General features: G+C 73.1%; 44 protein-coding genes and 1 pseudogene. 18 read left to right on the top strand and 27 right to left on the bottom strand.

All coding sequences use genetic code 11. The features are described 5' to 3' along the window. The first annotated feature begins 260 nt into the window (after positions 1-260). The 4 genes from ABT354_RS32565 (at position 261) to ABT354_RS32550 (ending at position 4,523) form a co-directional block, all read left to right on the top strand. Entirely contained in the window at positions 261-527 is a 267-nt protein-coding gene (locus tag ABT354_RS32565; protein WP_351500505.1) for a hypothetical protein, read from the top strand. Positions 528-853: 326 nt separating this feature from the next. Continuing rightward, positions 854-1,339: a DNA-binding protein gene (locus ABT354_RS32560; RefSeq protein WP_351500503.1), complete on the top strand. Its 486-nt coding sequence runs from the start codon at positions 854-856 to the stop codon at positions 1,337-1,339. 191 nt (positions 1,340-1,530) lie between these two features. Continuing rightward, positions 1,531-3,060 (top strand): helix-turn-helix domain-containing protein, encoded by a 1,530-nt coding sequence (locus tag ABT354_RS32555; protein WP_351500500.1) that lies wholly within the window; start codon positions 1,531-1,533, stop codon positions 3,058-3,060. Positions 3,061-3,491: 431 nt separating this feature from the next. Next, positions 3,492-4,523 carry a PASTA domain-containing protein gene (locus tag ABT354_RS32550; protein ID WP_351500498.1) on the top strand — a complete coding sequence of 344 codons (1,032 nt, stop codon included), beginning with the start codon at positions 3,492-3,494 and terminating at the stop codon, positions 4,521-4,523. Positions 4,524-4,650: 127 nt separating this feature from the next. Here the strand turns inward: ABT354_RS32550 and ABT354_RS32545 are convergent, their stop codons facing one another. Both ABT354_RS32545 and ABT354_RS32540 read right to left on the bottom strand, forming a co-directional pair. Continuing rightward, the gene (locus ABT354_RS32545; RefSeq protein ID WP_351500496.1) at positions 4,651-5,661 is read right to left on the bottom strand and encodes an NAD(P)H-dependent glycerol-3-phosphate dehydrogenase; all 1,011 of its coding nucleotides are present in this window, start codon (positions 5,659-5,661) and stop codon (positions 4,651-4,653) included. Positions 5,662-5,689: 28 nt separating this feature from the next. After that, a complete protein-coding gene (locus ABT354_RS32540) occupies positions 5,690-5,941 on the bottom strand; it encodes a hypothetical protein (protein ID WP_351500494.1) in 252 nt (83 codons plus the stop codon). Between the two features lie 49 nt (positions 5,942-5,990). Here ABT354_RS32540 and ABT354_RS32535 point away from each other — a divergent pair, with 49 nt between their 5' ends. Both ABT354_RS32535 and ABT354_RS32530 read left to right on the top strand, forming a co-directional pair. Further along, positions 5,991-6,530: a hypothetical protein gene (locus ABT354_RS32535; RefSeq protein WP_351500492.1), complete on the top strand. Its 540-nt coding sequence runs from the start codon at positions 5,991-5,993 to the stop codon at positions 6,528-6,530. 336 nt (positions 6,531-6,866) lie between these two features. Continuing rightward, a complete protein-coding gene (locus ABT354_RS32530; protein ID WP_351500489.1) occupies positions 6,867-7,106 on the top strand; it encodes an N-acetyltransferase in 240 nt (79 codons plus the stop codon). 113 nt (positions 7,107-7,219) lie between these two features. On the opposite strand, the gene ABT354_RS32525 is transcribed toward ABT354_RS32530, so the two are convergent. From ABT354_RS32525 to ABT354_RS32500, 6 genes are all read right to left on the bottom strand, one after another. After that, entirely contained in the window at positions 7,220-9,217 is a 1,998-nt protein-coding gene (locus ABT354_RS32525; RefSeq protein WP_351500487.1) for a bactofilin family protein, read from the bottom strand. 127 nt (positions 9,218-9,344) lie between these two features. Continuing rightward, on the bottom strand, positions 9,345-10,232 hold the full coding sequence (locus tag ABT354_RS32520; protein ID WP_351500485.1) for a GNAT family N-acetyltransferase: 888 nt from the start codon (positions 10,230-10,232) through the stop codon (positions 9,345-9,347). A gap of 141 nt (positions 10,233-10,373) precedes the next feature. Continuing rightward, positions 10,374-11,951, bottom strand: coding sequence for a PP2C family protein-serine/threonine phosphatase (locus ABT354_RS32515; RefSeq protein WP_351500483.1), 1,578 nt, complete (start codon positions 11,949-11,951; stop codon positions 10,374-10,376). Between the two features lie 204 nt (positions 11,952-12,155). Next, positions 12,156-13,706, bottom strand: a complete 1,551-nt coding sequence (locus ABT354_RS32510) for an MFS transporter (protein WP_351500481.1) — start codon at positions 13,704-13,706, stop codon at positions 12,156-12,158. 140 nt (positions 13,707-13,846) lie between these two features. Continuing rightward, positions 13,847-14,245 (bottom strand): RidA family protein, encoded by a 399-nt coding sequence (locus tag ABT354_RS32505; protein WP_351500479.1) that lies wholly within the window; start codon positions 14,243-14,245, stop codon positions 13,847-13,849. Between the two features lie 36 nt (positions 14,246-14,281). After that, positions 14,282-15,556, bottom strand: a complete 1,275-nt coding sequence (locus ABT354_RS32500; protein ID WP_351500477.1) for an acyl-CoA dehydrogenase family protein — start codon at positions 15,554-15,556, stop codon at positions 14,282-14,284. 374 nt (positions 15,557-15,930) lie between these two features. Between ABT354_RS32500 and ABT354_RS32495 the strand changes: the two genes are divergently transcribed. Then, positions 15,931-17,562 carry an AMP-binding protein gene (locus tag ABT354_RS32495; RefSeq protein WP_351500475.1) on the top strand — a complete coding sequence of 544 codons (1,632 nt, stop codon included), beginning with the start codon at positions 15,931-15,933 and terminating at the stop codon, positions 17,560-17,562. Positions 17,563-17,708: 146 nt separating this feature from the next. Next, positions 17,709-18,563 carry a PaaX family transcriptional regulator gene (locus ABT354_RS32490; RefSeq protein ID WP_351500472.1) on the top strand — a complete coding sequence of 285 codons (855 nt, stop codon included), beginning with the start codon at positions 17,709-17,711 and terminating at the stop codon, positions 18,561-18,563. A 3-nt stretch (positions 18,564-18,566) separates the two neighbouring features. Here the strand turns inward: ABT354_RS32490 and ABT354_RS32485 are convergent, their stop codons facing one another. The 12 genes and pseudogenes from ABT354_RS32485 to ABT354_RS32430 all read right to left on the bottom strand — a co-directional run bounded on the left by ABT354_RS32485 (position 18,567) and on the right by ABT354_RS32430 (position 36,345). Continuing rightward, positions 18,567-20,933 carry a bifunctional salicylyl-CoA 5-hydroxylase/oxidoreductase gene (locus ABT354_RS32485; protein WP_502983541.1) on the bottom strand — a complete coding sequence of 789 codons (2,367 nt, stop codon included), beginning with the start codon at positions 20,931-20,933 and terminating at the stop codon, positions 18,567-18,569. A 79-nt stretch (positions 20,934-21,012) separates the two neighbouring features. Further along, positions 21,013-21,840 carry an enoyl-CoA hydratase family protein gene (locus tag ABT354_RS32480; protein WP_351500468.1) on the bottom strand — a complete coding sequence of 276 codons (828 nt, stop codon included), beginning with the start codon at positions 21,838-21,840 and terminating at the stop codon, positions 21,013-21,015. Positions 21,841-22,005: 165 nt separating this feature from the next. Then, on the bottom strand, positions 22,006-23,013 hold the full coding sequence (gene argF, locus ABT354_RS32475) for an ornithine carbamoyltransferase (protein WP_351500466.1): 1,008 nt from the start codon (positions 23,011-23,013) through the stop codon (positions 22,006-22,008). A gap of 194 nt (positions 23,014-23,207) precedes the next feature. Then, complete coding sequence (locus ABT354_RS32470; protein WP_351500464.1) at positions 23,208-24,440, bottom strand: arginine deiminase; 1,233 nt, start codon at positions 24,438-24,440, stop codon at positions 23,208-23,210. A gap of 112 nt (positions 24,441-24,552) precedes the next feature. Continuing rightward, a complete protein-coding gene (locus tag ABT354_RS32465) occupies positions 24,553-27,249 on the bottom strand; it encodes a polynucleotide kinase-phosphatase (protein WP_351500462.1) in 2,697 nt (898 codons plus the stop codon). Beyond that, positions 27,246-28,766 carry a 3' terminal RNA ribose 2'-O-methyltransferase Hen1 gene (locus ABT354_RS32460; protein WP_351500460.1) on the bottom strand — a complete coding sequence of 507 codons (1,521 nt, stop codon included), beginning with the start codon at positions 28,764-28,766 and terminating at the stop codon, positions 27,246-27,248. The genes ABT354_RS32465 and ABT354_RS32460 overlap by 4 nt, the downstream gene beginning before the upstream one ends. 170 nt (positions 28,767-28,936) lie before the next feature. Continuing rightward, the gene (gene mmuM / locus ABT354_RS32455; RefSeq protein ID WP_351500458.1) at positions 28,937-29,878 is read right to left on the bottom strand and encodes a homocysteine S-methyltransferase; all 942 of its coding nucleotides are present in this window, start codon (positions 29,876-29,878) and stop codon (positions 28,937-28,939) included. Positions 29,879-29,882: 4 nt separating this feature from the next. Continuing rightward, on the bottom strand, positions 29,883-30,806 hold the full coding sequence (locus ABT354_RS32450; protein WP_351500456.1) for an LLM class F420-dependent oxidoreductase: 924 nt from the start codon (positions 30,804-30,806) through the stop codon (positions 29,883-29,885). A gap of 266 nt (positions 30,807-31,072) precedes the next feature. Further along, positions 31,073-31,576: pseudogene (locus ABT354_RS32445) on the bottom strand (DUF6099 family protein); the annotation flags it as partial. Positions 31,577-31,772: 196 nt separating this feature from the next. Further along, entirely contained in the window at positions 31,773-32,129 is a 357-nt protein-coding gene (locus ABT354_RS32440; protein WP_351500454.1) for a nucleotide pyrophosphohydrolase, read from the bottom strand. A gap of 170 nt (positions 32,130-32,299) precedes the next feature. After that, the gene (locus tag ABT354_RS32435; RefSeq protein WP_351500452.1) at positions 32,300-32,710 is read right to left on the bottom strand and encodes a cell division protein SepF; all 411 of its coding nucleotides are present in this window, start codon (positions 32,708-32,710) and stop codon (positions 32,300-32,302) included. A 182-nt stretch (positions 32,711-32,892) separates the two neighbouring features. Then, positions 32,893-36,345, bottom strand: coding sequence for an AfsR/SARP family transcriptional regulator (locus tag ABT354_RS32430; protein ID WP_351500450.1), 3,453 nt, complete (start codon positions 36,343-36,345; stop codon positions 32,893-32,895). A 161-nt stretch (positions 36,346-36,506) separates the two neighbouring features. Between ABT354_RS32430 and ABT354_RS32425 the strand changes: the two genes are divergently transcribed. Together ABT354_RS32425 and ABT354_RS32420 are read left to right on the top strand one after the other, a co-directional pair. Further along, positions 36,507-37,370, top strand: coding sequence for a ParB/RepB/Spo0J family partition protein (locus ABT354_RS32425; RefSeq protein WP_351500447.1), 864 nt, complete (start codon positions 36,507-36,509; stop codon positions 37,368-37,370). A gap of 582 nt (positions 37,371-37,952) precedes the next feature. Continuing rightward, positions 37,953-38,546 (top strand): MarR family winged helix-turn-helix transcriptional regulator, encoded by a 594-nt coding sequence (locus ABT354_RS32420; protein WP_351500445.1) that lies wholly within the window; start codon positions 37,953-37,955, stop codon positions 38,544-38,546. A 115-nt stretch (positions 38,547-38,661) separates the two neighbouring features. Here the strand turns inward: ABT354_RS32420 and ABT354_RS32415 are convergent, their stop codons facing one another. The 4 genes from ABT354_RS32415 to ABT354_RS32400 form a co-directional block, all read right to left on the bottom strand. After that, positions 38,662-39,507 carry a fumarylacetoacetate hydrolase family protein gene (locus ABT354_RS32415; RefSeq protein WP_351500443.1) on the bottom strand — a complete coding sequence of 282 codons (846 nt, stop codon included), beginning with the start codon at positions 39,505-39,507 and terminating at the stop codon, positions 38,662-38,664. Position 39,508: 1 nt separating this feature from the next. Then, a complete protein-coding gene (locus ABT354_RS32410) occupies positions 39,509-40,516 on the bottom strand; it encodes a 3,4-dihydroxyphenylacetate 2,3-dioxygenase (protein ID WP_351500441.1) in 1,008 nt (335 codons plus the stop codon). Continuing rightward, positions 40,509-41,981, bottom strand: coding sequence for an aldehyde dehydrogenase (locus tag ABT354_RS32405; protein ID WP_351500439.1), 1,473 nt, complete (start codon positions 41,979-41,981; stop codon positions 40,509-40,511). Before ABT354_RS32405 ends, ABT354_RS32410 begins: the two co-directional genes overlap by 8 nt. Positions 41,982-42,382: 401 nt before the next feature. After that, positions 42,383-43,192 carry an acetoacetate decarboxylase family protein gene (locus ABT354_RS32400; protein WP_351500437.1) on the bottom strand — a complete coding sequence of 270 codons (810 nt, stop codon included), beginning with the start codon at positions 43,190-43,192 and terminating at the stop codon, positions 42,383-42,385. A 315-nt stretch (positions 43,193-43,507) separates the two neighbouring features. Here ABT354_RS32400 and ABT354_RS32395 point away from each other — a divergent pair, with 315 nt between their 5' ends. Continuing rightward, positions 43,508-44,875: a glutamine synthetase family protein gene (locus tag ABT354_RS32395; RefSeq protein ID WP_351500435.1), complete on the top strand. Its 1,368-nt coding sequence runs from the start codon at positions 43,508-43,510 to the stop codon at positions 44,873-44,875. 32 nt (positions 44,876-44,907) lie between these two features. Then, entirely contained in the window at positions 44,908-46,272 is a 1,365-nt protein-coding gene (locus ABT354_RS32390; RefSeq protein WP_351500432.1) for a pyridoxal phosphate-dependent decarboxylase family protein, read from the top strand. 158 nt (positions 46,273-46,430) lie between these two features. Here the strand turns inward: ABT354_RS32390 and sepH are convergent, their stop codons facing one another. From sepH to ABT354_RS32375, 3 genes are all read right to left on the bottom strand, one after another. Continuing rightward, the gene (gene sepH / locus ABT354_RS32385; RefSeq protein ID WP_351500430.1) at positions 46,431-47,489 is read right to left on the bottom strand and encodes a septation protein SepH; all 1,059 of its coding nucleotides are present in this window, start codon (positions 47,487-47,489) and stop codon (positions 46,431-46,433) included. 614 nt (positions 47,490-48,103) lie between these two features. Beyond that, on the bottom strand, positions 48,104-49,462 hold the full coding sequence (locus tag ABT354_RS32380; RefSeq protein WP_351500540.1) for a D-arabinono-1,4-lactone oxidase: 1,359 nt from the start codon (positions 49,460-49,462) through the stop codon (positions 48,104-48,106). Then, the gene (locus ABT354_RS32375) at positions 49,383-50,750 is read right to left on the bottom strand and encodes an MFS transporter (RefSeq protein ID WP_351500428.1); all 1,368 of its coding nucleotides are present in this window, start codon (positions 50,748-50,750) and stop codon (positions 49,383-49,385) included. The genes ABT354_RS32380 and ABT354_RS32375 overlap by 80 nt, the downstream gene beginning before the upstream one ends. A 266-nt stretch (positions 50,751-51,016) precedes the next feature. Here ABT354_RS32375 and ABT354_RS32370 point away from each other — a divergent pair, with 266 nt between their 5' ends. The 6 genes from ABT354_RS32370 to ABT354_RS32345 all read left to right on the top strand — a co-directional run bounded on the left by ABT354_RS32370 (position 51,017) and on the right by ABT354_RS32345 (position 57,452). After that, positions 51,017-52,144 (top strand): ferrochelatase, encoded by a 1,128-nt coding sequence (locus ABT354_RS32370; RefSeq protein WP_351500538.1) that lies wholly within the window; start codon positions 51,017-51,019, stop codon positions 52,142-52,144. 161 nt (positions 52,145-52,305) lie between these two features. Next, positions 52,306-53,115: an inositol monophosphatase family protein gene (locus ABT354_RS32365; RefSeq protein ID WP_351500536.1), complete on the top strand. Its 810-nt coding sequence runs from the start codon at positions 52,306-52,308 to the stop codon at positions 53,113-53,115. Between the two features lie 724 nt (positions 53,116-53,839). Then, positions 53,840-54,493 (top strand): response regulator transcription factor, encoded by a 654-nt coding sequence (locus ABT354_RS32360; protein WP_351500426.1) that lies wholly within the window; start codon positions 53,840-53,842, stop codon positions 54,491-54,493. A gap of 4 nt (positions 54,494-54,497) precedes the next feature. After that, positions 54,498-55,736 (top strand): sensor histidine kinase, encoded by a 1,239-nt coding sequence (locus ABT354_RS32355; RefSeq protein WP_351500424.1) that lies wholly within the window; start codon positions 54,498-54,500, stop codon positions 55,734-55,736. Between the two features lie 397 nt (positions 55,737-56,133). Beyond that, on the top strand, positions 56,134-56,430 hold the full coding sequence (locus tag ABT354_RS32350) for a DUF4193 domain-containing protein (protein WP_109284094.1): 297 nt from the start codon (positions 56,134-56,136) through the stop codon (positions 56,428-56,430). Between the two features lie 11 nt (positions 56,431-56,441). Further along, on the top strand, positions 56,442-57,452 hold the full coding sequence (locus ABT354_RS32345) for a hypothetical protein (RefSeq protein ID WP_351500422.1): 1,011 nt from the start codon (positions 56,442-56,444) through the stop codon (positions 57,450-57,452). Positions 57,453-57,671 lie beyond the last annotated feature (219 nt).

Below are 57,671 nucleotides of genomic sequence, written 5' to 3'. Positions count from 1 at the left end.
AACCTTTGTCGGTCTTTTGTTCCGCAGTCGGCCGACAGTGACGGGATCACCCCTTCTTCACACCATGACCACAGACGGCGCGCGCCTCCGAAAAAGAAGATCAACAAAGTCGTGACCAGGCTATTTACTTGCCCTTTGCCTGCTGGCAAGCTGACGCTCACTTCGGCGCCACGGCGATCATCACCCTCATTTGTTTTGTTCCTGCCGGTGCTCGGCGTGCCCCGAAGCCCTTGACGGATCCCCCCGAATCGGAGAACGAATTGAAGCGTCGTGTGCGCAGCGTGGGTGTGGCGGTCGTGATGGCCGGTGCGATGCTGGCGATGTCCAGCGGTACCGCGCAGGCCCAGGAGCAGCAGCCGGCCCCTCGTTCCGGCGGCCTGATCAACATCACCGGCCCGCTGATCTACAACACCGGTGACTTCGACATCTTCGAGGATGTCCTGGAGCACATCAGCATCCCGATCCTCGGCCAGGCCGTGCACCAGATGTACGACTGGGCGAAGTTCGACGGGAAGCTCTTCAAGTAGGACCCGTTCAGGGCCATGGCTCAGCGCCCCGCCGGCGCGGAGCCCCGGCCCGCTCCGGTCCCGGACCCGCTCACCCGCACCCCGGCCGCCTCCCGCAGGGCGCCGGGGCCGGGCGGGCGGCACCGGCGGGTGTCCGATCCGGAAGCCCCTTGCCCGTCCCCGGGTGGCCCACGCCACCCGGGGACGGGTTTTTGCGTTCCGCGCGCCCCGGGACCCCGGGCGGGACGGGCCGGCCGGGTGGCGGCGCAGCCCGTACCCTCCGAGCAAACACTTCGTTCATCACGGATAGTTGACAGCACATGGTGCGCACTTCCATGCTGATCCGCATGCCGATTCCCGAGCAGCCCAGCCCTTCGGGCACCACCGACCCCTTCACCCCGCCGGACCCGGACCGGGCGCGGGCCCAGCGGGTGCCCGCCTCGCTCTTCCGGATCGCCGAGCGGCACGCGGCCACCGACGAACAGCGCCGCCGCCAGAGCCATCCCGTCCTGCTGGGCCCGCATGAGGCGGTACGCCTGGTCTCCTTCCTGCTCAGCGGGGCGGCCCTGCCCGAGGAGGGCGAGCCCGGGGTCGACCACGCCGACATCACCGCGGCGCTGACCCTGCTGCCGCTGGTACGCGGCGAGTTGGACGAGCTGGAGGCCGGACTGCTCCGGATGGCCCGGGGGCGCGGGATGACCTGGCCCGAGATCGCCTTCGGGCTGGGCCTCGGCACCCCGCAGGCGGCCCGGCAGCGCGCCGAGCGACTGGCCGAGCGGACCGCCGAGCCCTCGGAGGAGGCGGCACCCACCACCGGAACCAAAGGGTTGTAAAGGGCAATACGCCCGCCCAACGCGGGCCCGCACACCCGAGGGGCCATCCGATTCGCCCGGATGGCCCCTTTCCGCTTGACCGCCGACCACCCCGGACGGATCGTCAGGAAGCGGGGCGCCCGGCCCGGGTTCTCACCCGTACGCCACCCCCGGCGCGCGGCTCATCTCATATCTGAGATAGCCTCAAGCGCATGGCAGACGACTACCTCGTACGTATCGGCAAGCTCATTCGGGACGCACGTCAGCATCGCGGCTGGACACAGACGCAGCTCGCGGAGGCTCTCGGCACCAGCCAGAGTGCGGTCAACCGCATCGAGCGCGGCAATCAGAACATCAGCCTTGAGATGATCGCCCGGATCGGTGAAGCGCTGGACAGCGAGATCGTCTCCCTGGGCTATGCCGGGCCCATGCATCTGCGGGTGGTCGGCGGCCGTCGGCTCTCCGGCGCGATCGATGTGAAGACGAGCAAGAACGCCTGTGTGGCGCTGCTCTGCGGCAGTCTGCTCAACAAGGGCCGTACGGTCCTCCGCCGGGTGGCCCGGATCGAGGAGGTCTTCCGGCTGCTGGAGGTCCTCAACTCGATCGGTGTCCGCACCCGCTGGATCAACGAGGGCGTGGACCTGGAGATCGTGCCGCCCGCCCGGCTGGACATGGACGCCATCGACGAGGAGGCGGCCCGCCGCACCCGGTCGATCATCATGTTCCTCGGCCCGCTGCTGCACCGGATGGACTCCTTCAAGCTCCCGTACGCGGGCGGCTGCGACCTCGGCACCCGGACCATCGAGCCGCACATGATCGCGCTGCGCCGCTTCGGTCTGGACATCACCGCGACGGAGGGGCTCTACCACGCCCAGGTGGAGCGCTCGACCGCCCCCGGCCGGCCGATCGTGCTGACCGAGCGCGGGGACACCGTCACGGAGAACGCGCTGCTGGCCGCGGCCCGCCATGACGGGGTGACCGTCATCCGCAACGCCTCCTCCAACTACATGGTCCAGGACCTCTGCTTCTTCCTGGAGGCGCTGGGCGTACGGGTGGACGGCGTCGGCACCACCACCCTGACCGTGCACGGCGTGCCCACCATCGACGTCGATGTGGACTACTCCCCCTCCGAGGACCCGGTCGAGGCGATGAGCCTGCTGGCCGCCGCGGTGGTGACCGAGTCGGAGCTGACGATCCGCCGGGTGCCCATCGAGTTCCTGGAGATCGAGCTGGCGGTCCTGGAGGAGATGGGCCTGGACCACGACCGCTCCACCGAGTACACCGCCGACAACGGCCGCACCCGGCTGGTGGACCTGACCGTGCGCCCCTCCAAGCTGGAGGCGCCGATCGACAAGATCCACCCCATGCCGTTCCCGGGGCTGAACATCGACAACGTCCCCTTCTTCGCGGCCATCGCGGCGGCGGCACAGGGCCAGACCCTGATCCATGACTGGGTCTACGACAACCGCGCCATCTACCTCACCGACCTCAACCGCCTCGGCGGCCGGCTCCAGCTCCTCGACCCCCACCGCGTCCTGGTGGAGGGCCCCACCCGCTGGCGCGCCGCCGAGATGATGTGCCCGCCCGCACTGCGGCCCGCCGTGGTGGTGCTGCTGGCGATGATGGCGGCGGAGGGGACCTCGGTCCTGCGCAATGTCTATGTCATCAACCGGGGGTACGAGGAGCTGGCGGAGCGGCTGAACTCGGTGGGGGCGCAGATCGAGATCTTCCGCGACATCTAGGAGCTCCGACCTACGAGTCGGCAACGAGTGAGGCCCTGTCACCCTCTCCGTGGGGTGGCAGGGCCTCATCTTCTTTGGGCCCCCTACCCAAACGGAGAGGATGGCGACAAAGGCCGCAGGGCTGGCCGGCCCCGTCCGCGATGGGCGACATGCCGAAAACGCACCCCCCGCCATGGTTCGCGCAGTACCGTGTGGGCTCCCTTCGCATGGCCACAAGGGATCAACCGCCATGAGCCTTAGGGGACTTACCGAAGGGGTTGCCACCAGCACAGCCGTCACCCTGGCGACCGAGGCCGCTGTGGATGGGCGGGAGCAGGCGAAGGCAAGGGTCCGAAAAGTCGAGTTGTCTCCCTTCAGATAGCAAGCGTACAAAGCATGAACTTCCTGTATATGTTGGGCGCCGCTCAACCTCGCGCTCTCAGGAGTTCACCATGTCGACGCCGCCTCCCGGCTACGGCTATCCCCAGCAGCCCCCGCCGTACGGCCAACTCCCGTACCCACCTCCCCCAGTGCCCAAGCGGCGGTGGTGGCAGCACCCGGCGGTCGTCATCACAGCCCTGGTCATCTTTCCGCCCGGCGGGATCGCGCTCGCGTGGCTCACCCAGTGGAGTCGGGCGAAGAAGATCATCGCCACCGTCCTCGCGAGCCTCTGGTTCATCGCGCCTTTCCTCGGTGACCCGCCGAAGGACCAGAAGGACGACGCCAAGGCGAAGGTCACGGCAACGGCAACGGCAGCGCCCAGCACGTCCGCGAGCCCGTCACCCAGTGGGCCGCCCAGCTACGTGGGCCAGAACCTCAGGAAGGCCAAGGCAGCCGCCCACTCCGCCGGGTTCAACGCCATCTCCCACGACGCCTCGGACGACAACACCGGACAGTGGGACGACGACAACTGGAAGGTGTGCTTCCAGACCTCGGCCACCGAGCAGGTCGGCTCCCTGCCCACACTCGACTTCGGCGTGGTCCGCAACGAGTGGCCGTGCCCCGCGAAGGACGGCGAGCCGATCCCCTACCCGAAGATGCCGAAGGTCGTCGGCCGGACCTTTGAGCAGGCGTCCACCACGCTCAAGCCGCTCGCCCTCCAAGAGATCAAGGCGGACAGCGCCTACACCGACGTCACCCTCCCCGCCACCGTCGACGACTGGACCGTCTGCTTCCAGGACCCGGAGGCCGGCAAGGCGATCGAGTATCCGAAGACCACCACGGCGTACCTCAAGGTGACCGCCCCCGGCACCGCGTGCCCGAAGTCGGAGTTCACCGAGCTGCACCCCGACCCGACTCCGCCCAGTATCGACGAGGAATCGGACGGCTCCAGCTCCTCGTCGTCCGGCGGGTCCGATGGGGGCGGCAACGTCGGCAACGTCCACCCGGGCGCCTTCTGCGACACTCCCGGATCGACGGGCGTCAGCAAGAGGGGAACCCTCTACACCTGCAAGGGCCCCGGCCAGAATCGCTGGCGCCCCTGACCGCTTTCGGCCGCCTTCGAGTTCGGCGGCCGGCGGCCCTGCTCACCTCTTCGGGAACACCCGGGGGGTGAGCAGTTCCAGGGCCTCCTCCCAGTACGGCGGCGGTCCCGGGCCGCCGTGCCGGTTCTCATTCGGGTCCGGCGGCGCGGGCCATCAAGTCCTGGACCGCTGTCCGTGGGTGCATCCCGTCCCTGACGACCCGGACGACCGCTTCCGCGATGGGCATCTCGACGGCGTGCCGGTGGGCGAGGGCAAGGACGGATTCGCAGGAGGCCACCCCCTCCGCGGTCCGGGTCATCGCGGCGCGTGCCTGTGCTACGGACAAACCACGGCCCAGGTTGGCGCCGAAGGTGTGGTTCCGGGAGAGGGGCGATGCGCAGGTGGTGATCAGGTCCCCCATCCCGGCGAGTCCGGCGAGGGTCTGCGGGTCGGCGCCCATGGCGAGGGCGAGGCGGGTGATCTCGGCCAGGCCACGGGTCACCAGGGTGGCCTTGGTGTTGTCGCCGAGTCCCAGGCCGTCCGCCATGCCGACAGCGAGGGCGATGACGTTCTTCACCGCTCCGCCGAGTTCGCAGCCGATGACATCGGTGTGGGTGTAGGGGCGGAAGCATGGTGTGTGAAGAACCTTTTGGAGCCGCTCGGCGACGGTGATGTCCCGGCAGGCCACAACACCGGCGGCGGGCTGCCGGGCGGCGACCTCCCTGGCGAGGTTCGGGCCTGAGACAACGGCGATCCGGTCCGGGCCCGCCCCGGTCACCTCGGCGATCACCTGACTCATCAGCAGATCGGTGCCCCGCTCGACCCCCTTCATCAGGGAGACCAGAACCGTGTCGTCCCGGACGGCCGGAGCCCAGCCGGCGAGGGCACCGCGAAGCTGCTGGGCGGAAACGCAGAGAAAGGCGAACTCCGCACCGTCGGCGGCCTCGGCCGGGTCGGCCGTCGCCGTGATCGCGTCGGGCAGAACCATGCCAGGGAGGTATTCGGAGTTGGTACGGGTCGTGTTGATCGCCCGGACCAGCTCGGGGCGCCGCCCCCACAGGGCCACCCCGCACCCGGCGTCGGCGAGGACCACCGCAGCCGCCGTCCCCCAGGACCCCGCACCGTAGACCGCGACACGCGCCACTTCGCCCTCGACCACCCTTCCCTGTCACCCTGGGTATCGCTTGTCACTCCGTAGCGTACGGCTCGCACCCCTGCGACCGAGGCCGGCGCAGGGTGACCACGATGGCTCGGCGCTCGGCCAGCCCGGGCAGGGTGCGGCGGGCCTCACTGATCATGCTGCTTGCCTGAGAATCACCCACTTCGAGCACCGGGTCGGATTCATGGTCGACCCAAAGCCGGTAGAGCCGGGCCCACATGGCAGGCTCGGTCGGCCGTTCCTCCACGGTCTCCAACTCCAGCCCATCTGCCCTGGGCATAGACGAGACCCCCAGCTCAGGCCGCGTCTCCATAGCAGATATCGCACGGGTGAACAGCCGTATCACCCACCTCAGCGCACAGTTCTATGCGGTCGGCGGAGCTGAACTGGCCCCCGTCGCCACGGTGTACATCGACCGCCTGCAAGACGTACTCGATCACTGCGTATACACCGAGCGCGTCGAGCGGGCATTGCACAGCGCGATCAGCAACCTGTACTCCTTGGCCGGCTGGGGGGCGCTCGACGGCGCCGATCGTGAGCGGGCCACCCTGCTCTTCTCCGCATGCCTCAAGAGCTGCCTGCTTGCCGGAGATCCGATCGCCATGGCAGGGGCCTGGTCCGCCCTCGGCCACAAGGCACTCGGGGACCACGACCGTGCCGCAGCCGCCACCGAGCAGGCACTCGTCCTCCTCCCTCCCCGGATGAAGCGGAACCGGGCGTACTACACGGTCCAGCTCGCGGAGATCCAGTTGGCACAGCACGACCATGAGGCTGCCGCCGCCGGCGTCGCCCAGTTGTCCACCGGCCTCCCCGACATGAAGAATCTGGGCGACCGGCTCTCCCGCGTCCGCCGCGCCCTCGCCGCATAGGAGGCCCCGTGACCACCGGCATCAGCATCCGTCACTACGACCAGAGCCACGCCGAAGAACTGGGCCCACTGCTCGTGGACATCTACGCCGAGGTCCATGCCCCCGCCGACGACGATCCTTTCGCTTCGGTCGACCGGTTCCGCAACGGCCTGGCCGGATGGTCCAGCCGCCCCGGCTGGACCTGCGTCATCGGCTACGACGGCGACCAGCCCGTCGGCTACGCCTACGGCGCCCCCCCTGGCCGCCGATGCCCCCTGGTGGAAAGGACTGCTCACCGAAGTCCCACCCGGTCTCGTCACCGAGACCGGGCACCGCACCTACGGCCTCAGCGAACTCATGGTCCGCACCCCTTGGCGGAAGACCGGCATCAGCAAGGCCCTGCACGACGCACTGCTCTCCGGCCGCCCGGAAAGCCGGGCCACCCTCCTGGTGGATCAGTCACACCCCAAGGTTCATGCCCTGTACGAGACCTGGGGCTGGGAGACAGTCGGCGACCACCGCCCCCGTATCCACGGAGCACCGCTCATGCACGCCATGCTGCTCACTCTTCCCGGTCACCCGCCGGGCAACATCTGAAACGCTGCCAGGGTCCGGGAGGCGCACACCGCCACACCCTGCGGCGGACGTACGCGGACCGCCGCCCCGCGTGACCCGTGGGTCCTGCGGGGCGGCCGTCGTGTCGTGGCGGGTCAGCTGTCGGAGCGGAAGGCGCCGTGGACGCGGAGGTTGGCCGCGATCGACACCTGGTCGTCGTTGACGTGCATCAGCCACTTGTCCTCGTTGCGGACCGAGAGCAGCCTGTTGGCGTTCACCCTTCCGGTGAACAGGGACTCGCCGTGGACCCGGAGGTTGGGTGTGATCGCCACCTGGTCGTCGTTGACATGCATGAGCCAGGTGTCTCCGCTGCGGACCGACAACTGGCCGTTGGCGTTCACCCTTCCGGCGAACGTGGACTCCCCGCTGACATCGAGGTCACCGCCGAGGGCGGCGTTCCCCGCAGCGTGCAGTTCGCCCTGCGCGTCCACCCGGCCGTTGACCGACAGGGCGCCGCCCACGACGGCGTCCTGAGCGGCGTGCAACGCGCCTCCGGCGTCGACCCGGCCGCTGACGGTGAGGTCGTCACCGATGACGGCCCTTCCGGCGGACTGGAATCCGCCCAGGACATCCGCCCTGCCGTTGACGGAGAGATCACCGCCGACGGCGGCTTTCCGGATGACGAGCAGCTCATTCAGTTCCACCGCGCCGTTGACGGTGAGATTGCCCCCGACAGCGGCGCTCTGGGCGACATGCAGCTCACCCCCGGCATCGACCCGGCCGCCGACCGACAGGGCGCCGTCGACCACGGCGTTCTGCGCGGTGTGCAGCTCGCCCTGCGCGTCCACTCTGCCGCCGACGCCGAGGGAACCGCCGATCACCGCGTTCTGCGCGGCATGCAGTTCGCCACCGGCGTCCACCCGGCCGCCCACCCGCAGCGCACCGTCCACCACAGCGTTCTGGGCGGTGTGCAACTCGCCCTGGGCGTCGACCCGGCCGCCGACCGAGAGGGCGCCGACGACGGCGGCGTTCTGCGCGACCCGCAAATCGCCCCCGGCATCCACCCGGCCGCCCACCCGCAGGGCACCGTCGACCACGGCGTTCTGCGTGGTGTGCAACTCACCGTGCGCGTCGACCCGGCCGCTGACGGTCAGAGCACCGCCGACCGTGGTGTCGCCGCCGGCGTGCAGTTCGCCCGCGATATCCGCCTTGCCGCCGACCGTGAGGTCGTTCTTCACCTGGGCCACATCGGTGACCAGCTCCCTCAGTTCCGCCTTGTCGGCGGTGACGATCCCCCGGGTGTTGGACGCGTTGCGGATCGCCGCTCCCTGCGCGGTGAAGAAGATCCGCCCCCGGTTCGTCGTGCCCTGGACCCAGGGGGTGTGGACGCCGACGGTGGCGGTGAGGCTCTTGTACTCGGGGTTGCTCAGCTGGACGCTGGTGGTGAGGTGGTACGGCGGGTGCTGCGCGTTGGGGGGTGTGGCGATCAGGGTGTACGTCGCGGCGTGCTTCGGCGCCTTGTTCGCCTTCGGTGACCAGGTCCAGCCGGACGGGCCCCGCTGGGGGACGCTCTCCAAGGTGCCGTCCGGATACTGGATCTCGTAGTTCAGGGTGTCGGGGCCGTCCCACAGCAGGGTGACCTTCCCGCCCGCCTCGATGAGCGACGCTTCCGGGCGGAAGTTGCGGGGCACCCTGGGTACGCGCTTCAGCAGGCTCAGGGTGACCGGCGGCTTCGGATTCTGCCCGGTCGGCCCCGTCCCTACCTCGGTCGCCTTGAGCAGGACCACCCCCGGTTGGTCGGAGACCGGGAAGCCGTCCAGCACCACGACCAGCGAACGGCCGCTCTCGAAGTGCGCCAGGCTGCCGGCCGACACCGTGAGGATCCCCGTGGTCTGGTCCCACTGGGCCGTCGGCGTCTCGGTGCTCCACGTCGCGGTGTTCTGTTCGATCCGTGTGTCGACCGCCGACGGGACGGCCGTCAGATCACCCGCGTTCCCGCCGAAGGGAACCTGGATCTGTATGGAGTACCAGCGCACCACTTTCTTGCCCGGATTGGAGACGACGATGTGCACCGCCCCCAGGACCACCCCGTCCTGCGAGGACACCTCCAGCGGAACGGGATCGGTGAGGATGTCATACGTAAGAGAAGCCACTGTGTGGAACCCCCTGTTTCGGTCTGCGGGCGCTCGCCCCCCACGGGCGCACTCCCCGACGCCACAGCGCTGTCCCACCGGACACCCCAAAAACCCCCCTTCGCCATGAACGGCGCGAACCAGATCCCTACTGGCCTGAACAGGCGGCAGGCTCCCGGTCCGGGTGGTGGGGCGGCTCGGCGATCAGGACGGTGCCGATGGTGCGGAAGCCGAGGCGGGCGTAGAGACGGGCCACCCGGTCGTCGGCGGCGGAGAGGACCACGGCGCGGGCGCCGAGGGTACGGGCGTCGGTGGCCAGGGCCGAGGTGAGGGCGAGGCCGAGGCCGCGGCGGCGGGCCGGGGGGAGGGTCGCGACCCCGACGATCTCGGTGGCGTCCACCGCGGGGAGATGCCGGCCGGAGCAGACCACCGTCCCGTCCGGGTCGATGACGGCCGCGACCCGCAGCAGCCCGGCGTGTATCTCTTCCCGGGTACGGGAGAGGGTGCCGTCCTCCGTCAGCCGGCGGATCTCCCCGGCGAGCCGGACCCGGTCGGCCGGGTCACCGCCGACGCCGGGGAGCGGCGGGCCGAAGACCAGGCCCGCGACGGCCAGGGCGCCCGGCAGCTCCGGGGCGTCGGCGTCGAGGAGCGCCACCCGTACCCCATCGCCGGGGAGTTCCGCCGCCGTGGTCTCCCGGGGGCCGAGGGTCATCAGCGGATACTCCTGGATCGCCAGCCCGGCCCCCTCGGCGGCGGCGCGCAGCGCGGGTGTGGTCTCGGCGACCCACTCGTACCGCTCGGGCAGGCCGAGTTCCCGCTGCCGGGCGCGGACCCGGGTCACATCGGCGGGGGTCACCCGGGTGGTGGCACCGGGCGTGGGGCGGGCGAAGCGGGGTCGGCAGGCGCCCTCGTCCCTGGGGACGAAGAGGGTCAGCGGCCCGAACTCCTCGGCCCGTGCGAGGGTGCGGGGGACCGCGTCGAAGTAGGCCTCGGACTCGGCACGGAGGGCGGCGTGGTCAACATCCGGATGCGTCATGGCCGCATCCAACCAGCCGTCCGGGACCGGGCGGCCCTGGTGGCCGGGAGAGACCCTGACGGCCGGGGGACCCTGGCCGGACGGGAGACGGGAGGCCCTGACGGCCGGGGGGCTCAGAACGGGAGGCTCGGGGCCGGGGGCTCAGGGCTGGAGACTGATCCGGGCGGCGAGGAGGGCCACGTCGTCCTCGGCGTGGGCCGCGTCCAGCTTGGCCAGGATGCCGTCGATCAGGTCGTCCAGCGGTGCCGCCGGGTCCGGGCGCAGCCGGGAGAGGCGGGCGAGGGAGACGTCGATGTCCTCGCCCCGCCGCTCCACCAGGCCGTCGGTGAACATCAGCAGGGTGTCACCGGGGCCGAGGGGGCGGGTCGCGCGGTCGTAGCCGCCGACGCCGGTGCCGAGCGGGGGTCCCACCGGGACGTCGACGGGTTCCATGGCGCCCGAGGCATCGAGGACCACCGGCGGGAGGTGGCCCGCGCTGGAGAAGGAGACCAGGCCCCGGGGCGGGTCCGTCTGGGCGAGCAGACAGGTGGCCGGGCGGCGGGCGGAGTGGCCCGCGGTCTCCTGGTCGAGCCGGCGCAGTATCCGGTGCGGCGGCAGATCGGCCGCCGCGGCGTCGCGCAGCGCCCGGCGGTAGCTGTTCATGTCGACGGCGGCCTCCACCCCATGGCCCATCACATCGCCCATGACCAGCAGGGTCCGTCCGAAGTGCAGCCGTACCGTCTCGAACCAGTCGCCGCCGACGAGGGTGCCGACCCCGGAGGGCAGATAGCGGGAGGCGACCAGGAGATTGGGGTGGGGCAGCCCGGGGTCGGTCAGCAGGGCGCGCTGAAGCTCTCCGGCGGTGCGCTGGGAGCGGCCGAAGAGCCGGGCGTGGTCGAGGGCGACGGCGGCCCGGCGGGCGGCGGACCGGGCGAGCAGCGCTTCGGAGGGGGTGAGGTCGCCGTGGTCGCGGGCGAGGTGCAGGGCGCCGAGGACCCGTCCCCGGTGGATCAGGGGGAGGGAGATGCGCGGCCCCTCGACGGTGGGTTCGCCCCGGAGGACGGTGGCGGAGGGGCGGCCCGGCAGCAGTTCGGCGCGGCCGGTGGCGGCCGCCCGGTGGAGCGGGGGGACGCCGGGGTCGCGGGGCTCCTCGGCGAGGAGGTCGACCGCGACGGTGAGGGGTCCCGGCCCGCCGGGGCCGCCGGGGGCGAGGAAGGCGACCAGTTCCTCGCAGGTGGTGCGGGCGTCCAGGGTGGTCCCTATCCGGTGGGCGGCCTCCGCGACTCCGGGGACCAGGGTGCCGGCCCCTCCGGACGGACGACCCGGGGTGCCCGCGCCTTCGGACGGACGCCCCGGGGTGCCCGTCCCTCCGGATGAGGCCGTACGGTCCGCGCCGCCCAGGGCGGCCGGGTGCCCCGCCGCGCCCGGGGCGGTCACCAGCAGCAGCCCGGCGAGTCCGGTGCCGCATCCGTCGATGGTCAGCCGCTGCCAGGTGCAGCGGCTGCCCTCCCCCTCGTGCACCCGGGTGTGTCCGTCGGCGAGTACCGCCGCGAGGAGTGCGGGCGCCCCCACCACGGACCGGGCGGACCGATCCACGGGACGGCCGGGCAGGCCCTCGGCCGGTTCGCCCGATATCCGGCACCACAGCTCGTCCGCGAAGAGATAGCGGGCGTCCGCGTCGAGGATGGCCAGCCCGGTCACCGGGAGGACGCCCGCTCCGATGGACGGCTCGGCACCCACGTACACACCTCCCTCGCTTCCCGGCGGAACCGTCCGGTCCCTCACGACCGTCCGGTCCCGCACCGGCCGGCGGGCCGTCCGGCGACGGTCCGGGACCGTCCGGCGATGATTCCCGGGGTCCCTGGCGCCCGGCGGTACTCCTCGGCCGCACTTCCTGGCGATGTTCTCAGTCCCCGCTCTCCCGCGCCCACCGGATTGGGTCACTCAGGTCCCTGATGTCACTCCGCCCCGGAGTCGTTCCAGGTCGGCGGGGCGGACCCGGATGACCAGGACGGCGATCAGCGCGGCGATCACCGTGAAGACGGCGGCGGCGACGAAGGCGGCCGAGATCCCGGCGGTGAGCACCCGCTCGCCCCAGGGCGGGGGCAGGGTACCGCTCGCCCGGAAGGCGATTCTCTGCTCCGGCGTGGCCCGCGACAGAAAGGCGGTGATCTCCTCCTGGGCGGCCCGGCGGCTCGCCGTGCCGAAGACGGTGACGAGGATGGCGAGCCCGAGCGAGCCGCCGACCTGCTGGGAGGTGTTGAGCAGCCCGGAGGCGGCGCCCGACTCCTCGCCGCGCACCCCGCCGAGCGCGGTCAGGGTCAGCGAGATGAACTGCGTACCCATGCCCAGGCTGAAGAGCAGCATCGGGCCCAGCACCGCGCCGGCGTAGGTGGAGTGGACATCGACCCGGGTGAGCCAGGCCAGCCCGGCCGCCGCGGCCAGCGCCCCGCCGACCATGAAGGGTTTGGGGCCGAAGCGCGGCAGCAGCCGCGAGGTGATCTGGGCGACCACCGCGATGACGATGCTCACGGGGAGGAAGGCGAGACCGGCCCGGAGCGGGCTGAAGTGCAGGACGTCCTGGACGAAGAGGGTGAGGAAGAAGAACATGCCGAAGATCGCGGCGGCGAGGCAGAGCATGATGCCGTAGGAGCCGGAGCGGTTGCGGTCGGCGAACATCCGCAGCGGGACGATGGGCTGCCGCGAGCGCCGTTCCACCGCGACGAAGGCGGTCAGCAGCACCACCGCGGCGGTGAACGAGCCGATGGTGACGGGGTCCCGCCAGCCGTCGTGGGCGGCGCGGATGAACCCGTACACCAGCGCGACCATGCCGAGGGTCGCGGTCACCGCGCCGATCAGGTCGAAGCGCCCGGGATGGCGCTCGGACTCCTGGATATGGCGCGGGGTGGCCACGATGATCAGCAGGGCGATGGGGACATTGACGAAGAAGACCCAGCGCCAGTCGAGCCATTGGACGAGGACACCGCCCGCGAGCAGTCCGATGGCCCCGCCGCCCGCGGAGACGGCGGCGAAGGCGCCGAAGGCACGGTTGCGTTCGGGGCCCTCGGTGAAGGTGGTGCTGATGAGTGCGAGCGAGGTCGGCGATGCGATGGCTCCGCCGACGCCCTGGAGGGCCCGGGCGGCGAGCAGTTGGGCGGAGTTCTGGGAGAGCCCGCCGAGGAGGGAGGCGAGGGCGAAGAGTCCGACCCCGGCCATGAAGACCCGGCGGCGGCCGAGGATGTCCCCGGCGCGCCCGCCGAGGAGCAGCAGTCCGCCGAAGGTGAGGGTGTAGGCGCTGACGACCCAGGAGAGGTTGGTGGTGGAGAAGCCGAGGGCGGTCTGGATGTGCGGCAGGGCGATGTTCACGATGGTGACATCGAGGACGACCATCAGCTGGGCGGAGGCGATGACCAGCAGGGCGACACCCTTGCCGCCGCCCCGGGCGGGGGCGGTCCTCGGTGCGGTGGCGGCGCGGGGCCGGGGGGTCGGCGACATGGCGCATCGGGTCTGGGGGCGTGCCGGTCCGTGCGGTCCGGCCGCCCACTCCCCCGACGGTAGCCCTGCCCCGGGCGCGCTACCAGTCGATCAAGGGTGTTCGGCCCCGCCCCGGGGCCGTACGGCGGGCGCGTCCGGGTTCAGGGCAGTACGGCGGTCCCGTCCAGCTCCACCAGGGCCTGCCGGTCCCACAGCCGTACCACCCCGATCACCGCCATCGCCGGATAGTCCCGGCCCGCCGCCCGCCGCCAGATCCGGCCGAGTTCGGCGCGGTGGGCGCGGTAGGCGTCGACATCGGTGGTGTAGACGGTGACCCGGGCGAGGTGGTGCGGGGCGCCGCCCGCCGCGGCGAGCGCGGTGAGGAGATGGGACAGGGCGGTCCCGAACTGCTCGGGCAGGGTCTCCCCCACCACCTTCCCCGCCCGGTCCAGGGAGGTCTGGCCGGCGAGGAAGACCAGCCGGGAGCCGGTGGCGGTGACGGCGTGCGAGAAGCCCGTCGGCGGGGACAGCTCGGCGGGGTTGTGCCGGCGCAGACTCATACGGCGCTCCTCGGGCTCATGCTGTGCTCCTCGGGCTCATACGGTGTTCCTCGGGCTCGGGGGCCGGTCCTCGTCCCCGGCTCCCGGGGGCGGGCGGCGGCGGGCCCTCCCGTACAGCTCCCGGGCGATGATCGAGCGCTGGACCTCGCTGGCGCCCTCGTAGATCCGGGGTGCGCGCACCTCGCGGTAGAGATGCTCCAGCGGATGGCCGCGCTGGAGCGCGCGGGCGCCGTGCAACTGGACGGCGGAGTCCACGACATACTGCGCGGTCTCGGTCGCGTAGAGCTTGGCCATGGCGGAGCGCCGGGACACATCGGGCGCGCCCGTGTCGTACGCCGAGGCCGCCGCGTACACCAGCAGCCGGGCGGCCTCGGTCCGGGTCGCCATCTCGGCCACCCGGTGGGCCACCGACTGGAGTTCGGCGAGCGGGCCGCCGAAGGCGGTACGGCGGGAGGTGTGCGCCACCGTCGCGTCCAGGGCGGCCTGGGCCATGCCCACGGCGAAGGCGCCGACGCTGGGCCGGAAGCGGTCGAGGGTGCGCATCGCGACCGCGAAGCCGCCGTCCACCGCGCCGAGGACATCGTCACGGGTGACCGGCGTCCCGTCGAGGTCGAGCGTGCCGAGGGGGTGCGGCGAGAGCATCGCGATCGGGGTCCCGGAGAGCCCCGGGCGGTCGGCGGGGACCAGGAAGGCGGTCACCCCCCGGGCGCGGGCCCCCTCGGTGGTCCGGGCGAAGACGGTGTAGAAGTCGGCCTCGGGGGCGTTGGAGATCCACCGCTTGGCGCCGTGCAGCCGCCAGCGGCCGTCGCCGTCGGGGACGGCCGCCAGCGTCAGGGCCGCCGCGTCCGAGCCGGCGCCCGGCTCGCTGAGGGCGAAGGCGGCGACGGTCCGGCCCGCGCCGACCCCCGGCAGCCAGCGGGCGCGCTGGGCGGGGGTGCCCGCGTCGGCGACGGGGAAGGCCCCGAGGCCCTGGAGGGCGAGCGCGGTCTCCGCCTCCGTGCACTCCCGGGCGAGCGACTCGCGCAGCAGACACAGCTCCATCGCCCCGGTCCCGGCGGCGAAGAGCCCCCGCAGCAGGCCGTGTTCGCCGAGGGCGGCCAGCAGCGGGCGGTTCACCCGGCCCTCGGTGCCCGCCTCCGCGATCGGCCGCAGCACCTCGACGGCGAGGGCCCGCACCCGCGCGCAGAAGGCGACCTGCCCGGCCCCGAGCGAGAACGCCGGTCCCGGCGCCGGGCCTTGCGGGTCCGGCCGATCGGAGAGACCCTGCGGACGCGATGAGCCCCGTGGCTGCGACGGCTCTGCCGGCCCCATCGGCCCTGTCGGCTCCGTCGGCTCCGGGGAGCCCGGCGGACAGGGCGGGCCACCAGCGCCAGGAGATCCCGGCGGCTCCGGCAGGCGGAGCGGGTCCGGCAGGCCCGGCCGGTCCCGCTCACCCGGCGGCCCTGACGGATCCGGCGGGTACGGAGCAGCCGGGCGATCCGGCGGACCCGGCCGGCCCGGGTGCCCGGGAGCGCCCGGGGAAGGTGAAGGGTCTGGCAGGTCCGGAGAACCGCCGGGCATCGCCGCCCCCTCGTCCGACGCTCCCGCCCGGCACCCCGGACAGCGCATCTATCGCGGACCGTTGACTGTCGTCATGACAACGATACGCTCCCCACACGACCCCACCACAGGGAAGGGGCGCACCCATGGAGCTGACCTCCTCGGCCCATCTCGACACCTTCGCCCGGGACCATCTGCCGCCCGCCGCCGAGTGGCCCGTGCTCACCCCGCTCCCCGGGCCCGACCGGCTCAACTGCGGGGTGGAGCTGGTGGACCGGACCATCGAGCGGTTCGGGCCCGAGCCGCCCGCCTTCCGCAGTGAGGACGGCACCGTCTGGAGCTACGGCGAACTGCGCACCCGGGTGGACCGGATCGCCCATGTCCTCAGCGGACCGCTCGGCGTCGCCCCCGGCGACCGGGTGCTGCTGCGCGGGCCCACCAGCCCGTACCTGGCCGCCTGCTGGCTCGCCGTCATGAAGGCGGGCGCGGTGGCGGTGACCGTCCTCGCCCAGCAGCGGCCCCGGGAGCTGGCCTCGGTCTGCTCGATCGCCGCCGTCCGGCACGCCCTCTGCGACGCCCGCGCCCTGGACGACCTGGTCGCCGCCGAGGTGCCGGGGCTGCGGATCACCCCGTACGGCGGGGACCGCCCCGGCGATCTGCTGCGCCTGGCCGAGGGGCAGCCGGAGGTCTACCCCGCCGTCGCCACCGCCGCCGACGACATCGCGCTGATCGCCTTCACCTCCGGCACCACCGGCCGCCCCAAGGGATGCCTCCACTTCCACCGGGACGTCCTGGCCGTCGCCGACACCTTCTCGGCCGAGGTGCTGCGGCCCGTCCCCGGCGACCTCTTCGCCGGGAGCCCGCCGCTGGGCTTCACCTTCGGCCTCGGCGGTCTGGTGGTCTTCCCGCTGCGGGCGGGGGCCTGTGCGCTGCTGCTGGAGCGGGCCGGCCCCCGGCAACTGCTGCCCGCGATAGACCGGCACGGGGTGACCGTGCTGTTCACCGCGCCGACCGCGTACCGGGTGATGCTGGCCGAGTCCGCCCCGTACCGTCTGGGGTCGCTGCGGCGCTGTGTCTCCGCCGGGGAGAACCTGCCCGCCGACACCTGGCGGCGCTGGCGGGAGCGGACCGGTGTACGGATCATCAACGGCATCGGGGCGACGGAGCTGCTGCATATCTTCATCTCGGCGGCGGACGACGCGATCCGGCCGGGGACGACCGGGGTGCCGGTGCCCGGCTGGGAGGCGCGCGTTGTGGACGGGCGGGGGCGGCCGGTCCCCGACGGGACCCCGGGGCTGCTCGCGGTGCGCGGCCCGGTGGGCTGCCGCTATCTGGACGACCCCCGGCAGCGGGAGTACGTCCGCGACGGCTGGAACATGACCGGGGACACCTATGTACGGGAGCCCGACGGCTACTTCCGCTATGTCGCCCGCGCCGACGACATGATCGTCTCGGCGGGGTACAACATCGCGGGCCCGGAGGTGGAGGAGGCGCTGCTCGGCCATCCCGATGTGGCCGAGGCGGCGGTGGTGGGCAGGCCGGACGCGCTGCGCGGGCAGATCGTGGTGGCGCATGTGGTGCCCCGCGCGGGGGTGCCGGCCGGGGAGGCCACGGCGGCGGCGCTGCTCACCTGGGTACGGGAGCGGCTGAGCCCGTACAAGTGCCCCCGGGAGATCGTGTTCGCCGAGGAGCTGCCCCGTACCCCCACCGGCAAACTCCAGCGCTTCCGGCTGCGTGACGGAGCCGCCGGTCCCGGCGGCCCCAGCGGCGCCGGCTGAGCCCGCCCAGCACCGAGCGGACACGGAGCCGACAGGGAGCGGGCATGGCGGGTACGGCGGGCGCGGGGCGGGCGGGGAGCGGGCGCGGGGCGGGCGCGGCTCGCGGCGGACGCCGGGCGGCGCCCCGTCGGCCCTACAGTGATCGTGTGGCCGACCAGCACACCCCCCGCTCCCTGATCGTGACGCTCTACGGCGCCTATGGCCGCGACCGGCCGGGCCCCCTGCCCGTGGCCGAGCTGATCCGCCTGCTGGGCGCCGTGGGGGTGGACCCGCCGTCGGTGCGCTCGGCGGTCTCCCGGCTGAAGCGCCGGGGGCTGCTGCTGCCGGAGCGGACGGCGGACGGCTCGGCGGGCTATGTCCTCTCCGACGACGCCCGCCAGCTGCTGGACGACGGTGACCTGCGGATCTACGGCGGAAAACCCGCGCTGCTCTCCGAGGGCTGGGTGCTGGCGGTCTTCTCGGTGCCCGAGTCCGAGCGCAGCAAGCGCCATCTGCTCCGCTCCCGGCTGGGACGGCTGGGGTTCGGCACGGTGGCGCCGGGGGTATGGGTGGCTCCCGCGCGGCTGTACGAGGAGACCCGCCACACCCTGCGCCGGCTGCGGCTCGACCCCTATGTGGAGCTGTTCCGGGGGGAGCATCTGGGCTTCGCGGCGACGGCGGAGGCGGTGGCGCGCTGGTGGGACCTGGGTGCGCTGGCGGCCGGGCACGAGGAGTTCCTGGCGGCGCACGAGCCGGTGCTCGCGGCCTGGTGGGAGGGGCGGGACACCCGGCCGGAGCAGGCGTACCGGGACTATCTGCTGGCGCTGGACTCCTGGCGGCGGGTGCCGTACCGGGATCCCGGGCTGCCGCCGGAGCTGTTGCCGGAGGGCTGGCCGGGGGGCCGGTCGGTGGAGGTGTTCGGCGAGTTGCACGCCCTGCTGCGGGATGTGGGGGCGCGATTCGTCGACGGACCCCCGCCGGAGGAGCGCCAGGGCGACCGCGACGGCCCCGGGGCCGGGTGAACCTCAGGCGTCGAGACGGAGCCGGGGGGCCGGCCCGTCGGTGCGCCCGGTGGGCGGCGGCCGGCTGCCCGCCCGGTACGGCGCGGGCCAGGGGGCACCCGGCCCGGTGTAGCCCTGTTCCGCCGCCGCGTGCAGGGTCCAGTGCGGGTCGTAGAGATGGGGCCGGGCCAGGGCGCAGAGGTCGGCGCGCCCGGCGAGCAGCAGGGAGTTGACATCGTCCCAGGAGGAGATGGCGCCGACCGCGATGACCGGGACACCGAGCGCGTTGCGGACCCGGTCCGCGTACGGGGTCTGGTACGAGCGGCCGAACGCGGGGCGCTCCTGGCGGACGACCTGGCCGGTGGAGACGTCGATGGCGTCGGCGCCCCGGTCGGCGAAGGCACGGGCGATCTCCACCGCGTCGTCGGCGGTGGTCCCGCCGTCGGCCCAGTCGGTGGCGGAGATCCGGACGGTCATCGGGCGGTCGCCGGGCCAGACGGAGCGGACCGCGTCGAAGACCTCCAGGGGGAAGCGGAGCCGGTGGGCGAGCGGGCCGCCGTAGCCGTCGGTGCGGTGGTTGGTGAGCGGGGAGAGAAAGCCGGAGAGCAGATAGCCATGGGCGCAGTGGAGTTCGAGGAGGTCGAATCCGGCGGTGGCGGCCCGGCGGGCGGCGGCGGTGAACTCCTCGCGGACGGCGGTGAGCCCGGCCCGGTCCAGGGCGTGCGGGAGCTGGCCGACACCGGGGCGGTACGGGAGGGCCGAGGCGGCCTGGAGCGGCCAGTTGCCCTCGGGCAGGGGGTCGTCCATCCCCTCCCACATGCGCCGGGTGGAGCCCTTGCGTCCGGAGTGGCCGAGCTGGACGCCGATGGCGGTGCCGGGGGCGGCGTCATGGACGAAGCGGGTGATCCGCCGCCAGGCGGTGGCCTGGGCGTCGGTCCAGAGTCCGGCGCAGCCGGGGGTGATCCGGCCCCGGGGGGAGACACAGACCATCTCGGTCATGACCAGGCCGGCGCCGCCGAGGGCGCGGGCGCCGAGGTGGACCAGATGGAGGTCGCCGGGGATCCCGTCCACCGCCGAGTAGAGGTCCATCGGGGAGACCACGATCCGGTTGCGCAGTTCAAGACCGCGGAGCCGGAAGGGGGTGAACATCGGCGGGGTGCCGGGCGGGCAGCCGAAGTCCTGTTCGACGGCGTCGGTGAAGGCGGGGTCGCGCAGCCGCAGATTGCCGTGGGTGACCCGGCGGCTGCGGGTGAGGAGGTTGAAGGCGAACTGGCGCGGCGGCTGTCCGAGCGGGACCGCCAGCTCCTCGAACCAGTGCAGGCTCGCCGCCGCCGCCCGCTGGGTGGACTCGACGACGGGCCGGCGCTCGGTCTCGTACGCGGCCAGCGCCGCCTCGACACCGTCGTCCTCCCGCTCCCGCAGACAGGCGGCGAGGGCGAGGGCGTCCTCGACGGCGAGCTTGGTGCCGGAGCCGATGGAGAAGTGGGCGGTGTGGGCGGCGTCGCCGAGGAGCACGGTACGGCCGTGGGACCAGCGTTCGGTGACGACGGTGCGGAAGGCGGTCCAGGCGGAGTGGTGGGCGCGCAGCGGCCGGCCGTCGAGCGCTCCGGCGAAGACGGCGGCGCAGTGGCCGAGGGAGCGGCGGAGCCCCTCGGGGCCGGGTGCGTCCAGTCCGGCGGCGCGCCAGACCTCCTCCCGCATCTCCACGATCACGGTGCTGGTGCCGGGGGTGTACGGGTAGCCGTGCAGCTGCATCACCCCGTGCGGGGTCTCGGCGATCTCGAAGCGGAAGGCGTCGAGGGCGAGGTCGGCGGCGAGCCAGAGATAGCGGCAGCGATGGCCGGTGATCCGGGGGCGGAAGTGGGCGGCATGGGCGGTACGGGTGGTGCTGTGGATGCCGTCGGCGGCGATGACCAGGTCATGGGTGCGGGCGAGTTCGGCGGCGGGGGGTGCGGGGGTGCGGAAGCGGAGCCGGACGCCGAGGCCCGCGCAGCGGGTGTGCAGGATCTCCAGGAGCCGGCGGCGGCCGAGCGCGGCGAAGCCGTGGCCGCCGGAGACGAGGTGCCGGCCCCGGTGGACGATCTCGATGGTGTCCCAGCGGACGAACTCGCGGCGCAGGGCGTCATGGACGGCGGGGTCGGCGCTCTCGATGCCGCCGAGGGTCTCGTCGGAGAGCACGACCCCGAAGCCGAAGGTGTCGTCCGGGGCGTCGCGTTCCCAGACGGTGATCTCGCGGCGGGGGTCGAGCCGCTGGAGCAGCAGGGCCGCGTAGAGCCCGCCGGGCCCGCCGCCGATGACAGCGACCCGCCGCACCCGGCGTCCGGGCGGTACCCCGCCCCGGGCCGGCACAGGGTCCGCACCGGGGCCGGCCGTCCCCGCCCCCGGGGTCATCGGGGGTCCACCGGGGCGCGGGCCGGGGCCGACCGTCCGGGGTGGTCCGCCCGGTGCGGGGGTGTCGGGGCGGCCGTGGTCATCGGCCGAGCCAGCGCGGGGCGCGCTTCGCGGTGAAGGCCGCGTGGAACTCGGCGTAGTCCGCGCTGGTCATCAGCAGCGCCTGGGTGGCAGCGTCCAGCTCGACGGCGGCGGCCAGCGGCATGTCCAGCTCGGCGGTGAGCAGCGCCTTGGTCTGGGCGTGGGCGAGGGCCGGCCCGTCGGCGAGGGTACGGGCGAGGGCGGCGGCACGGGCGGGGGCGCCGCCGTCCGGGGTCAGCTCGCTGAGCAGTCCGATGCGCTCGGCCTCCGGCGCCCGGACCGGTTCGCCCAGCATCAGCAGCCGGGTGGCGTGTCCGAGGCCGACCACCCGGGGGAGCAGATAGGCGGCGCCCATGTCGCCGCCGGAGAGCCCGACCCGGGTGAAGAGGAAGGCGAACCGCGCGGTCGGGTCGGCGATCCGGAAGTCGGCGGCCAGGGCGAGGACCGCGCCCGCGCCCGCCGCGACCCCGTGCACCGCGGCGATCACCGGGAAGGGGGACTCCCGGATGGCCCGGACCACCTGACCGGTCATCCGGTTGAAGTCCAGGAGCTGGGCGGCGTCCATCGCGAGGGTGGCACCGATGATGTCGTCGACGTCGCCGCCGGAGCAGAAGCCGCGCCCCTCGCCGCCGAGGACCAGCGCCCGGACGGCTCCCTCCCGCGCCAGCTCGGCGAGGAGGTCCCGGAGGTCGGCGTAGGCACCGAAGGTGAGCGCGTTGAGCCGCTCGGGGCGGGCGAGGGTCACCGTGGCCACCCCGTCGTGGAGGTCGAGCCGCAGATGACGCCAGTGCTCGGTACGGGGCGCGGAACTCGGAAAGGGGCTCATCGCCGGTGCCTCCCTCGGTCGGCGGGCCTCCGCCGCGCTTCGAAGTTATCACCGGGATGTGACTGTCGTCACGACTCCGCGACAAGCCTCCCGGGGCCGACCCGGGGCCGCCGGGGCGCCCCGGGTCCACCCGGGCCACCCGGGGCGGCGGTCACTCCGGGGCGGTCACTCGGGCGCGCCGAGGGTCGCCACCATCACCGCCTTGATCGTGTGCATCCGGTTCTCCGCCTCGTCGAAGACGACCGAGTGCTCCGACTCGAACACCTCGTCGGTGACCTCCAGCTCGGTCAGCCCGTACCGGCCGTGGATACCCCGGGCCACGCTGGTGTCCAGATCGTGGAAGGCGGGCAGGCAGTGCAGGAACCGCACCTCGGGATTGCCGGTGGCCCGCAGTACGTCCATGGTCACCGCGTACGGCGACAGCGCCTTGATCCGCTCGTCCCAGACCTCCTGGGGCTCCCCCATCGACACCCACACATCCGTGGCGACGAAGTCCGCGCCGCGCACCCCCTCGGCCACCTCCTCGGTGAGGGTGATCCGCGCCCCGGAGGCGGCGGCCAGCTCCCGCGCCCGTGCCACGAACTCCTCGGCGGGCCAGTAGGCGCGCGGCGCGACGATCCGGATGTCCATCCCGAGCAGCGCACCGGTGATCAGATAGGAGTTGCCCATATTGAACCGGGCGTCGCCGAGGTAGGCGAGGCTCATCTCGTCCAGCGGTTTCTCGCAGTGCTCGGTCATGGTGAGCACATCGGCGAGCATCTGGGTGGGGTGCCAGTCGTCGGTGAGGCCGTTGTAGACCGGCACCCCGGCGTACTCGGCCAACTGCTCCACCGTGGCCTGCGCGTCACCCCGGAACTCGATCGCGTCGAACATCCGGCCGAGCACCCGCGCGGTGTCCTTCGCGGACTCCTTGCGGCCGATGTGCGAGCTGGCCGGATCGATGTACGTGGTGCACGCGCCCTGGTCGGCCGCGGCGACCTCGAAGGCACAGCGGGTCCGGGTCGACGCCTTCTCGAAGATCAGCGCGACATTCTTCCCCCGCAGCAGCTGGGTCTCGGTCCCCGCGCGCTTGGCCGCCTTGAGACGGGCGGCCAGGGCGATCAGTCCGCGGAACTCCTCGGGCGTGAAGTCCAGCTCCTTGAGGAAGTGGCGGCCTGTGAGATCTATCGCCATGGTGGCTGCTCCTGCTCGCGACGCGGCTGCGGTGACGGTGACGGTGACCGGCCCCCGCCCCGCCCGGCTCCCGGAGGCGGGTCCGGGCGGCCGGGCGAGGGGCGAAGGGTGAGGGTGATCGTTCACGGAATGACAGTGGAAGTGTATACGATCACCCGCATTGCTATACAGGCTCCCCGCATGGCCAACAGGCGCTATACCGCGTCCCGCTCCACCGGACAGCTCATGCAGCGGGGGCCGCCGCGCCCCCGCCCCAGCTCGCTCCCCGGGATCTCGATCACCTCGATGCCCCGCTTCCGCAGATGGGTGTTGGTAGTGACATTACGCTCATATGCCACCACGACCCCGGGCTCCACCGCCAGCACATTGCAGCCGTCGTCCCACTGCTCCCGCTCCGCCGCGTGCACATCCTGGGTGGCGGTCAGCACCCTGATCCCGGAGAGCCCCAGCGCCCCCGCGATGGCGTCGTGCATCCGCTCCGGCGGATGGTCGGTGACCCGCAGTCCCTGGCCCCCCTCGGCGGGCTCGATGGTGTACGAGCGGAGCATGCCAAGACCCGCGTACTGGGTGAAGGTGTCCGCGTCGACCATGGTCATCACGGTGTCGAGATGCATGAAGGCCCGCGCCTTGGGCATGTCGAGGGCGACGATGGTGTGGGCCGAACCGGCCGCGAACATCCCCCGGGCCAGCATCTCCACCGCCTGCGGGGTGGTGCGCTCGCTCATCCCGATCAGCACCGCGCCCCGGCCGATCACCAGCACATCGCCGCCCTCGATGGTGGACGGATAGTCGTCCTGCCCCTCCGACCAGTGGTGGAAATCCCCCGCGAGCGGACCGGTGAAGAGCGGATGGTGCTTGTAGATCGCTTCAAAATGAACCGTCTCCCGCTGCCGCGCGGGCCAGCGCATCGCGTTGATGGAGACCCCGTCGTAGACCCAGGCGGAGGTGTCCCGGGTGAAGAGATGGTTGGGCAGCGGATCGAGCAGGAAGTCGTCCAGATCCATCACATGGAACCGGACCGACACCGGCTCGGTGTGTCCGGCCAGGAACTCGCGCTTGGTCATCCCGCCGACCAGCGCGTCGACCAGCTCCGCCGTGGGCAGGGCGTCGAAGGCGGCCCGCAGATGGCCGGTGGCCAGCGGCCCGTACTCCTTCTCGTCGAAGACCCGGTCCAGGACGAGCTTGCGGGCCTGCGGGATCTCCAGCGACTCCCGCAGCAGATCGCCGAAGAGATGGACCTCGACCCCCCGGTCCCGGAGCACATCCGCGAAGCCGTCGTGCTCCTGGCGGGCCCGGCGCACCCAGAGCACATCGTCGAAGAGCAGGGTGTCCTTGTTCCGGGGGGTGAGCCGTTTCAGCTCCAGATCGGGCCGGTGGAGGATGACCCGGCGCAGCCGCCCGGTCTCGGAGTCGACGTGGAATCCCATGGACTTCGTATCCCGCAGCGAGCGGCTCCGTACACCCACCACGGGCCGCGCCGTCCGTACGGCGCGGCCCGTCCCGTACCCCCGGCACGGCCGTACCCAGGGGGAGCGGGGCTCAGAGCCGGGGGTCGACCGGCTCGGACTCCAGGGCCAGGACGGCGAAGACCGCCTCATGGACCCGCCACAGCGGCTCCCCGTCGGCCAGCCGCTTCAGCGCCTCGACCCCGAGCGCGTACTCCCGCAGCGCGAGCGAGCGCTTGTGGCCGAGGAAACGGTCGCGCAGCCGCTCCAGATTCTCCGGACGGGTGTACTCCGGGCCGTAGATGATCCGCAGATACTCCCGCCCCCGGACCTTGACGCCCGGCTGGACGAGCCGGTCCCTGCCGTCCCGGGTGAGCGGCCTCAGCGGCTTCACCACCATGCCCTCGCCGCCCGCCGCCGTCAGCCCCAGCCACCACTCGGTCCCGGCGCGTACGGATGCCTCGTCCCCGGTGTCGACCAGCAGCCGCCCGGTGCCGCGCAGCAGCCCGGTCGGGTCCGCCTCGACCAGCCGGTCCAGCCAGGCCAGCTGGGTGTCGTGGGGGACGTCGGCGAGGGAACGGCCCGGTGCCGCGAGGATCTGGAACGGTGCCAGCCGCACCCCGTCGAGACCGTCGGTGGTCCAGCAGTAGCGGCGGTACGCCTCGGTGAAGGCGGTGGCGTCGGCGGCGCGCTCCCGCTGGGCGGTGAGCAGCCCGCCGACCTCGACCCCCCGGGCGGCCGCCGCCTCCAGCGCGGCGACCGCGCCGGGGAAGGCCGCACCGGCGGCGGCACCGACCGCCGCGTACTGGTTGCGCAGCAGCCCGCCCGCCTTGAGCGACCACGGCAGCAGCTCGGCGTCGAGCAGCAGCCAGCCGCCCTCGCCGGTGCAGGTGCCGGTGCCGGTGCCGGGAGCGGACAGCTCCGCCCAGAGCCCGGCGGCGGTGACGGCCCGGCGCAGCCGGTCCAGGATCTCCTCGGTGACCGCCGGGTCGTCGAAGAAGGGGCGCCCGGTACGGGTGTAGAGCGCGCCGGTGGGCCCGTCCACCCCGAACCGCTCCCGGGCGCTCGCCGCGTCCCGGCAGACCAGCGCGACCGCCCGGGAGCCCATGTGCTTCTCCTCGCACACCACCCGCTCGACGCCGTCGGCGCGGTACTGCGCGAACGCCTCCTCCGGGTACTCCAGATACCCCTCCCGGCGGGAGGTGGCGGTCGGTGCCATCGTCGGCGGGAGATAGGGCAGCAGCCGGGGGTCGACCGCGAAGCGGCTCATGACCTCCAGGGCCGCCGCCGCGTTCTCCTCGCGGACGGAGACCCGGCCCATCCCGCCGGTCTCCACGACCCGCCGGCCGTGCACATCGGCGAGGTCCAGCGGGCGGCCCTCATGGCCGCCGGGCGCCTCGGTCATGAGCGGCCGGGCCGGTTCGTACCAGACCCGTTCGGCGGGTACGTCGACCAGTTCCCGCTCCGGCCAGCGCAGGGCGGTCATCTTCCCGCCGAAGACCGCTCCGGTGTCCAGGCAGATGGTGTTGTTGACCCAGGAGGTGCTGGGGACGGGGGTGTGGCCGTAGACGACGGCGGCCCGGCCCCGGTACTCCTCGGCCCAGGGGTAGCGCACCGGCAGGCCGAACTCGTCGGTCTCGCCGGTGGTGTCCCCGTACAGGGCGTGCGAGCGGACCCGGCCGGAGGTGCGCCCGTGGTACTTCTCGGGCAGTCCGGCGTGGCAGACCACCAGCCGGCCGCCGTCCAGGACGTAGTGGCTGACCAGCCCTTCGATAAAGGTCAGCACCTCCTGGCGGAAGGTCTCGTCCTCCTTCTCCAGCTGGGCGACGGTCTCCGGGAGGCCATGGGTGAGCTGGACCTTGCGACCCTTGAGATAGCGGCCGAGCTTGTTCTCGTGGTTGCCCGGGACACAGAGGGCGTCGCCGGAGGCGACCATGGCCATCACCCGGCGGAGCACACCGGGGCTGTCGGGGCCCCGGTCCACCAGGTCGCCGACGAAGACGGCGGTACGGCCCCCGGGGTGGGTCCCGTCCCGGTAGCCCAGCTTCGTCAGCAGGGTCTCCAGCTCGGAGGCACAGCCGTGGATGTCACCGATGATGTCGAAGGGTCCGGTGAGGTGGGTGAGGTCGTTGTAGCGCCGTTCGCGGACGACCTCGGCGGCGTCCACCTCTTCCTCGCCGCGCAGGAGATGGACCTTGCGGAAGCCCTCGCGCTCCAGTCCGCGCAGGGAGCGGCGCAGTTCGCGGCGGTGGCGCTGGACGACCCGGGCGGGCATGCCGGCCCGGTCGGGGCGGGTGGCGTTGCGCGCGACACAGACCTCCTCGGGGAGGTCGAGGACGATGGCGATGGGCAGGACGTCGTGCTCGCGGGCGAGCGCGATCAGCTGGCGGCGGCTCTCCGGCTGGACATTGGTGGCGTCGACCACGGTCAGCCGTCCGGCGGCGAGCCGCTTGCCCGCGATGCAGTGGAGGACGTCGAAGGCGTCCTTGCTGGCGGACTGGTCGTTCTCGTCGTCGGCGACCAGGCCCCGGCAGAAGTCCGAGGAGATGACCTCGGTCGGCTTGAAGTGGCGCCGGGCGAAGGTGGACTTGCCGGATCCGGTGGCGCCGACGAGGACGACGAGGGAGAGGTCGGTGACGGGGAGCACACGCGGGGGCACACCCGTACCGCCGCTGTCGCCCGTACCGCCCGTACCGCCGTTGTTACCGCTTCTACCGCCGTTACCGCTGTTACCGCTGTCGCCGGTACGGTCGGTGCCGCCGGGCTCCTGGGTGAGGTCGGTGGTGGTCATGCTTCCGTCACTTCCTTCGTACCGGCCGCACCGGCCTCCTCACGGGTGAACACCGCCATCTGGGTGGGCGGTCCGACCTCGGGGTCGTCCGGCCCCACCGGGACGAACTCCACGCGATAGCCGTCCCGGTCCGCCACCGTCCCCGCCCAGGAGCGGAACTCCTCGCGGGTCCACTCGAAGCGGTGGTCACCATGGCGCACCTGCCCGGCGGGCAGCGTCTCCCAGCGGACGTTGTACTCGACATTCGGCGTGGTCACGATCACGGTCCGGGGCCGCGCCGAGCGGAACACCGCGTACTCCAGGGCGGGCAGCCTCGGCAGGTCCACATGTTCGATCACCTCGCTGAGCACCGCCGCGTCATAGCCGGTGAGCCGCTTGTCGGTGTACGCGAGCGAGCCCTGGAGCAGCTGGACCCGGGCGGCCTGCCGCTCCCCCATCCGCTCCAGGCCGAGCCGCCGGGCGGCGATGGTCAGGGCGCGTACGGAGACATCGACCCCGACGATCCCGGTGAAGCGCGGCTCCTTGAGGAGCGCCTGCGCCAACTGGCCCTGGCCGCAGCCCAGGTCGAGGACGCGCCGCGCGCCGCAGCCGCGCAGCACCGCGAGGATGGCCTCGCGCCGCTGTTCGGCGAGGGGGACCGGCTTCTCCTCGGTGTCGGTGGTCTCGTCCACCGCGTTGTCGACGGCGTCGACCTCCAGGCCCTCCGCCTCGGCGAGCCGGACCAGTTCCAGGCGGTCCATCGCCTGGCGGGTCAGCCCCCAGCGGCGGGCGAGATAGCGGCTGGTGATCAGCTTCTGCTCGGGGTGGTCGGCGAGCCAGCCCGTACCGGCCCGGAGCAGCTTGTCGACCTCGTCGGGGGCGACCCAGTAGTGCTTGGCGTCGTCCAGCACCGGCAGCAGCACATAGAGCTGGCGCAGCGCGTCGGCGAGCCGCAGCTCACCCTCCAGCACCAGCCGGACATAGCGGGATTCGCCCCAGGCCGGGAAGTGCTCGTCCAGGGCGATCGGCGCCACGTCCACGGTGGTCCAGCCCAGCGGGTCGAAGACCTTGCGGACCAGCTCCGCGCCGCCGCGCGCGGGCACGGCGGGCAGCTCGATCCGGAGCGGCAGCGGGGCGGCGGCCCGCTCGGGGCGGGCGTTGCACACCCCGCGCAGGGCGCTCTTGAAGACGGTGCTCAGGGCGACCGCGAGCAGCGACGAGGCGGCGTAGGGGCGGTCGTTGACGTACTGGGCGAGCGCCGCGTCGGGGGTGCCGCCCCGGCCCTTGCCCTTGCCCCGCCGCACCAGCGCCACGGGATCCACCTCCAGCAGCAGCGCCGCCGTGCAGCGCTCGGGGGTGGCCTCGGGGTAGAACACATGGGCCGTGCCCTGGGCGGTGGCGAACCGCTGCGCGTTGTCGGGATGCTTGTGCAGCAGAAAGCCCAGGTCCGTGGCGGGTGAGGTGGGAGTACCTGTGGTACTGATCGTCAGGAACACACGCCCGATTATGGGCCGGTCCGCCCGGCCCCGACCACGCATTTCCGTGATGGCCGACCGGCGGCCCGACGGGGCGTCAGCCCCGGTGACACGCGCGCGGCCCGGCGCCCGTCACGGTATGTCGGCCCACGACGGTGCCCGGACGGCCCGGCGGCGTCGGCCCGTACCGGCGCGTGGGCGGTCCGGTGGCGCGTCGGCCCGTACCGCACTCGTCATGGTTGTCGGCCCGCCCCGCTGCCCGCACGGGCCAGCGCGGCGACGGTGTCGGAGCCGACCCGGCAGCAGCCGCCGATCAGCCGGGCCCCGGCCGCCGCCCACTCCCGGGCCCACCCGGGCGCCCGCGCGGGGCCGTAGCGGACCGGGCCGGTGTACTCCCGGGCGGTGGCGTCCCACCGTTCCCCGCTGTTGGGGTAGACGACGGCGGGCAGGCCGGTGGCCCCCACCGCCGCCGCCACGGCCGCCCCGGCGTCCTCGGGGGCACAGCAGTTCGCCCCCGCCGCGATGACCTGGTCCCGCCCGGCCAGCGGGGCATAGGCGTCGGCCAGCGGCTGACCGGCCCGGGTGCGCCCGCCGCTGACGGTGTACGAGAGCCAGAGCGGGATGCCGCAGCCCTCGGCCGCCCTGAGCAGCGCCTCGGCCTCGTCCCGGTCGGGGACGGTCTCCAGGGCCAGCACATCGGGGCCGGCCGCCGCCAGGGCCTCGATCCTCGGCCGGTGGAAACGTTCCAGCGCGCGGACGGAGAGCCCGTACCGGCCCCGGTACTCGCCGCCGTCGGCGCGGACCGCGCCATAGGGGCCGACCGAGGCGGCCACCCAGACCTCCTGGGGTGCGGCGTCGGCGGCCGCACGGGCCAGCTCCACGGCGCGGGCGAAGAGCGCGCCGGCCTCCCGGCGGTCGGCCCCGGCCCGGCCGAAGCCCTCATGGCTGGCCTGGTAGGAGGCGGTGATGACGACCTGGGCCCCGGCCCGGACACAGGCGGTGTGGGCGGCGGTTATCGCGGCGGGATCGTCGCGGAGCAGCCGTGCGGTCCAGAGCGCGCCGGAGAGGTCGTGCCCCCGGGCGGCGAGTTCCCGCGAGAGCCCGCCGTCCAGGACCCGGAACCCGGGGGCCGGTGGGGTGCCGAGCGCGTCGGCGAGCGGACGGCGGGGCCGCACGGCCTCAGCCCAGCTGGGACTGGACCTGGGAGGAGATCAGCTCCAGGTGGTCCAGGTCGTCCAGGTCGAGGATCTGGAGATAGATCCGCGACGATCCGGTGGCCGCGTACCGGCCGATCTTGTCGACCACCTCGGCGGGGGATCCGGCGAGGCCGTTGGTCCGCAGCTCGTCGACCTCCCGGCCGATGGCGGCGGCGCGGCGGGCGATATCGGCCTCGTCCTTGCCGACACAGACCACCAGCGCGTTGGAGTAGACGAGGTCGTCGGCGGGGCGGCCGATGGCCTCGGCGGCGGCCCGTACCCGGCCGAACTGGCGCTCGGTGTCCTCGATGGAGGCGAAGGGGATATTGAACTCACTGGCGTAGCGGGCGGCGAGCCGGGGGGTACGGGTGGCGCCGTGGCCGCCGATCAGTACCGGGATCCGCTGCTGCGCGGGCTTGGGCAGCGCGGGCGAGTCGGTGAGCCGGTAGTGGGTGCCCTCGTACGAGAAGGTGTCGCCGGCCGGGGTCTCCCAGAGGCCGGTGACGATCGCCAGCTGCTCCTCCAGCCGGGCGAACTTCTCCGGGGGGAAGGGGATGCCGTAGGCGGTGTGCTCCTCCTCGAACCAGCCGGCGCCGAGGCCCAGCTCGATCCGGCCGCCGGACATCTGGTCGACCTGGGCGACCTGGATGGCGAGGACGCCGGGGAGGCGGAAGGTGCCGGCGGTCATCAGGGTGCCGAGGCGGATGCGGCGGGTCTCGCGGGCCAGCCCGGCCAGGGTGATCCAGGCGTCGGTGGGGCCGGGGAGGCCGTCGGCGGAGCCCATGGCCAGATAGTGGTCGGAACGGAAGAAGGCGTCGAAGCCGAGGTCCTCGGTGGCCTTGGCGACGGTGAGCAGGGTGTCGTAGCTCGCCCCCTGCTGGGGCTCGGTGAAGATACGCAGATCCATGGGTCCCATCCTGCACCGTCGGCCCCGGGGCCGCGCCCCGCCCCCGGGCGGGGTCAGGGGGGCGGGGCGGCGCGCTCCCGGGCGTCGGGGACTCCGAGCGCGGTGGCGGTGCGGACGGCGCCGCAGGCCACGACGGAGGCGCGGGTACCGGGCAGTCCGGAAGCGGGGGCCGGGCCGGGGGCCGGGGCGGGTCCGGTGCGCGGCTCCACCGCCCGGGCCTCCACCGGGCGGGGCTCCGGGCGGGCGGCGGGTCCCGGGGGGCGGGCCGGGGCGGGGGCGCCCCGGGCGGGTCCCGCTCTCCCCCGGCTGCTGTCGGGGGGCCGCCCGGCCTCCCGGGCGGCAAGCCGGCGCAGCATTCCGCGCACCCGGTCGGTGGCCTCGTCGGCCGCGTCGATCGCCTCGACGCACTGCCAGTAGAGCCCCTCGTCGTCGGTGCCGCAGGCGACCGAGACCAGGGCCATGCCCACATCGACCAGGAGCGCGCCGAGGGCGAGCAGGGTCTCGCGCGCGTCGGCCACACCGGAGAGCCGGGCGGCCCGGATGCCGCCGCTGCGCAGCCCGGGGCGGTCCAGCGCGCCGATGCCCCGGGCGCCGGTCTCGACGAGGCCCCGGGCCTCGCCGCGCAGCTCCAGCGGGCCGTACACGGCGAGCCGGCCACCGATCGCCTGGGCGAGCGCCTGGGCCTGCCAGGACTCGGCCACGATCTCCGGCACGGCCCTGCTCTGCGCCAGCCCGCGCCGGCTCGCGAGGATGAGTCGCTCCGCGTCCATCGTCGCCCCCGTTCGTACGACATACTGCCCACTCAGTTCATTACCCAGAGTGAGGCCAATTGAGCCCAAACGCCAGAGGAATTCGGAAATTTGTGGGCAGCAAGGGGGAAGTTGATCACCCGTTGACTCCATAGAGTGACAATCCCTTGATCAGTGGAGTCTCGGAGTCCGAAATCACCCTGTTCCCACCTCGAACTCACGTCACCGGGAAGCGTTTCTCATTCCGATCGATCTTGTCGGAGAGGGCGTCGAGCGGGTCCACCCCGAGCGCCGCGCAGAACTGGAGGAGATACGCGAGCACATCGGCGACCTCGTCCCGCACCCGGAACGCGGTCGCCTCGTCGTCCATCACCCGCGCCGACTCCTCCGGCGTCAGCCACTGGAAGATCTCCGCCAGTTCGGCCGTCTCGACGCCGAGCGCCGTCGCCAGGTTCTTCGGGGTGTGGAACCGGCCCCAGTCGCGCGCCACCGCGAAGTCGGCGAGCCGGCGCTGGAGCCCGGCCAGATCATTCGTGTCCGTCACGGCATCAGGTCTACCACCGGCCACCGACATTCCCGCCCGCCGGCCCCGCGCGCCAGGGGGAACGGGGCCCGGCGAGCGCGGCGGCCCGGGGCCGGAGTCCGGTGGGCCCGGGGCCGGTGGTCACTCAGGGGTCGGGGGCTCAGGGGTCGGGGGCTCAGCAGGGCAGGGGCCGGTGGGGCAGGGGCCGGTGGCCCGGGGGTTCAGGAGCGGCGCAGCGCCCGGGTGAGGGTGTCGGGGTCGCCCGTGACCCCGTCGACCTCCATGCCCTCCGGCGCGAGCAGGAAGACATTGCGGTCGACCCGGTGCATCCCGCTGCCCAGACCGAAGACGACCCCGCTGCTGAAGTCCAGGATCCGCTTGGCCACATCGGCATCGGCGCCGGTGAGGTCGAGCAGGACCGGGATCCGTGCGATCAGGTACTCGGCGACATCGCGGGCGTCGGAGAAGACACTCACCCGCAGCACGACCATCCGGCGCTGCTCCATGGGCGCCGGGGGGACGGCGCCGTGATCGACCCTCGACGGCCACTCGTTGCGTCCGCGCAGCGGAACGACCTGGGCGAGACCCTCCCACTGCTCGTCGGTGACGTCGTACCTCTCGTACCTACTCATACGCCTATCTTCGCCCCCTTCACCCGTTCGGCCCAACAGCGACACGGACGGACCGTCACCGGAACCACCGCTTCCCGCCGTCCGGCGGGGGAACGGTTCCGCCGCTCCGGCGGGGTCGGGGCCGAAGACCGTGCGACTCGACCGGCCCGACCGGACCGACCGGCTCAGCCGGCTCAGCCCGCTCAGGACTGGGCGAGCCGCTCGACCTCGGTCTCCACCTCGGCGGTGGCCTGCCAGGCGCGGAACACGTCGTACCGCTCGGCCGCGTTGAGTCCGCCGCCCACCGGGCCCGCGTACGGCGAGTGCACCGGCCGGTAGCCGGTCGCCCGGTGGATGGCCTCGGCCTGCCGCCCGGCCCGCCCGGCGGCGGCAAGGTCGCCCCGGGAGGCATGGGCCAGCGCGATCACCGACTGGGCCTGCCCCTCCAGCAGCCGCAACTGGGACTCCTGGGCGAGGGCGAGGGCCGCGCCCGCGTGGCAGAGCGCCTCCAGCGGGCGGCCGAACCGCGCGGCGCAGACCCCGAGTCCGAGCAGCGCCATGGTGCGGCCCTTGAGATAGCCGATCTCCTCGGCGGTCCTGCGGGCGACCCGGAAGTGCTCATAGGCGCGCTCGTACTGGGCGAGCTGATAGCGGGCGTGGCCCATCACCAGCATGGCGTCCAGCTTGAGCCGGGGGCGGTTGGCCTTGCGGCTCAGCCGGCAGGCGAGCAGCCCGGAGCGGAGCGCCGTCTGGCCGTCGCCCCCCTCGGCGGCGATCATCGCGAGGGCGCAGACCGCCTCGGCCTCGCCCGCGAGATTGCCGATGTCCTGGAAGCCCTTGCGGGAGGCGGTCGCCAGGTCGTGGGCGGTCTCCAGCTCCCCCAGATCGACCGAGATCAGCGCGAGGGTGGTACCGATCCGGGCGATGCTGTCGGGTGCGGAGATCTTCCGGGAGAGCGCCAGCGCCCGGCGGCAGAGGCGCTCCGCCTCACGGAGCCTGCCCATGCCGTAGAGGACCTCGCTCAGCCCCTGGAGCGGCTGGTGCGGGGTGCGCTGGAGCCTGCGGTCGATGGTGATGGACTGGTCGTAGTACTCGGCGGCCTGGCTGAGCAGCCCCAGATCGGCCGAGACCCCGGCGAGGTTGGAGAGGGCTACCGATTCGCACACTCCCCAGTCGGCGCGCCGGGCCAGCTCGATGGCCTGCTCGAAGTGGCCCCGGCTCAGCTCCAGATCGCCCCGGGTGAAGGTGGCGAGACCCAGGCTCTGATGGGCGGCGGCCTGTCCCCGGAAGTCGCCGGCCCCCCGCGCCGCGCGCAGGGCGGCACGGGCCACGCCGATCCACAGGTCGGCGTGGCGGCGGAGCCAGAAGTAGCCGCGGAGGGTGTCGGCGAGGACCCAGACCACCGGGGACGGCTCACGGCGGGCGGCCTCCTTCTCGATCAGCTTGACCAGGTCGACGTGTTCGGCGTCGAACCACTCGGCGGCCTGCTGCGGGGCCTCGAAGGTCTCCGGCCGGGCCGACTCCCAGGCGGGCTCCACCTCCAGTCGCAGTATCTGCGGATAGAGGCTGCGGGCGGCGGCGTCCGCGGAGGCGGCGTACCAGCGGAGCAGCCGGTGCCGGGCCTCGCGCCGCTCCGGCCCGGTCTTCTCGGCGTCGGCCAGCAGCCGGGCGTACCACCAGATCAGATCGTGCAGCCGCAGCCGCTCCGGCCCGGTGCGCTCCACCAGGTGCTCGGCGAAGAGCCGGTCGAGGAGGGGCAGCGGGGAGCCGACCGAGCGCCCCCACAGGGCGGTGACGGCGGCGACGGTGGTGACCGGCCCCGGGAGCAGGCCGAGCAGCCGGAACGCCTCGGCGGCGGCCGGGTCGAGCCGTCGGTAGGACAGCTCGAAGGCGCGGCGGACCGCGGAGTCGGGGTCGCCCGCGACGGCCAGGCTCTCCAGCGGGTTGCCGGAGCGGAGGTCCGTCACATGGTCGGCGATCCGGAAGTCCGGGCGCAGCGCGAGGTTGGCCGCCGCGATCCGCAGGGCCAGCGGGGAACGGCCGCAGATGGCGACCAGGTCGGCGAGTGCCTCGGGCTCGGCCTCCGCACGGGTCCTGCCCACCACCGAGCGGACCAGCTCCTCGGCCTCGTCGGAGGCGAGGGGGCGCAGCGGGAGCATCGCCGCGCCATGGCTGACGATGAGGGCGCCCAGCCGGTTGCGGCTGGTGACCAGGGCGAGACAGCCCGACTCGTACGGCAGTAATTGCCGCACCTGGTCGGCGGACTCGGCGTTGTCGAGGACGATGAGGACCCGGCGGGTGGCCAGGGTGCGCTGGTACAGCTCGGTCATGGTGGGGATGTCGCAGGGGATGTCCTGGTACGAGATCCCGAGACCGCGCAGCAGCCCGGAGAGGGCCTCCTTGGCGGCCATGGGGCGCTCGTCGCTGTGACCGCGCAGATCGAGGAAGAGCTGTCCGTCGGGGAAGGCCACGTCGGCGGTGCGGCACCACTGGAGGGCCAGCGCGGTCTTCCCGCTGCCGGCCGGTCCCACGATCATGACCACGCCGGAGCCGCCGCGGGCGCCCGCGGCGAGCATCGTCAGCTCCTCCAGCTCCTGGGCGCGGCCGATGAAGGCGCCGGTACGGGAGATGTTGCGGACATGGGAGGCGCCGGGGTCGTCGTAGGACTCCGGGGGCAGGGGCGCGGGTTCGGGGTCCTGTTCCGGCGAGACCCGGGGCGAGGGCACCCCCACGGGCGGGGCACCCGGGGGCTCGGGGGCCACCGGGGCGGCGTGCTCGTCCTGGAGCGGCGCGGGCGGCGGGGGGTCCGCCGGGTACGGACCGGCGGGCGGGGCCGGGGTGACGAGCGACGGACGGGCCACCGGGCGGCCCGGCAGTACGGCGGGGTCACGCAGCTCGGGCGCGGCGCGCAGCACGAGTTCATGGACGCGGCGCAGATCGTCACCGGGGTCGAGGCCCAGCTCCTCGGCGAGCCGGGTACGGACCTCCTGGTAGACCTCCAGGGCTTCGCCGCGGTGGTCGGCGCGGTAGAGCGCGATCATCCGGAGCATGGCGAGCCGCTCGTGGTGCGGGTGTTCGGCGGTGGCGCGGGCCAGCTCCTCCAGGACCAGGCCGAGCTGTCCGAGGGCGAGCCGGGCCTCGGCGCGCTGGGTGACCGCGGAGAGGTGCAGCTCGTCGAAGCCGGTGCCGAGACGGCGCACCAGGGTGTCGGACGCGGTGCCCGCGAGCACGGGGCCGCCCCAGTCGGCATGGGCCGCCTCGATGATCCTCAGCCGCTCGGCGGGGTCTCCGGTGCGCTCCGCGCGCTGGAGCCGGGAGCGGAAACGGTGCAGGTCGACGGCGAGCGCGTCGCCCTCGACGAGATAGCCGCCGCTGGCTCTTGCCAGCGAGAAGCCGTGGTCGGCCGCCCCGGCCTGCTGGAAACGTCCGCGCAGCCGCGAGACATGGACCTGAAGGCTGCCGAGGGCGGAGGCCGGCGGCTCACCGTCGTCCCAGAGCAGGTCGATCAGCCGGTGCGCCGGAACGACCCGGTTGATGTCGAGCAGCAACAGACCGAGCAGCAGTCTTTCCCGCCGCCGGCCGATCTGGAGCGGAACTCCACGGCGGTGCCACTCCAGCCCTCCCAGGACGCGAAATCTCATTCCCCCATCGGTCATGTCTGCATCCTCTGCAATCGCCTGCCGTGTGGCAAGCGAGTGGCAAGGGCATGGCCAGGCTGTGGCCGGTAGTTCCTGTAAGTCTGCCATTCTGCCCGGCTGGAACGCGGGGAAACCGGGTGGCAGGCAAGAGGAAGGGTTCCATCAGCATGTCCTCAGAGATGTCCACGACGCTTGGACAGACCCGCTCCGACGCCTCTCTCAAGCATCCGTCGGAGTTGCCACTGAGCTGGATCGGTCAGAACCCTGACAATCCACGCGAAGCACTGCGAGACCTGGAACCGCTGACGACCAGCATCCGTGAGATCGGTCTCGTCAACGCCATCACCGTCGCCTCGGTCGAGGCGTACGTACAGGAACGGCCCTCACGGGCGGCGGAGATCGCGCCCGACGCCCGGTACATCGTGGTCGACGGCCACCGGCGGCTGGAGGCCGCCCGCCGCGCCTCGCTGCCCCGGGTCCGGGTCAGCGTGGACGACGCGCTGGTCTCCACCGATCGCTCGCTGCTCGAAGCCGCCTTTGTCGCAAATGTGCACCGTGATGACATGAACCCCCTGGAGCAGGCGTACGCCCTGAAGAAGCTGGTCGAGTTCTACGGCTCCCAGAACAAGGCCGCCAAGCGGCTCGGGATCGCCCAGTCGACCATCTCCTCCAAGCTCTCCGTGCTGGAACTGGGGCCCGAGCTCCAGGCCGACCTGCTCGCGGGCCGCCGCAAGGTGGTCCATGTGCGGAATCTGTCCCGCCTCAGCCCTCAGCAGCAGAAGCAGCGGGCGGACGCGCGGGCCGCCGCCACCGAGTCGCGGGCGGCCGAGCGGCACCACGCGGCCGGTCCGGCCGGCCCGCTGGCGGCGATCCCGCGCCAGCGGACGATGATGACCATGCCCTGGGCGGACGGTGTCGCCTGCGCGGAGATCGCGATCTCCCGGATGCGCCCGGCCGAGCGGGCCCGGATGCTGCGCCGCTTGTGGCAGGAGGCGGAGAAGGAGGCACGGGCCGCCCGCCTGGTGAGCCCTCGGCGCGCCTGAACGCACAGCGCGTCCGCATACACGGAGAGCTTGAGCGCACGGAGCGTCCGCACCGACGGAGCCCGAGCGCACAGAGCGTCCGATCGCTCGGAGCGGCCGACGGGGGAGCCGCTCGGAGCACCGACCCCGGCCGGGTTCCACCGGCCGGGGTTCTCCGTTTCCGGGGCCGTCCGGGACCGTCCGGGACCGTCCCGGAAACGCCGCCGGGATCGCCGCCGCACCGTTTTCCGGGTCCCGTACCGGTTTCCGGGTCCCGTACCGGTTTCCGGGTCCCGTACCGATGTCCGGCCCTTTCCCGCGTACGCGAACGGGAATTCCCGCGCCGCTGGGTGAACCGCCCCCGGATACCGGTGAGTCGGCCGGATTTCCGTCGGCGGGGCCGGGCCCCATTCCCGGGTGCGGACCGATTCGTTTGCATCCAAAATTCACCGGGGAACCCGTCCGCCCACCCTGAGCACGGACCTTCCCCGCCGGAAGACCCCGGTGCGCCCACCCTCGGCCCGGCCCGGCGGGGGCGGCGACCTAGACTCTGCTCCGGAACGACTCCGGCCGCGCCGCCGGGGTCCCAGCGAAGGAGGGTCCGTGCCTGGTCAGCGCCCCATCGCCGAGACCGAGCAAATGATCCGGGCCAAGCTGGGCGACACGCCCATCCGGCACGACCAGATGGCCATGGTCGGCAATATCCACCGGGCGGCGGCAGCCGTGCGCCAGCATGTGGAGAACTCCGTGCTGCGCGGCTCCGATCTGACCTGGACCGGCTTTGTGGTGCTCTGGGCGGTTTGGATCTGGGGCGAGATGGAGACCCGGCTGGTGGCCGCGGAGGCGGGCATCTCGAAGGGGACGCTGACCGGTGTCGCCCGCACCCTGGAGTCACGCGGGCTGGTCCGGCGCACCGAACACCCGTCGGACGGCCGCCGGGTGCTGCTGGCCCTCACCGACGACGGAGAGGAGCTGATGCGCGGCCTGTTCCCGGAGTTCAACGACGAGGAGGTCTTCGTCGCCGGACAGCTCAGCGACGAGGAGTGCAGGCGCACGGCGAACGCGCTGCGCCGGGTGGTGGTCCAGATCGAGGCCCATGGCGAGGAGCGCCGGGCCGAACTGCTGGACGGGGCGCCGCCGGTGCCGCGCCGCAGCGGACGCCGGGCCAGGGGACCGGCCACCGGGGACGGCGCCTGAACCGTACGGGTGTACGGGCATCCGGGCGTACGGGGTGGGGTGTCCGGGCCGCACGGTGCCGGCGGCGCGTGTCGGCGGCACGCTGTCAACGACGCGGTGTCACCCCGGCGCGGTGTCAGCGGCGCGGGGGGCGGATCCCCCGGAACTCCCAGTCCCCGCCGAGCGCCGTCGAGCGCACCTCCTCCGACTCGGTGGGCCGCGCCCCCACATCCGTACGGACCGGCACCGCTCCGGTGACGATGTGGTTGGTGAGCCGCCCCAGCCCCTCCACCTCGACCTCCACCACATCACCGGGGCGCACCGGACGGGAGTTCGCCGGGGTCCCGGAGAGCAGGACATCGCCCGGCAGCAGGGTGATGGTCCGGGCGATGTCGGCGACGAGATAGTGCATGTCCCAGGTCATCTCGTCGGTGGAACCGTCCTGTACCACCTCGCCGTTGACATGGGTGCGCAGCCGCTTGCCCCGGAAGTCCCAGTCGGTGACCAGGCCGGGGCCCAGCGGGCAGAGGGTGTCGGAGCCCTTGACCCGGAGCATGGAGCCCGCGTCGGTGTCCCGGAAGTCATGGAGGCCGAAGTCATTGGCGACGGTGTAGCCCGCGATATGGCCGGCCGCGTCCCCGGGGGCGATATTGCGGCAGGTGCGGCCGATGACGATGGCGATCTCGCCCTCGTAGTTGAGCCATGAGCACCCCGGGGGGCGGACGACCGCGCCCCCGTGGGAGGTGAGCGAGGTGGTCGGCTTGTGGAAGTAGGTCGGCGCGGCCGGCGGTTCGGCCCCGAACTCGGCCATCCGGCTGCGGTGGTTGAGATGGACCGCGATGATCTTTGAGGGGACGACCGGTGGCAGATGGCGGGCGTCCCGGGCCGGCAGCCGCCGGCCGTCCGTCGCGACCAGCTCGTCCCCCTCGCGCACGGCCTCGACCACGGCTCCGTCCAGCAGGATCCTGCGGTACTCGGGCATCTCAGCTCTCCTGTTCGGCGGAGGATACGGGGCCCTGGGCATCCCGGGTGCGCGGGGTGTCGGCCGCGTCAGGGGTGTCGGCTGCGTCAGGGGTGGCGGGCACGTCAGGGGTGACGGGCCGGGCGCCGGTCCAGCCGCCCTCGGGCCGGTCGAACCACAGATGCGCCTGCCCGGTGCCGACGGAGTTCTCGTACTCCCCGTACTGCCGGCCGGTGGCGGTGCACCGCTCCTCGCCGAGCGCGCCGATCATCATCAGATAGTGGAAGAACTTAGCCTCCGGCCGTACCGCGCCGAAGCGGTCCATGGTCCGCAGCACCCGGTCGTGCCGCCCCCGTCCGAACCAGTCGATCCGCTCCAGATCGGCCGCGCGGGCCTCGGGCGAGAAGATGTGGGAGGGGTCGCTGGACTCATGGTCGCGCAGCTCCCGCAGCGGCCAGAAGGTGTGCGAGAGGGCCCCGGAGGCGATCAGCAGCACCCGGCGCCCGGGGACGGCCGCGATCCCGTCGGCGAGCGCCCGGCCGAGCCGCAGATGGTCCTCCGTGTCCCCGGTCTGGCAGACACCGACGGAGACCCAGCGCTTGCCGGGGAGCCCCGCGCCGAGATGGCGCCAGAGGTTCAGGGTGGCGTAGTGGACGGGGAGGAAGGCGTCGTCCACGGCGGTGATCCAGGTGCCATGGCGCTCGGCGAAGCCCGCCACGGCACGGGCGAGTTCGGGGTCGCCCGGATAGTCGTAGGGCACCCGGCACATCCCGCGCGGCAGTTCGTCGGAGGTGAAGAGTCCCGCCCGGCGGTCCTGGGCGGTGATCACGAACTCCACGGTGGTGGCCCAGTGCGAGTCCAGCACCACCACGGTGTCGTAGCCGTCCCGCTCGAAGACCTCTTCGCGCAGCCGCCGCAGACCGGTGACCAGGGTGATCTCCCGGCCCTCGTTCAGCTCCCGGCGGCTCTTCTCGGGGAGGACGATGGTGGGGACGTGCGAGAGCAGCCCCGCGCCGACGATCTCACCCATGGGCCCGCCACCCCTTCGGTGCCGTCACGGTGTTCTTGAGGTCGCAGTAGAAGTCGAACGACCAGTCGCCGCCCTCCCGGCCGACGCCGGAGTGGCGGGAGCCGCCGAAGGGCGCCCGCAGATCGCGGACGAAGAAGCAGTTCACCCAGACCGTCCCGGCGACCAGCCGGGCGGTGACCCGGTCGGCGCGGGCCCGGTCCCCGGTGGCGAGGGTCGCGGCGAGCCCGAACCGGGTGTCGTTGGCGAGGCGCACCGCCTCGTCCTCGTCACGGAAGGTCTGGAGGGTCAGCACCGGCCCGAAGACCTCCTCCTGGACGATCTCGCTGTCCTGGGCGACCCCGGTGAGCAGGGTGGGGCGGTAGTACGTGCCGCCGAGGCCGGTGTGCGGGCCGCCGCCGAGGACGGCCCGCGCCCCGACCGCCAGCGCGCGCCGGACGAATCCGTCGACCCGTTCCAGCTGCCGGGGGTGGACCAGGGGCCCGATGTCCGTCGTCTCCTGCCGTGGATCTCCCTGGCGCAGCCGGGCGGCCCGGTCGGTGAGACGGCGGAGGAAGTCCTCGGCGACGCTCTCCTCGACCAGGATCCGGGTGGCGGCGAGACAGACCTGGCCGGCGTTGTCGAACTGCTCGACGGCGAGATCGGCGGCGAGGTCCGGATCGGCGTCGGCGAAGACCAGCAGCGGTGACTTCCCGCCGAGTTCCAGGCTGAGCGGGGTCAGGTGCGCCGCCGCGGCGGCGGCGATACGGCGGGCGGTGGGAACGGAGCCGGTGAAGCCGATCCTGCGCACCCCGGGGTGGGAGACCAGGGCGTGCCCGGCCTCGGGGCCATGGCCCTGGAGGACATTGAGGACCCCGGGCGGCAGTCCGGCCTCCTGGGTGAGGTCGGCGAGGAGGGAGGCGGTGAGCGGGGACCACTCGGCCGGTTTGAGGACGACGGTGTTCCCGGCGGCGAGGGCGGGGGCGACCTTCCAGGTCGCCAGCATCAGGGGCGCGTTCCAGGGGGTGATCAGCGCACAGGGGCCGGCCGGGTCCCAGGCGACCCGGTTGGTGTGCCCGCGGGTGTCGAGGTCCTCGTGGCCGAGGACGAGCAGGCGGTCGGCGAAGAAGCGGAAGTTCTGGGCCACCCGGGGCATCACCCCGAGGCGGTGCGAGCGCAGCAGCGCGCCGTTGTCCAGGGTCTCGACGGCGGCCAGCTCCTCGATACGGCGCTCCACGGCGTCCGCGACGGCGTGCAGCACGGCGGCGCGCTCCCCGGCGGGGGTGGCCGCCCACCCGGGGAACGCCTCCTGCGCGGCGGCCACGGCGGCGTCGGCGTCCTCGGGGGTCCCCCGCGCGATCTCCGCGAGCGGGCCCCCGGTGACGGGCGATGTCGTGGTGAACGTCCGCGCCGAGGCGACCCGCCGCCCGCCGATCCAGTGGCGGGTGTCGACGGGCACATCGGCGACGAGGGTCTGCCGGGTCGTCATGTCGGCTGCTCCAACGGGTGGGGGAAAGGGTTCTCGCTCCCGACCTGCGCGGGGCGCATAGGGTGCATGGGGCGAGCGGGGCCTGCGTGCGGCAAGCGGGGCGGGCGCGGTGGGCGGGCCGGGCGGGGCGGGCCGGGCGGATCAGTGCTCACGTACCGGTGCGGCGCTCTCCCACCGACGGTGCGCTCTCCGCCCGGAGCACCGCTCACCGGCGGGATCGGTGCTCTGCGACGAGGGCGACTCCCGCCGACCGGAGCACCGCTCTCGTGCCGGGACGGCATCCACGGACCGGAGCGGCGCTCATCATGCAGAGCACCGCTCACCGACGCGATCAGCGCCCGCGATCCAGTGCACCCCTCGCGCGGCGATGGGCGGTCGGGCCGCCCCCCGGGCCGCATCACTCAGGTCCGCGCGCCGGAGGTGCCGGACTCCAGGAGGGTGCCGCCGTCCCAGACGACGCCGACCTGGCGCCAGTAGGCGGCGATCGGCTCCCGGACCTCCAGCCGGTCCAACTCCTCGGTGGGGGCGGCGAAGAGGTCGAGTTCCGCGTCGCCGCGCCATGCGGGACCGGCCTGGATGTCGGCCGCGCCGGTCTCGATCAGCTCGTCGAGGGCGAGGCCGCCGCCCCGGCCGATCGCGGGGAGCCAGCGGTGATGGGCCATGGGGTGCGCGTTGACGAAGCCGCCGCTCGTGGCGGGCTCCCGCAGGGTCACCACCGCCTGGGCCAGTCTGCGGTCGGCGGCGGCCAGGGTGGCGCCGAGCCGGGCGCCCGGCTCCGGGCGGGGCGCGGGCCCGTACGGATGGGTGCGGGTGAGATGGATCGAGCCGAGCTTCTTCGGGTAGCCCTGGTGGACCCCCCGGGCGAGGGCGAAGTCCCGGTCCACCCAGATATAGACACAGCGGGAGTAGATCCGCCCCTGGTACGAGCAGCGCACCACGGCGAAGGTCTCCCGGTACTGGGAGCGCACCGGGTCGAGGAGTTCCTCCCGGGAGGCGCCGCAGGACTGCCAGTCGGCCCAGATCAGGGCGACCGCCCCGGGGTCGTCCGGCGCCGGTTCCAGCGGGTCGGGCAGGAGTTCGCGGACCCGCTCCGGGTCGGTGCGGTACTCGACGGTGAGCAGGTCACCGGAGTAGTGCCAGGGTGGCGCGGGGATCAGCGACGAACGGCCGGTGGCCGTCTTGGGGTGGAAGTAACCGCGGGTCTGCGGCACGACGCCTCCTCGCCTCCGGGGCGGTCCGCGCTCCACCCGGGCCGGATTGTTTGGGTCCAAATATTCATGGCGTCCGACGGGCCGTCAATACCCGTACACCGAACGGGACATGAGGCTTGCCAGCCCGGCGGGACAGACCATACGTTTGGACCCAAACATCACACCGCCGGGCCGGGAGAAGCCCCCGGGGAACCGGACGACCGGACGACCGGATCGGAGTGCGCCGTGTCCCCTCGCCCCTCCCCCTCGGCCGAAGGCCCGGTGTCGCCCTCGCCCCCGGCCGGCGGCCCGGTGTCGCCGCCGGCCGAAGGCCCGGTGTCGCCCCCGGCCGGCGGCCCGGTGCCCCCCGGGCTCGACGCCTTCGCCGGGGATCTCGCCGCCCGGGGTGTCGACCTCGTCCGGATCCTCTGGAGCGACCTCCACGGGGTCGCCCGGGGCAAGGAGATCCATGTCACCGAGGTGCCCCGGTTCGACGGCCCCGGGCTCGCCTTCTGCCAGGCCGTCATGGTGACCGGTCTCGCCGGACACCCCCTGGAGGCGCCCGAGAGTTCGGGCAGCGGCTGGCCCGACGCCCATGCCCGGATCGACCCCGGCACCCTCGCCCTCCCCGGCTACGCCCCCGGCACGGCCCTGGTCCTCGCCGACCTCCTGGACTCCTCCCCCGCCCACGCACCCCTGCCGCTGGACCCGCGCGGGCTGCTGCGCCGCCAGACCGAACGGCTCGCCGCACGCGGGCTGCACGCCGTGGCCGCGCCGGAGCTGGAGTTCTATCTGCTCGCCCCGGACCCGGCCGCACCGCTCGGCTGGCGGCGCGTCACCACCCTCGACACCGCGGGCTACACCGTCGGCGCGCTCCACGACCCCGACCGGCTGCTGCCCCTGCTGATCCGCGAGTGCCACGCCCTCGGCCTCGGCACCCTGGGCGGGAACCAGGAGTTCAGCGGCGGCCAGTTCGAGGTCAACCAGGCCCACGGCCCCGCCCTGGACGCCGCCGACCGGGCCTTTCTCCTCAAGTACGCGGTCAAGGAGATCGCCGCGACCCGCGGGCTGCGGGCCACCTTCCTGGGCAAGCCGTTCCCCGGCGCCGCGGGCAGCGGGCACCATGTCCATCTGTCCCTGACCGACCCCGCCGGGAAGAGCCTCTTCGCCGACCCCTCGGCCGACGGCGGGATCTCCGCCCTGGCCCGTTCCTTCCTCGCCGGGGTGCTGGAGCACGCCGGCGCCCTCACCGCCGTGCTCAACCCCACCGTCAACGCCTACAAGCGGCTGGCCGATCCGGACTCCCTCGCCCCCACCACCGCCGACTGGGGCTTCGACAACCGCACCGCCTGCGTCCGGGTCCCGCCCGAGCGCGGCGCCGGCACCCGGATCGAGGTCCGGGTCGCGGACGGCGCCGCCAACCCCTATCTGGTGATCGCCGCGCTGCTCGCGGCCGGGCTGGACGGGATCGAGCGCTCCCTGGTCCCGCCCCCGCCGCTGGCACCCGGCCGGACCGGCGGCGGACGGCCGCTGCCCGCCTCGCTGCGGGACGCGCTCGCCGCCCTGGAGGCCGACACCGTCCTCGCCGAACGCCTCGGCCGCCGCTTCACCGCCGTCTTCGCCGCCATGAAACACGCCGAACTGGCCCGCTTCGACCGTGCCGTCACCGACTGGGAGTTCCACGAGTACACCCCGATGCTCTGAACCGCCCGCAGGAAGGGAACACGACGACACCCATGGATCTTCAGCACTGGCTGCGCGAGGCGACCCGCTCCCACCAGGAGTGGGCGGCGGGCCACGGCCCGTACGCACCCCATCCGTCACTGGCGGTGGACGACGAGCGGTTCGCCGAGGCGTTCGGCGAGTTCACCGAGCGGCTGAAGGACAACTATCCGTTCTTCCACCCCCGCTACGCCGGACAGATGCTCAAACCCCCGCACCCCGCCGCCGTGGTGGGCTATCTGTCGGCGATGCTGATCAACCCCAACAACCACGCACTGGACGGGGGTCCGGCGACCGCCGCCATGGAGCGGGAGGTGATCGAGCGGCTCGCCGGGATGTTCGGGCTGACGACCCCCCTCGGCCATCTCACCACCAGTGGCACGATCGCCAATCTGGAGGCCCTGTACATAGCCCGGGAGCTGCATCCCGGCCGGGGCGTCGCCTACAGCACGGAGGCCCACTACACCCATGGCCGGATGTGCCGGGTCCTGGGCGTCGAAGGTCATGCGGTCCCGGTCGACGGCCGGGGCCGGCTGGACACCACCGCCCTGGAGGAGCTGCTGCGCACCGGCCGGATCGGTACGGTCGTCCTCACCGCGGGCACCACCGGACTCGGCGCGATCGACCCGGTCGACGAGGTGCTGGGGCTGCGGGAGCGGTACGGGGTCCGGATCCATGTCGACGCCGCCTACGGGGGGTTCTTCACCCTGCTCGCCGGGGCGGCGGGCGAGGCGGGGCTGGACCCGGCACCCTGGCGGGCCATAGCGGGGTGCGACTCGGTGGTGGTCGATCCCCACAAACACGGGCTCCAGCCGTACGGCTGCGGGGCGGTGCTCTTCGCCGACCCGGGGGTGGGGCGGTTCTATCTGCACGACTCGCCGTACACCTATTTCACCTCTCAGGAGCTGCACCTCGGCGAGATCAGTCTGGAGTGCTCCCGGCCCGGGGCCGCCGCCGCCGCGCTCTGGCTGACCTTCCGGCTGCTGCCGCCCACCCCCGAGGGGCTCGGCCGGGTGCTGGGCGCGGGCCGCCGGGCCGCCCTGCGGTGGGCCGCGCTGATCGAGTCCTCGGAGGTGCTGGAGCTGTACCAGCCGCCGGAGCTGGACATCGTCGGCTACTTCCCGGTGACCGACCCGTACGCGCTCTCGGCGGTCGACCGGGCGGGCGAGCGGATGCTGCGCCAGGGGATGACGGACGACGACCCGGTCTTCGTGAGCACCCTTCAGGTGTCGGCGGCGGCCTTCACCGCCCGCCATCCGAAGATCACGGCGGATGCCGGCGGGGCGCGGGTGCTGCGCAGTGTGCTGATGAAGCCGGAGGCGGAGTACGCGGTGGGGGATCTGCACACCCGGGTGGAGGCGCTGGCCGTACGGGAGTGACGCACCCTGCCCCGCGCGCCGGTGGCCGTACCACCGTCACCACCGCACGCCGGGCACGCACGACCGTACGCCGGTGTACGGGCCCGCACGCCGGGTCGGCGCCACCGGGCGCCGGGGTACGGGCCGCCCCCACCCGGGAGCGGCCCGTACGCCGTCGCTCAGTCCTGTTTCTTGCGGCGGGTGCCGAAGACGATCTCGTCCCAGCTGGGCACGGCCGCCCGGCGGCCCGGGCGGACCCCGTCGGCCTCCGCCTGCCGGTCGGTGGTCCCGGTCAGCCGGTCGCGATGGCCCGCCACCGTACGCGGCATCAGCACATCGGCGTAGGCCGACCCGGCACCGGCGGACGCGGCCGGGGCCACCGGCTCCTCCGCGTCGGTCTCCTGGTCCCCGCCCGGGGGCGGTTCGGGTGTGCGCTCGGGCACCACCATGTCGCCCCGGAAGCTCGGTACCGCCTCCAGCAGGCTGGTGAGGGAGTCGCGCTCCTCGCCACTCTCGTCGGGTACGAGGGGACGCTCGGCCGGGCGGTCGAGGGTGCGGTCCAGCGGCCGGTCCCGGGGCAGCCGGGCGATCCTCGGGACGAAGGGGAAGCTGGGTTCCTGGGTCGTGAGGGTGTCGTCGGTCTCGCCGATGAGCGCGCGCGCCTCGTCGTCCACCGCGACGACCAGCCGCCGGGGCGGGTCGTAGGTCCAGCTGGCCGCGTGCGGTTCGCCCGCGACCCGGTAGACCAGCAGCACCTCCCAGGTGCCGTCGTCCCGCCGCCAGGAGTCCCACAGCACGGTGTCCTTGTCGGCGCCGCGCAGCGTCAGCCGCTCCTGCACCGCCTCGCCGAGCTGGGGTCCGGTGTTCTCCCCCGGCCGGCGTACGGAGGTCTTGCGGGCCCGCTCCGCCATGAAGGCGCGCTCCGCCAGCACCGGCCCCTCGAAGCGGCGCACCCGCTCCACCGGGATCCCGGCGAGCTGGGCGACCTCCTCCGCGGAGGCTCCGGCCCGTATCCGCGCCTGGATGTCCCGGGGGCGGAGATGGCTCTCGACCTCGATCTCGATCTGGCCGAGGCGGGCACGGTCGTTGCGGACGGCGGCCCGCAGCCGCTCGTCGATGGGGAGCGTGTACTCCGTGCTGTCGGCAGCCTTGAGCACGAGCCGTGTGCCGTCGTTGGAGACGGCCACGACACGCAGTTCGGGCATGGGGACCTCCCGGGTGGTGCCTGCCGACGTCACCTGTTGCGTCGCTGCTTCCGCTAGTCGAGTGTGGCCTGCCCGGGTGCAGCCTGCCACAACCTTGCCGAGTTGCCCGGCGTGTTCGGGCACAGGCCCTGGTACGCCGCTCTGGCAAGGTTACCCATTTGCACGGAGAGTGACGATTCATCACTTTCCGTATGGATGCCCCAGCGATATCACGACGCCGCCGGTTCGAGCGCCGCTTTCGGCCCCCTTTCCTGGTTCCGGGCACCCGTGAGGGAGCCAGGGCCCAGGGTTCGCCACAGTACTCCATTCGGGCCATCCGGGTGGACTGACGCGCCGCCGAACTTCTCTGCGCGCACGGCGCTTCACCGCCCGCACACGGGCGATGGCGTCAGGGGGCCACAAAATCTCCCCAAAGGGAACCATTCCCTTCGCTCCCCCGGGCTCCCCGGGCATGAGGACGTGTCAGTCGCCACACCCGCCCGGGGAGTCCGGAAAACGGCGGGCGCACCCCGGGTGGAGCAGCACAACCGCACGTCGGAGCGGTCGACGGGGGCTCCGCACCCCGGGTGCGCCACAACCGGCCGAATCCGATCGCTCGATGACCCCGTCGGAGCGATCCGGTCGAACGCCGGTTCGGGTCGCGGGAGTCAGGAGCCGAGCACCCGGCGGAGGTGGTCATTGCCGAACCTGCGTTCGGGGTCGAGCCGGTCGCGTACCGCGGTGAACTCCCCGAAGCGGGGATAGACCTCGGCCAGCCGCTCCGCGTCCCGGGTGTGGAGCTTGCCCCAGTGCGGACGGCCACCGTACGCGGTCATGATCCGCTCCACCGCCGTGAAGTAGGCCCGGTGCGGGGTCCCCCGGTAGAGATGGACGGCGATGTACGCGCTCTCCCGCCCGGATGCGGTGGAGAGCGCGATGTCGTCCGCCGGGGCGGTGCGCACCTCCACCGGGAAACCGACCTTCAGCGGCGAGCGCTCGATCATCGCCCGTATCTCGCGCAGCGCGGCGACGGCGGCGCCGCGCTCCACCGCGTACTCCATCTCCACGAACCGCACCCGGCGCGGGGAGGTGAAGACCTTGTACGGGATGTCGGTGTACGTCCGGGCCGAGAGCACCCGGCTGCCGACCCGGGCGAGGGCGGGAACGACCGGCGGGACGGCCCGCCCCAGCGAGCCGGCCACCTGGAGGAGCCCGTTGGAGAGGAGTTCGTCCTCGATCCAGCCGCGGACCGCGCCGGGCGGGTCGGCGGGGCCGGCGCTGCGGTTGTTGCGCTTGGTGTTGCAGTTGCCGGTGTGCGGGAACCAGTAGAACTCGAAGTGCTCGTTCTCCGCGTACAGGGCGTCGAACTCCGCGGTGACCCGGTCGAAGGACATGGGCTCCTCACGGGCCCTCAGCAGGAAGAGGGGCTCCACCGCGAAGGTGATCGCGGTGATCACACCGAGCGCTCCGAGGCCGATCCGCGCCGCCGCGAAGACCTCCGGGTTCTCCTCGCGGGAGCAGGTGAGCAGCGAGCCGTCGGCGGTGACCAGCTCCACCTCGGTGATCTGGGCGGAGAGGGAGGCGGAGTCCCGGCCGGTGCCATGGGTGCCGGTGCTGATGGCCCCGGCGACCGTCTGCTCCATGATGTCGCCCATGTTGGCCAGGGAGAGGCCTTCCCGGGCGAGCACGGTGTTCAGCCGTTTCAGGGGGGTGCCGGACTCGACGGTGACCGTCATGGCGGTCCGGTCGATCCGCCGGATGCCGGTGAGCAGATCGGGCCGGATCAGCAGCCCGTCGGTGGCGGCGATGGCGGTGAAGGAGTGGCCGGTGCCGACCGTCTTCACCCGCAGCCCGTCCTCGGCCGCCCGGCGGATCGCGTCGGCCACCTCCTCGGCGGTGGCCGGGGTGGCCTCGCGGGCGGGGCGGGCCGAGACGGTGCCCGCCCAGTTACGCCAGGGTGGCGTCGTCGTGGCGCCCGTGGCCGGCGTCGCGCCGGTCTCCCCCGCCGGGGCCGTCGCGGCCGTCATCGCCCGCATCGCCTTCATCGCCGCTCCGGCCGTCCGGGCCGTCCGCGCCGTTATGGCTTTCCTGCCGGTCGTGCTCATCGACCTGCTGCTCCTCCCCTGTCGCCACCGGCCGTGTCAGCCGGCGGTAGCCCAGGAGCGCCGCGAGGACCGCGGCGGCTCCGCCGATCGCGGGCACCACGAATCCCGCTTCCGCGCCCACGGCGTCGACCGCCCAGCCCCCGGCCGAGAAGCCGAAGGCCACGCCGATCGCCAGGCCGGTACTGACCCAGGTCATGCCCTCGGTCAGGCTGGAGCGCGGTACATGCTGTCCGACCAGGGCCATCGTCGTCACCATGGTGGGTGCGATGGCCATGCCCGCGACAAAGAGTGCCACCGCCAGGGACGTCAGGCTCCCGGCCAGTTGGAGGGGGATGATACTCAGGGCCATCGCGGTGACCCCGATCAGCCAGCGCCGGGGGGCGGAGCCCTTGAGGTGGAGCATGCCGAAGACCACGGCGGCGACGGCGGAGCCGAGGGCGTAGAGCCCGAGGACGACACCGGCGGCGGCCTTGTTGCCCTGCTCCTCCGCGAAGGCGACGCTGACCACGTCGACCGCGCCGAAGACCACACCGACGGCGACGAAGGTGATCACCAGTACCTGGAGTCCGGGCAGCCGGATCGCGCTCTGTCCGCGCTCCCCCGCGACCACGGGGTGGGCCGGGGGTTCGGTGGCCCGCTGGGCGGTCAGCCAGTAGACGCCGATGAGCAGCAGCACCGCGGCGACCAGCGGTCCGGCGGCGGGGAACCAGCTGGTGGAGAGGGCGATGGCGAGGATGGGGCCGCAGACGAAGCACATCTCGTCGACGAGGGATTCCCAGGAGTACGCGGTGTGCAGCAGCCGGGGCTCCGCGCTGTAGATCTCGGCCCACCGGGCCCGGACCATCGACCCCACGCTGGGCACACAGCCGGAGGCGGCGGTGAAGACGAAGAGGGTCCAGGTGGGGGCGCCTTGCATGGCGCAGATCAGCAGTCCGGCGACGGCGGCGGTGGAGAGCAGCGCGGCGGGCCGCAGCACCCGGGCCTGTCCGTGCCGGTCGACCAGCCGGGATATCTGGGGGCCGAGGAACGCCATGGAGAGGGCGCCGGTAGCGGAGAGCGCCCCGGCGACCCCGTAACGGCCGGTGAGCTGGGAGACCATGGTGACGATGCCGATGCCCATCATGGCCAGGGGCAATCGCCCGAAGAGTCCCGCGACCGAGAAGGACCTGGCGCCGGGGGCGGCGAAGATGGCGCGATAGCTGCTGGGCAAGGGGCTCTCCGTTGGCGTATGGGCAGCCCGTCAGACCGTAAGGCGTATGGGCAGCCTTGGCAGATTACGCCTTCCGGGTGAGTCGTCGCACGGGGGTTCGTGTCGCCCCCCGGATCTCCGGGATCCCCCTGACCTCCCGGAACGCGGTCCCGGCCGCCCGGGACGACGCCCCGGGCTCCCCGGAGCATGGCCGGATACCGGTGCCACCCGGCGGCTCCCGGCGGGTGGTGGTCCGGCTGTCGGTGGCGGGTGGCAGGATCGGTGTCATGTCCGACGAGCGTGATCCCGCCCCCTACGACGCCCTGCTGCTGCTCTCCTTCGGCGGCCCCGAGGGCCCGGACGACGTCGTCCCGTTCCTGGAGAACGTGACCCGCGGCCGGGGCATCCCCACGGAGCGGCTCAAGGAGGTGGGGCAGCACTACTTCCTCTTCGGCGGGGTCAGCCCCATCAACGGCCAGAACCGCGAGCTGCTCACGGCGCTGCGCCAGGAGTTCGCGGCGCACGGCCCGGACCTCCCGGTCCACTGGGGCAACCGCAACTGGGCGCCGTATCTGACCGACACCCTGCGGGAGATGACCACGGCCGGGTACCGCCGGATCGCGGTGCTCACCACCAGCGCCTACGCCTCGTACTCGGGCTGCCGGCAGTACCGGGAGAACCTCGCCGACGCGCTGGCCACCCTGGCGGCGGAGGGCCTCGACGTGCCCCGGGTGGACAAGCTGCGGCACTACTTCAACCACCCGGGCTTTGTCCGGCCGATGGTCGAGGGGGTGCTGGCCTCGCTGGCGGAGCTGCCCGACGCGGTACGGGACGGCGCGCGGCTGGCGTTCACCACCCACTCCATCCCCACCGCCGCCGCCGACACCTCGGGGCCGGTGGCGGAGCACGGCGACGGCGGCGCCTATGTGCGCCAGCATCTGGAGGTCGCCCGGCTGATCGCGGACGCCGTCCGCGAGGAGACCGGTGTCGACCGGCCCTGGCGGCTGGTCTACCAGTCCCGCAGCGGGGCGCCGCACATCCCCTGGCTGGAGCCGGACATCTGCGACCACCTGGAGGAGCTGCACGCCGAGGGCGCGCCGGCGGCGGTGATGGTCCCGATCGGCTTTGTCTCGGACCATATGGAGGTCCTGTACGACCTGGACACCGAGGCCACCGCCAAGGCGGCGGAGCTGGGTCTGCCGGTGCGCCGCTCGGCCACGGTCGGGGCCGATCCGAGGTTCGCCGCGGCCGTGCGCGAGCTGGTGCTGGAGCGGGCGGCGGCCGAGCGAGGCACCCCGGTGAAGCCCTGCGCGCTCGGTGCGCTCGGCCCCTCGCACGATCTGTGCCCGGTGGGCTGCTGCCCGGCGCGCGCGCCCCGGCCCGCCGCCGCGGGCGCGGACAGCCCCTGGGCCTGACGGCGGCCCGGCCGGCCACCCGGGAGGCCGCGCCCGGAGCCGTACGCCCGGGAGGCCGCCCGGGGCCCGTACACCCCCCTGAACAAGCTGGACAAGCTGGACAGGGCCCACGGCGGGCCCACGACCGCAGGAGTTCCGTGAGCCACCCAGAAGAGACCGCCATGGCCGACGCCCCCGACGGGCTCCCGCCCCTGCTGCTCGACCTCGCGCTGGAGGCGGCCCGGCGGGCGGCGGAGCTGCTGCGCGAGGGGCGCCCCGACGACCTCGCGGTCGCCGCGACCAAGTCCAGCCCGATCGACGTGGTCACCGAGATGGACATCGCGGCGGAGAAGCTGATCACCGGCTTTCTGCGGGAGCGCCGGCCGGACGACGGCTTCCTCGGCGAGGAGGGCGCGGCCACTCCGGGCACCAGTGGGGTGCGCTGGGTGATCGACCCCCTCGACGGCACGGTGAACTATCTCTACGCGCTGCCGACCTGGGCCGTCTCCATCGCCGCCGAGTACCGCGGGGAGACCGTGGCGGGGGTGGTGGCGGTGCCGATGCGGGGCGAGACCTTCCACGCGGTCCTCGGCGGCGGGGCGTACTGCGGGGAGCGGCGGCTGCGCTGCCGTCCGCCGGCCCCGATGGACGAGTCCCTGGTCGCCACCGGGTTCAACTACGTCCAGGCGGTCCGCGCCCAGCAGGCCCGGGTGGCCGAGCGGCTGATCCCCCGGGTGCGGGACATCCGGCGGAGCGGCTCGGCGGCGGTGGACCTCTGCGATGTGGCCGCCGGGCGGCTGGACGGCTACTACGAGCGCGGGCTCCACCCCTGGGACCTGGCCGCCGGCGATCTGATCGCCCGTGAGGCGGGGGCGCTGACGGGCGGACGGCCGGGGCGGGCACCCTCGTACGAGCTGACGCTGGCCGCCTCCCCGTCGCTCTTCGGCCCCCTCCAGGGCCTCCTGGACGAGCTGGGCGCCTGGCACGACTGACCCGCGCCGCCGCCCGGTGCGGTCCCCGGAGAGCCGTGGCCGGGTGGCTGTGCGGCTGTATGGCTATGGCACGACTGACGGGCCCCGGCCGCAGGGGGTGTGCGCGGCCGGGGCCCGTCGGAGGTCCGGTGGTGCGGTGTCCGGTGGTGCGGGCAGCGCCGCGGGCCCGGCGCCGTACGCGCCCGGCAGCGGCCTGTCCGGGGACTCCCTAGGCGGCCTTGACCTCCACGCCGTGCTCCGCGGCCAGGCGGTGGAGATCGTCCAGCTCCGCCTGCTCCACATCCGCCAGGAAGTCGTCGCCCAATTCACGAGCCAGCGTAAGGTCGGTCTCCGCGGCCTTTATGCGCTGCAGAAGCCCTGCGGTGAATGCGTCCATGTGCGCCCCCTCGTCGTGGGTCGGTGGCACGGGGAGTGCCTCGGTTCGGGGTTCCCTGCTCCAACGGCAGGGCGGGTGATCACAACGGGCACCGGTCGGAACCGTGTGCCGCTACGGGGTGTGATCGCGGGTGTCTTCTCGTCCTCCCCCGGCCTTCGCCCGGAGAAACCTCAACCGGCCCGCGAATCCGCCCGATTCCCGGGCCGCCGCCCCGGCCCTCCCGGGGGGCCGCCGCCTTACCGCCGGTTTACGCGCGTAACGGGCAGGATGGATACGCACAACCCGTGCGTGAACCGCCCCGATCATGCCCCTGACATGACCGACGGGCCCGTAGGAAGGATTCGAGACGTGCGTGTACTCGTCGTCGAGGACGAGCAGCTGCTCGCCGATGCGGTGGCCACCGGACTGCGCCGGGAGGCCATGGCCGTCGACGTCGTGTACGACGGCGCGGCGGCCCTGGAGCGCATCGGCGTCAACGACTACGACGTCGTGGTCCTCGACCGCGACCTCCCCCTGGTCCACGGTGACGACGTGTGCCGGAAGGTCGTGGAGCTGGGGATGACCACCCGGGTGCTGATGCTGACCGCCTCCGGCGATGTCAGCGACCGGGTGGAGGGCCTGGAGCTGGGGGCGGACGACTATCTGCCCAAGCCGTTCGCCTTCACCGAGCTGACCGCCCGGGTGCGGGCGCTCGGCCGGCGCACCACCGTGCCGCTGCCGCCCGTGCTGGAGCGCGCCGGGATCAAGCTGGACCCCAACCGCCGGGAGGTCTTCCGCGACGGGCGGGAGATCCAGCTGGCGCCCAAGGAGTTCGCCGTCCTGGAGGTGCTGATGCGCAGCGAGGGCGCGGTCGTCTCGGCCGAGCAGCTCCTGGAGAAGGCGTGGGACGAGAACACCGACCCGTTCACCAATGTGGTCCGGGTCACCGTGATGACCCTGCGGCGCAAGCTCGGTGAGCCCCCGGTCATCGTCACCGTGCCCGGCTCCGGATACCGGATCTGACCGGATGGCCGCCACTCCCCCGCCCCCCGGCGCCCCGCCCAAGCCCACCTGGGACCCGCGCGCCCCCGTCCGCCCCCTGCTCCGGCCGACCATCCGGATACGGCTCACCCTGCTGTACGGCGGGATGTTCCTGATCGCCGGGGTGCTGCTGCTGTCGATCATCTATCTGCTGGCCGCGCAGGCGCTGACCTCGGGCAGCTCGCTGCCGTTCAAGCTGCTGCCGGAGAGCCGGATCCAGCGGACCAACGACTCCTGTCCGGCGCTGGCCCCCGGCCTCTCCGCCGAGCAGGCCAACGCGGTGCTCAGCTCCTGCTTCGCGCACGAGCGCGAGGTGGCCCTGGACGATCTGCTCCAGCGGTCGCTCTTCGCCCTGCTGGGCCTGAGCATCATCGCCTTCGCCTTCGGCTACGCCATGGCGGGCCGGGTGCTCTCCCCGCTGGGCCAGATCACCCGGACCGCGCGCCGGGTGGCCGGCTCGGACCTCTCCCGGCGGATCGAGCTGGACGGTCCGGACGACGAGCTGAAGGAGCTGGCCGACACCTTCGACGAGATGCTGGACCGGCTGGACCGCGCCTTCACCGCGCAGCAGCGGTTCGTGGCCAACGCCTCGCACGAGCTGCGCACCCCGCTGGCGATCAACCGCACCCTGCTGGAGGTCCATCTCTCCGACCCGGGTGCCCCGGTGGAGCTCCAGCAGCTGGGCAGGACGCTGCTGGCCACCAATGAGCGCAGCGAGCAGCTGGTGGAGGGCCTCCTGCTGCTGGCCCGCAGCGACAACCAGACCTTCGAGCGCAAGCCGGTGGATCTGGCCGAGGTCGCCTCCCGGGCGCTCGACCAGACCCGCGCGGAGGCGGAGGCGAAGGGCGTGGAGTTCCGCGGGGAGCGTGCGCCGGCGGTTGTGCAGGGCAATGGCGTGCTGCTGGAGCGCATCGCGCTGAATCTGGTGCAGAACGCCGTGCGCTACAACGTGGCCGAGGACGGCTGGGTCGAGGTGACCACGGAGGTGGGGCCCGGCCAGGCGGTACTGCTGGTGTCGAACACCGGCCCGGTGGTCCCGGCGTACGAGATCGACAATCTGTGGGAGCCGTTCCGCCGGCTGCGCCAGGACCGTACGGGCAGCGACAAGGGGGTCGGTCTCGGCCTTTCGATCGCCCGGTCGGTGGCGCGTGCCCATGGGGGACGTATCATCGCGGAGCCCCGGGAAGGGGGCGGACTGGTGATGCGCGTCACTCTTCCTCTCTGAGGCGGGCGTCGGCCGCACCTGCGGATCCGTTCGCTTTGCGCGGAATTTTCGGGATCCGGGCATGGTGGCTCTGTGTGATCGATCACAGGGATACCCTTCAGGCCACCTACGCTCCGTCACCATGCTCGTTTCCGGAAAGCCGGTAAAAGTCCGGGTTTCCGGGGGCGGGCCCGGCGGGAACTACACGGGGTGGCGCCCGTGAGCTGCGAGATCGGGATCGTGTACGGTCCCCATCGCCATCCAACACGATCACTCTCTGGGGATCCGGTTGGGTGTCGATTGAGTAACAGACCTTGATGTGAGGCAAAATCTCCGCCTCAGGTCGGGCACAAAGTCCGACCTCTCACGCGTTACGTGCGCTGGAGACACCGCAACCACCCAGAGGGGGAGAGCGACAATGGCAACGGATTACGACACCCCACGCAAGACCGACGACGACGTCGACTCGGACAGCCTTGAAGAACTGAAGGCCCGCCGGAACGACAAGTCCGCCTCGTCCGTCGATGTCGACGACTTCGAGGCCGCCGAGGGCATGGAGCTGCCCGGCGCGGACCTGTCCAATGAGGAGCTGGCCGTCCGGGTGCTGCCCAAGCAGGCGGACGAGTTCACCTGCATGAGCTGCTTCCTGGTCCATCACCGCAGCCAGCTGGCGCGGGAGAAAAACGGCCAGCCGATCTGCCGCGACTGCGACTGAGTCCGGTTTCCGTGACAGGCGACACACCGGACACACCATCGAGGAAGCTGCCCTTCCGGCGCCGCAGGGCGGCGGAGGAGCGTCAGGGCGGCAGTGGCCCGTCGGGCGGCGCGAGCGCGCCCTCCGCCGGTGACCCGGCCGCCCTCCCGGTCCCTGGTGGGCCACAGGACGGGCGGGGCCCATCGGCCTCGCTCGGCACACCGGCCGACCGGCCCGCTTCCGACCCGTACCACCCGGGGGCCCTGCCCTCGGTCCTTCCGCAGGGCGGGGAGACCGCCCTGCCCGACGGCGCGGGCGGGCAGCGCCGTCCGGGCCGGCTCGCCCTGGTCCGCCAGGGCGTCCGGCGCGGCGGCGAGGGTGCCAAGGCGGCCGTCGCCCATGTCGCCGACCGGATCATCGAGAACGCGCCCCGGGTGCCGGTGCGCGACCTCGCGACCCTGCGTGCCCAGTTCCCCGGACTGACCCCCGAGCAACTGGCGGACAAGCTGGTCGCGGGCGCCTCCACGGCCACCGCTTCGGTGGGCGCGGGGATCGGTGCCGCCGCGATGCTGCCGGTGCCACCGGCCATGCCGGCCGAGCTGGCGGCGGAGATCACCGGCGTCGCGGCGATCGAGCTGAAGCTCATCGCCGAGCTGCACGAGGTCTACGGGCTGCGGCCCGAGGGCACGCTCAAGGAGCGGGCGATGGCCTATCTGGCGGCCTGGTCCGAGGAGCGGGGCATCGACCCGAACAACCCGCTGACCTACAAGAACGCCGCGCTGAGCGGCGGTCTCAAGCGCGAGCTGCGCCAGCAGATCATGAAGCGGATGATCCGCAATCTGCCGAATCTGATGCCGTTCATGATCGGCGCGGCCGTGGGAGCGGTGATGAACCGCCGGGACACCCGGGCGCTCGCCGAGCGCGTCCGCAAGGACCTGCGGACCAAGCAGGTGCCGTGGAACGCGCTGCCGGGGCTGCCTCCGCTGGAGCAGCCCGCCCATCCGCTGGAGGGCCTTCAGAAGCCGCGCGAGCTGGAGGGCTGACCGCCTCCGCCCGTGTCCGCCGGGGCCCCGGCCGCCGTCCCCCGTACCCGCTTCTGGTGGGGGGAGTGCCGGATCGCCGCCCGGCCCCGTCCAGCGCCACCCGGTTCCAACGCCGCGCGGGCCCCTCACATAGGCACAGACCACCAAACCCGACGGCCCCCGCCCCCGTGCGGGGCCGCCCCGGGGGGCGGGGGGCGGGGGGGGACACGGCTGGACACC

It is taken from the genome of Streptomyces sp. NPDC000594, assembly GCF_040299965.1.
Classification (GTDB): domain Bacteria; phylum Actinomycetota; class Actinomycetes; order Streptomycetales; family Streptomycetaceae; genus Streptomyces.
This window is presented reverse-complemented; position numbering and strand designations above follow the sequence as displayed.

What these genes read in the sequence shown, in the direction of transcription:
- ABT354_RS32390 (WP_351500432.1), top strand. Translation starts at nt 44,908, where the DNA reads ATGGATCTTCAGCACTGGCTGCGCGAGGCGACCCGCTCCCACCAGGAG.
- ABT354_RS32495 (WP_351500475.1), top strand. Translation starts at nt 15,931, where the DNA reads ATGGAGCTGACCTCCTCGGCCCATCTCGACACCTTCGCCCGGGACCAT.
- ABT354_RS32450 (WP_351500456.1), bottom strand. Translation starts at nt 30,806, where the DNA reads ATGGATCTGCGTATCTTCACCGAGCCCCAGCAGGGGGCGAGCTACGAC.
- ABT354_RS32465 (WP_351500462.1), bottom strand. Translation starts at nt 27,249, where the DNA reads ATGACCACCACCGACCTCACCCAGGAGCCCGGCGGCACCGACCGTACC.
- ABT354_RS32555 (WP_351500500.1), top strand. Translation starts at nt 1,531, where the DNA reads ATGGCAGACGACTACCTCGTACGTATCGGCAAGCTCATTCGGGACGCA.
- ABT354_RS32505 (WP_351500479.1), bottom strand. Translation starts at nt 14,245, where the DNA reads ATGAGTCTGCGCCGGCACAACCCCGCCGAGCTGTCCCCGCCGACGGGC.
- ABT354_RS32425 (WP_351500447.1), top strand. Translation starts at nt 36,507, where the DNA reads ATGTCCACGACGCTTGGACAGACCCGCTCCGACGCCTCTCTCAAGCAT.
- ABT354_RS32440 (WP_351500454.1), bottom strand. Translation starts at nt 32,129, where the DNA reads ATGTCGGTGGCCGGTGGTAGACCTGATGCCGTGACGGACACGAATGAT.
- ABT354_RS32415 (WP_351500443.1), bottom strand. Translation starts at nt 39,507, where the DNA reads ATGCCCGAGTACCGCAGGATCCTGCTGGACGGAGCCGTGGTCGAGGCC.
- ABT354_RS32560 (WP_351500503.1), top strand. Translation starts at nt 854, where the DNA reads ATGCCGATTCCCGAGCAGCCCAGCCCTTCGGGCACCACCGACCCCTTC.
- ABT354_RS32470 (WP_351500464.1), bottom strand. Translation starts at nt 24,440, where the DNA reads ATGGGATTCCACGTCGACTCCGAGACCGGGCGGCTGCGCCGGGTCATC.
- ABT354_RS32430 (WP_351500450.1), bottom strand. Translation starts at nt 36,345, where the DNA reads ATGACCGATGGGGGAATGAGATTTCGCGTCCTGGGAGGGCTGGAGTGG.
- ABT354_RS32485 (WP_502983541.1), bottom strand. Translation starts at nt 20,933, where the DNA reads ATGACCCCGGGGGCGGGGACGGCCGGCCCCGGTGCGGACCCTGTGCCG.
- ABT354_RS32370 (WP_351500538.1), top strand. Translation starts at nt 51,017, where the DNA reads ATGTCCGACGAGCGTGATCCCGCCCCCTACGACGCCCTGCTGCTGCTC.
- ABT354_RS32520 (WP_351500485.1), bottom strand. Translation starts at nt 10,232, where the DNA reads ATGACGCATCCGGATGTTGACCACGCCGCCCTCCGTGCCGAGTCCGAG.
- ABT354_RS32350 (WP_109284094.1), top strand. Translation starts at nt 56,134, where the DNA reads ATGGCAACGGATTACGACACCCCACGCAAGACCGACGACGACGTCGAC.
- ABT354_RS32380 (WP_351500540.1), bottom strand. Translation starts at nt 49,462, where the DNA reads ATGACGGCCGCGACGGCCCCGGCGGGGGAGACCGGCGCGACGCCGGCC.
- ABT354_RS32540 (WP_351500494.1), bottom strand. Translation starts at nt 5,941, where the DNA reads ATGCCCAGGGCAGATGGGCTGGAGTTGGAGACCGTGGAGGAACGGCCG.
- ABT354_RS32480 (WP_351500468.1), bottom strand. Translation starts at nt 21,840, where the DNA reads ATGAGCCCCTTTCCGAGTTCCGCGCCCCGTACCGAGCACTGGCGTCAT.
- ABT354_RS32530 (WP_351500489.1), top strand. Translation starts at nt 6,867, where the DNA reads ATGGTCCGCACCCCTTGGCGGAAGACCGGCATCAGCAAGGCCCTGCAC.
- ABT354_RS32510 (WP_351500481.1), bottom strand. Translation starts at nt 13,706, where the DNA reads ATGTCGCCGACCCCCCGGCCCCGCGCCGCCACCGCACCGAGGACCGCC.
- ABT354_RS32355 (WP_351500424.1), top strand. Translation starts at nt 54,498, where the DNA reads ATGGCCGCCACTCCCCCGCCCCCCGGCGCCCCGCCCAAGCCCACCTGG.
- ABT354_RS32460 (WP_351500460.1), bottom strand. Translation starts at nt 28,766, where the DNA reads ATGCGTGGTCGGGGCCGGGCGGACCGGCCCATAATCGGGCGTGTGTTC.
- ABT354_RS32500 (WP_351500477.1), bottom strand. Translation starts at nt 15,556, where the DNA reads ATGGGGCCGGCAGAGCCGTCGCAGCCACGGGGCTCATCGCGTCCGCAG.
- argF (WP_351500466.1), bottom strand. Translation starts at nt 23,013, where the DNA reads ATGGCGATAGATCTCACAGGCCGCCACTTCCTCAAGGAGCTGGACTTC.
- ABT354_RS32435 (WP_351500452.1), bottom strand. Translation starts at nt 32,710, where the DNA reads ATGAGTAGGTACGAGAGGTACGACGTCACCGACGAGCAGTGGGAGGGT.
- ABT354_RS32405 (WP_351500439.1), bottom strand. Translation starts at nt 41,981, where the DNA reads ATGACGACCCGGCAGACCCTCGTCGCCGATGTGCCCGTCGACACCCGC.
- ABT354_RS32365 (WP_351500536.1), top strand. Translation starts at nt 52,306, where the DNA reads ATGGCCGACGCCCCCGACGGGCTCCCGCCCCTGCTGCTCGACCTCGCG.
- ABT354_RS32550 (WP_351500498.1), top strand. Translation starts at nt 3,492, where the DNA reads ATGTCGACGCCGCCTCCCGGCTACGGCTATCCCCAGCAGCCCCCGCCG.
- ABT354_RS32410 (WP_351500441.1), bottom strand. Translation starts at nt 40,516, where the DNA reads ATGGGTGAGATCGTCGGCGCGGGGCTGCTCTCGCACGTCCCCACCATC.